The organism is Microbaculum marinum (assembly GCF_037855135.1).
GTDB classification, from domain to species: Bacteria; Pseudomonadota; Alphaproteobacteria; order Rhizobiales; family Tepidamorphaceae; genus Microbaculum; species Microbaculum marinum.
In genome coordinates this window covers 286777-343503 of record NZ_JAZHOF010000008.1, presented here as the reverse complement: position 1 = coordinate 343503, position 56727 = coordinate 286777, and the positions used below count along the sequence as shown (strand labels likewise).

The window sequence follows — 56727 nt, the reverse complement described above, 5'->3', positions numbered from 1 at the left end:
ACGTCGCCGATCGCGCCGCGATCGCCAACCTGATCCGGGCCTATTCGCTGGCCTACGACAACGGCGAGGCGGACACCTGGTTCAGTCTGTTCACGCCGGACGCGGTGTTCGTCGCCGGCGTGCCGGGAGAGCCGGCGGTGGCGTTCACCGGCGAGGGCTTCCGCAGCTTCTGGACGGAGCGGTTGAAGACGTTCGGCGCCTCGGGCAACGTGCGCCGGCACCTGATGTCGAACATCGTGTTCCTCGACCAGACCGACACCACCGCCCATGTCAGCGTTGTCGGACTGCTGACCAACGCCAAGGACGCCAGGACATTCAGCGCCGTGACCAGCCTCAACTACGAAGGCTGGCTGACGAAGGGGCCGGACGGCTGGAAGATCAGCCGCTGGCACGACTTCCCGGACGCCCCCGTCCCGCAGTAGCGGCGCACCCGCGGGGCCCGAGCGGACAGCGGTCATCTCGGACAAGACGTGGATGGGCGGCGCAAGGCCGGCCATGACGACCAGGCATAGGCAGTTCAGCGGTCCGTTGCGCGGACGACACGTCGCGCAAGGCGGGCATCGAGCCCGCCTTGCGCCACCCCCACCCCGACCCTCCCCCATCGAGGGGGAGGGAGACGTGTGCCGTGAGGCGTGGCGGCATGATCCCGATCCGGTCGTGCTGCAGATGCCGAGTTCAGAGCTGAATTCCACCCACGGTTCCCGTCCTCCATCAAGGGCGAGGAAGGCGTGCGCCGAGAAGCGTGGCCGCATGATCACGAACCCACCGTGCGGCAGGTGCCGAGGGTCGGACCGGATGCGGGGCATCGCCCACCGTTCCCCCTCCCCTCGATGGGGTAAGAAGGCATGTGCCGGGAGGTGGGGCGGCGCGACCCGGTCGTCGGACAGACACTGAGCACAAGGCTGAATTCGCAGCCTCGCCCCCGGTTCCCCTCCCCTCGATGGGGTAAGAAGGCATGTGCCGGGAGGTGGGGCGGCGCGACCCGGTCGTCGGACAGACACTGAGCACAAGGCTGAATTCGCAGCCTCGCCCCCGGTTCCCCTCCCCCTTGATGGGGGAGGGTCGGGGTGGGGGTGCGCGGGCCGCCGGCTCGATGCCGGCGGACCGCGGCGGCGGCCGAACCGCGGATTCATAGGCCAATCATGCAGCCGACAGGCGGAAACGGCCAGCGAACTCCCGCCTTTTGCCCACCCACGTCATCCCGGCCGCAGGCGAAGCCGGAGAGCCGGGATCGCCCCAGGCCGCAGAGACTGCCGCCGTTGAAAGCGCGCCCCCTACCGCTGGTGCTGGATCCGGAACACGTTGTCCTCGGGATCGGCGAGGACGCATTGCCATGCGTTGTAGTAGGTCTCGCAGGGCGGCTTGATCAGGGTTGCGCCGAGCCCGACGGCCCTGGTGGCGGCGTCGTCCACGGCGGCGTCGTCGGCAAGCTCGACGGTGACGTAGCAGCCGACGGTTCCCTTGGGCGCCTGCCTGTCCGACAGGTCGAGAAGCGCATAGGCCTCGGGTCCGTTGAAGCCGAGCCGGACGCCGCCGGCGTCGAGGCAGCGGAAGACCGGCGAGCGGACCGCCTCGATCTCGGCGAAGCCGAACAGCGCCGAATAGAACGCCGCGAGCCGCTGCGGATCCGCCGCGAACAGGTTGACGTCGCGGACGAAGGCCCCCGCCACGGGCCTGTCGTCACCCTGCTCTCGCCCTGCCATCACGCCACCATCACGCTGCCATCGCGCTGCCGTCGGCCTGCCGGTCAGCCGGCCTGCGTCCTGGCATACATCTCGGCGACGTGCTCGCCGACCGTACAGGGGGTGAACTCGCCCAGCGGCGGCTTGCCGGCCAGGCTCGGCACGCACTCGATGCGGGCGTGGTAGTTCGGCCCGAAGAAGAACGGGATCGAGTAGCGCACCCGGTCGGTGCCCTGCCGGTTGATGACCCGGTGCAGGTTCGAGCGATAGTAGCCATTGGTCCAGCGCGGGATCATGTCGCCGAGATTGACGACGAAGGTCCCCGGCGTCGGCGGCGCGGGGATCCACTCGCCGTCCGGATTGCGCACCTCGAGACCGCCGGCGTCGTCCTGGGCCAGCAGCGTCACCGCCTCCCAGTCGGTGTGGGCCCCGGCGCCGAACTGGTTGGAGGGGGAATCGGCGGGCTGCGGCGGGTAGCGCAGCAGCCGCAGCGTGCCCATCGGCTCCTCGAACATCGGGTCGAAGTAGTCCTCCTCGAGATCGAGCGACAGGGCGAGCAGGCGCACGATGCGCATGCCGAGGTCGCGCATCGCCAGCACGTAGGCGTCCATCTGCTCGCCGAAGCCGGGCAGTTCCGCGACGCGGACGCTCGGGCTGTAGCCTGCCAGACCCGCCATCACGTTGGGGTGGCCGTGCGGATAGTGGATGCCCGTGTAGAGGCTCTCCTTGTGATCGGGCAGCGCGTCGGCGTCGAGCACCTGGGCGCCGAGCGGCTCCCATCCCCGATGGCCGGGCAACGTGCCGACCGCGTAGTTCTGCTTGACGGCGACCGGCAGTTCGAAGAACCGGCGGGCCCAGTCGAACTGCTTGTCGATCAGGCTCTCCGGCACCCCGTGGCCGCTCGCCAGGAAGAAGCCGGCGCCCATGCAGGCGTCGCGAACCTCGGCAGCGGTGGCCTTCCGGGCCGCGGGATCGTCGTTGAGGGTCGAACCGATGTCGATGACGGGGATCTCGTCGAAATGCATGGCGGGTGCTCCGGAAACGTCTGCCTGGTGTTCGGCTTTGCCGACAGGTTAACCGCTCCGGCGCCCGCCGTCGAACCGGATCGGTGCGTGTGCGGCGGCCGAATCGAGTTGCAGGAGACGGCGTCCCGCAGACCCGGCCGGGCACTGCCGCTTGACTTCGCCGCCGCCCGGTGAAACGTCAGTATCCATGCGCATCGCGCCCAGACTGCTCTCACCGGACCCGATCGCGGCCGAGGCCTTTTCGGACGCGACCCTCGCGGTGGACCGGCTCCAGGAGATCTACGAGCGCAACACGGCGTTCCTGCGCGGGCGACTGGAAAACTATCTCGGCGGGGAGAGGCTGGAATCGCCGGTCCGCGCGACCTACCCTTACGTGCGGATCACGACGGGCACGCATGCCCGCATCGACTCGCGCCTGGCCTACGGCTTCGTGTCCGGCCCGGGCGTCCACGAGACGACGGTGACCCGGCCGGACCTGTTCCGCGCCTACCTGCTCGAACAGATCGGCCTGCTGATCGACAACCACCGGGTGCCCGTGGAGGTGGGCGAATCCGCCGAACCGATCCCGATCCATTTCGCCTTCCGCCGCGACATCAATATCGAGACGCAGTTGCTGCGCGAACGGCGCGCCGAATTCGACCAGCCGTTGCGCGACCTGTTCGACACGCCGGACCTGGCGGCAATGGACGATTCCATCGCCAACGAGACCCTCCGGCTGGTGCCGGGCCAGCCGGCGCCGCTGGCGATGTTCAAGGCGACGCGCATCGACTACTCGCTGCACCGCCTGTCGCACTACACCGGCACCTCGCCGGAGCACTTCCAGAACTTCGTCATCTTCACGAACTACCAGTTCTACGTCGACGAGTTCGCCCGCATCGGCCGCCAGCGCATGGCAGACGGCGACCCGGTCGCCACCGCCTTCGTCGGCCCGGGAAACGTCGTCACCCCAAACGCGCGGTCGGGAGAGGCCCCGACGGGACAACCGCCGGCGCGACTGCCGCAGATGCCGGCCTACCACCTGGCGGAGCCGGGATACGGCGGCGTCAGCATGGTGAATATCGGCGTCGGCCCGTCCAACGCCCGGACCATCACCGACCACATAGCCGTGTTGAGGCCGCACGCCTGGCTGATGCTCGGACACTGCGCGGGCCTGCGCAACACGCAGAAGCTCGGCGACTACGTGCTCGCCCACGGCTACGTGCGCGAGGACCACGTCCTCGACGAGGAACTGCCGCCATGGGTCCCGATCCCGGCGCTTGCCGAAGTCCAAGTCGCCATCGAGCAGGCCGTAGGCGAGGTGACGGGCCTCAGCGGATACGAGCTGAAGCGGGTGATGCGGACGGGGACGGTCGCCAGCGTCGACAACCGCAACTGGGAACTGAGCGACCACGGCGTCATCCTGCGACGCCTGTCTCAGTCGCGCGCGGTGGCCCTCGACATGGAATCCGCGGCCGTCGCGGCGAACGGCTTCAGGTTCCGGGTCCCTTACGGAACGCTGCTGTGCATCTCGGACAAGCCGCTGCACGGCGAAATAAAGCTCGCCGGGATGGCCGGCGAATTCTATCGCGAGCGCGTCGGCCAACATCTGGAAATCGGCCTGAAAGCCCTCGAAAAGCTCAAGTCGCAGGAGCGCGAACGGCTGCACTCACGAAAACTGCGAAGTTTTGCCGAGGTTGCCTTCCAATAATCGACCAGGTGGTCGTGCGTAATTACTGTGGTGCATCGGCAACACCGGGGCGATTTCCCGGTCGACGCCGTTTAATTCTCTGACTTAAGCCGGCGAATCAGACACACTCGTCTCATCCAGGGGAGACATCCTCCCCTGCCCGCGTAAGCGAGATGCGGGACGACACATCAACGTAATCCTCCCTCCGTTGGTGCGTATCCAACTCGGGCGGCCCTTAGCCGCCCGTTCTGTTTGGGCGTGGCCTCGGTCAGTACGGGCCGCGGGAGGCGATATCCTTCAGGATGCGGTCCAGCGCCCCGATCCGCGCGGCATAGGATTCGCCGATGCAGTTCACGTCGGCCGCACACGCCGAACGTTCCCTCAGGAACTCCTGCTGATCGGCTGCCATGACGGCGCCCACTTCCTCATTGACCAGCAAGTTCAGGATGTTGAAGAGAGTGACCATCTGGATGTCCATCGCCGCGAGGACGGGAGTGCTGCATATCGCCGTTTCCGCAGGCCGGATCTGATAGCGGCAATCGATCGTCCCGGCGACAAGCACAGGACCCTCCCCCTGCGACGGAGCCGGCTGGGATGACTGATCGCTCTGCGCCATCGCCGCGGACGACGCCATGGCGAGGCCGGCGGCAACGAGTGCGGACGTCATCATTTTGCGCAGTGTCATTATGGTTCCCTCGTTTGGTGTGTTGTCACGCTCATACCCAAAACATAGCCCGCCACGCAATGGTGGCGCCAAGGCGGCAGCATCGGAGGACGGGCGCGGATCCGGCGTTTCCGGTCAATTCGGCCGCATCATCCGCGCGGGCGCACAATTCAGGCATTTAACCTCGTCACCGCGGGGCTCCGCCTTGAATGCCTCCCGGGCCACCGCTAGTTTCCCTTCCCGGCAGGAACGGCGGAGGCATCGCCCAAAATGGAAACCCGCGACGGAATCCTCGAAACCATCGGCAATACCCCGCTGATCAAGCTGCGCCGGGCCTCCGAGGCAACCGGGTGCACGATCCTCGGCAAGGCGGAATTTCTCAATCCCGGTCAGTCCGTGAAGGACCGTCCCGCCCGGCAGATGATTCTGGAAGCGGAGAAGCGCGGCGACATCAAGCCGGGCGGGCTCGTCGTCGAGAGCACCGCGGGCAATACCGGCATCGGACTGGCCCTGGTGGCCAACGCGCGCGGCTATCGCACGCTGATCGTCATCCCGGAGACCCAGAGCCAGGAAAAGAAGGACATGCTGCGTCTTGCCGGGGCGCAACTCGTCGAATCCCCGGCCCTGCCCTTCAAGAATCCGAACAATTACCAGCACATAGGCCGGCGGATCGCGGACAAGCTGCGCGAGAGCGAGCCGAACGGGGTTCTGTTCGCCGACCAGTGGAACAATCTCGACAACCGCAAGGCGCACTACGTCTCGACCGGCCCCGAAATCTGGCAGCAGACGGAGGGCAAGGTCGACGGCTTCATCTGCTCCGTCGGCACCGGCGGGACGCTGGCCGGCACGTCGACATTCCTGAAGGAGCGCAATGCCGACATCGTCATCGGCTGTGCCGATCCGCGCGGCGCCGCCATGTACAACCTGTTCGCCCACGGCGAGGCCAAGGCCACCGAGGGCGGCTCGATCACCGAGGGGATCGGACTTGGCCGCATCACCCCGATCATCGAGGACATCGAGGTGGATACGGCCTTCCTGATCGAGGACAGCGAGGCGGTGCCCGTCGTCTTCGACCTGCTCGAGCACGAGGGGCTGTGCCTCGGCGGATCGAGCGGCGTCAACGTGGCAGGCGCCATCCGCCTGGCGCGCGAGCTCGGGCCCGGCCACACCATCGTCACCGTGCTCTGCGACATCGGCACGCGCTACGGCTCGAAGCTGTTCAATCCCGCCTTCCTGCGGTCGAAGGACCTTCCGGTTCCCGACTGGATAGAGCGCGAGGTGGACATCGAGATTCCGTTCGTAGAGACGGAGTCCTGAGGTGCCGGCGACCGAGCCGCTGTTTCGCGACGATGCCTACCTGAAATCCTGCGAGGCGACCGTCGTCGGGATCAACGACCGCGGCGGCATCATTCTAGACAGGACGGTGTTCTACGCTACCGGCGGCGGCCAGCCCGGCGATGCCGGCGTGCTGAGGGCCGGCGGTTCGGACATCCCGGTGGCGACCGCCGTGAAAGGCGAAACGGCCGACGAGATCGTCCATGTCCCGGCGCAGGACGCGGCGCTGCCGAAGCCCGGCCAGGCGGTCGCCGCCGAAATCGACTGGGAGACGCGCTACAGGCGGATGCGGATCCACTCGGCACTGCATCTGCTGTCCTGCGCGCTGCCGTTTCCGGTGACGGGCGGGCAGATCGCAGACGACTACGGCCGGCTCGATTTCAGCATCGACGGCGCCGTCCCGACGAAGGAAGAGATCACCGCCAGGCTCAACGAGCTCATCTGCGGCAATCACGCGATCTCGACGGAATGGATCACGGACGAGGAACTGGCCGCCAACCCGGGCCTGGTGAAGACAATGAGCGTCAAGCCGCCGATGGGCGCCGGCCGTGTCCGGCTCGTCAGGATCGGCGAGGTGGACCTGCAGCCGTGCGGCGGCACGCATGTGCGCAACACCTCGGAGATCGGCGCAATGACGGTTGCCAAGATCGAGTCGAAGGGCGCGCAGAACCGCCGCGTCCGCATCGCCTTCGCCGAGGGAGGCTGAACCCATGCATCTCGAAGGATCCTGCCATTGCGGCGCAGTCCGGTTCTCGCTGGAGTCGTCCACCCCCTACCCCTACATGCGCTGCTACTGCTCGATCTGCAGGAAGACGGCCGGCGGGGGCGGCTATGCCATCAACCTGGGCGGCGACTTCAATACGCTGAAGGTCGAGGGCGCCGAGGACATCTCCGTGTTCCACGCCAGCATCGACGGCACCGAGAGCCCGGGCGAGCGCCGCTTCTGCAGCAAGTGCGGCAGCGCCCTGTGGGTCTGGGACCCGCGCTGGCCGGACCTGGTGCATCCCTTCGCCTCGGCCATCGACACCGACCTGCCGGTGCCGCCGGAGCGCGTCCACCTGATGCTCGCCTATGCACCGGACTGGTGCCAGCCGGACATCCGGGATAACGACGACCGGTTCGACGAATATCCCGAGGAATCGATTGCCGGCTGGCACGAAAAGCGTGGCCTGACGAGCGACGACTGACAATCACAAACGACGCGAGGACGAGAGAACAGAATGGCCGGCGAGCGCGAGCAGTTTCTAGTATCGACCGAATGGCTGGCCGACCATCTGGACGCGCCGGATCTCGTCGTCGTGGACGGGTCCTGGTACCTGCCGCAGATGGCGCGCGACCCCAAGGCGGAGTACCGCGAGGGCCACATCCCCGGGGCCGTGTTCTTCGACGTCGACGGCATCGCCGACACGACTTCGCCGCTGCCGCACATGCTGCCGCGGCCGGAGGCCTTCTCTTCGGCGATGCGCAAGCTCGGGATCGGCGACGGCCAGCGCATCGTCGTCTACGACGGCGCCGGCCTGCTGTCGGCGCCACGCGTCTGGTGGACGTTCCGCGTCATGGGCGTCGCGGACGTGGCGGTGCTGGACGGCGGCCTGCCGAAGTGGAAGGCCGAGGGCCGGCCGCTCGACACCGGTGCGGTCAGACGTGTGGAGCGGCACTTCAGCGCCCGGCTCGACCACGGCGCCGTGCGCGACGCCGAGGACGTGCTGCGGTCGCTCGGCAACGGCTACGAGACCGTCATCGACGTGCGTTCGCCCGGCCGCTTCGCCGGCATCGATCCGGAACCGCGCGAGGGGCTGCGGAGCGGCCACATGCCGGGCAGCCTGAACCTGCCGTGGACCCAACTGATCGACGAGGACGGCCTGCTGCGCAGCAACGACGAGCTCAGGGCCGCGTTCGACGAGATCGGAGTGTCCCGGCGCACGCCGGTCGTGGCGAGCTGCGGCTCGGGCGTTTCGGCAGCGACGCTGGTGCTGGCGCTGCAGATCCTCGGCAACCGCCAGACGGCGGTCTACGACGGCTCGTGGACCGAGTGGGGGGCACGCGAGGACCTGCCGGTCGCAACCGGACCGGAGTGACAGGCCGGGAGTGACAGGTCCGCAACAACAGGCCGGCGGGCACCCCGGAACCGGGCGCGGCCGCGACCGCCCTGCTCAGTGCAGGATCTGGCTCAGGAACAGCTTGGTGCGTTCGTGCTGCGGGTTGTTGAAGAACGACTCCGGCTCGTTCTGTTCGATGATCTGTCCGGCGTCCATGAAGATCACCCGGTTGGCGACCTGACGGGCGAAGCCCATCTCGTGGGTGACCACCAGCATGGTCATGCCGGACTGCGCCAGATCGACCATTACGTCGAGCACTTCCTTGATCATTTCCGGATCGAGGGCCGAGGTCGGCTCGTCGAACAGCATGATGCGCGGGTTCATGCACAACGACCGGGCGATCGCCACGCGCTGCTGCTGACCGCCGGAGAGCTGCCCGGGATACTTGTTCGCCTGCTCGGGAATCTTGACCCGCCGCAGGTATTCCATCGCCACCTCCTCGGCCTCCCGCTTTGGCATCTTGCGCACCCAGATCGGCGCCAGGGTGCAGTTCTCCAGGATGGTGAGGTGCGGGAACAGGTTGAAATGCTGGAACACCATGCCGACCTCGCGGCGGATCTCGTCGATCTTCTTCAGATCGTTGGTCAGTTCGATGCCGTCGACGACGATCTTGCCCTGCTGGTGTTCCTCGAGCCGGTTGATGCACCGGATCAGGGTCGACTTGCCCGACCCGGACGGGCCGCAGATGACGATACGCTCGCCCTTGTGGACGGTCAGGTTGATGTCCTTGAGGACGTGGAAATCGCCGTACCACTTGTGCACGTCGACCATCTCCACGGCGACCTCCTCGCCGATCGTCAGCTTCGACCGATCGACCTGCGGGACCGACGTCTCGGTGGTGGATGCCTCTGACATGATCGTGCTCCTTAGCGTCGATGGCCGGTGTGCAGGCGCTTTTCCATGAAGATCGAATAGCGGGACATGCTGAAGCAGAAGATCCAGTAGACCGTCGCGGCGAACAGGTAGCCCGTGGCGCTCTGCGTCGACGTCGACCAGGTCGGGTCGGTGAACGACGACTGGACCTGGCCGAGCAGGTCGAACAGGCCGATGATCAGCACCAGCGTGGTGTCCTTGAACAGGCCGATGAAGGTGTTGACGATGCCCGGGATGACCAGCTTCAGCGCCTGCGGAAGGATGATCAGGCCCATCATCTGGCCGTAGCCCAGGCCCAGCGCCTGGGCGCCTTCGTACTGGCCCTTGGGGATCGCCTGCAGACCGCCCCGAACCACCTCGGCCATGTAGGCGGCGGCAAACAGCGCCACGCCGATCAGCGCGCGCAGCAGCTTGTCGAAGGTGACGCCTTCGGGCAGGAACAGCGGCAGCATCACGCTCGACATGAACAGCACGGTGATCAGCGGCACGCCGCGCCAGAACTCGATGAAGATGATCGACACCAGCCGGACCACCGGCAGCTTCGACCGGCGCCCGAGGGCGAAGGCGATGCCGAGCGGCAGCGAGGCGACGATACCGGTGACGGCGATCACCAGGGTGACGAGCAGGCCGCCCCACTGCTCCGTCTCGACGTCCTCGAGGCCGAAGTCGATGGTGACGATGGCGAGCACGACGGCGAGCGCGACCATGATCGAGCCGACCACGGCCAGCGCCGGCCGGGGGTCGTTCGCCCCTGCCCTGGCGAACCCGTAGGCGGCCGCCAGCAGGACCAGGGTCAGGACCAGATACTCGATCCAGAAGCCGCCGGTCGAGCGGGTGAACGCCAGCCCGTTCAGGTCGAAATCGCCGCCGGTCAGCAGGATGAACGAGACGACCGGGAAGATCGCCAGCATGTAGATGATGTTTTCGCGCTTGAACGGCGCCCGCGGCATCAGCAGCGGCACCAGGCCGACGGCGAACAGGACGAAGACGATGTCGACCCGCCAGCGCTCGTCGATCGGATAGCGGCCGTAGATGAACTGCTGGAAATAGGCTCGCACATAGGCCCAGCAGGCGCCGTCGACGCCGGCGCAGGCCTCGCGGTTCTCGCCCGTCCAGACCGCGTTGATGAACGCGAACTCGATGATCGGCGGGACGATCAGCCAGACCAGATAGAGGCCGAACAGGGTGAGGATGGTGTTGGCCCAGCTGGAGAACAGGTTCTTGCGGGTCCAGCCGATGACACCGACCTCCGAAATCGGAGGCGGCGCGTCGGCGGCCAGTTCGCGCCGGACATAGGCATATTCGGGAGAATGCTCGGTGGCGTGCGTGGACGTCATGGCGCTCTCCCCCTACCGCTCGACCAGCGCCATGCGGTGGTTGTACCAGTTCATGAACGCAGACGTGAGCAGGCTCAGCGACAGGTATACCACCATCCAGATGCCGATGATCTCGATGGCCTGGCCGGTCTGGTTGAGGATCGTGCCGCCCACGGACACGAGGTCGGGATAGGCGATGGCGACGGCCAGCGACGAGTTCTTGGTCAGGTTCAGGTACTGGCTCGTCAGCGGCGGGATGATCACCCGCATGGCCTGCGGCACGACCACCAGGCGCAGCGTATGGCCCTGGCGCAGGCCGAGCGCGTGCGCCGCCTCGGTCTGGCCGTGGCTCACCGCCAGGATGCCGGCGCGCACGATCTCGGCGATGAAGGATGCCGTGTAGATCGTCAGCGCCAGCAGGAGCGCCATGAACTCCGGGGTGACCTTGATGCCGCCCTGGAAGTTGAACCCCTTGAGCACCGGATAATCGAGACCGAGCGGGAAACCGGTGGCGAGCAGCGCCACCAGCGGCAGGCCGACGATGAGGCCGACCGACGCCCAGAAGACCGGGAACTGCTGGCCCGTCGCCTCCTGCCGCTTGCGGGCCCAGTGGCTGACCGCGAAGATGCCGAGCAGCGCGACCAGGAACGCGATCACGGCAATGTTGGAGCCGGATTCAAACAAGAGCCGCGGCGCGAAGATGCCGCGGTTGTTCAGGAAGACGCTCTCGCCGATCTGCACCGAGTCGCGCGGATTCGGGACGGCGCGCAGGACCGCGAAGTACCAGAAGAAGATCTGCAGCAGCAGCGGGATGTTGCGGATGATCTCGATATAGACGTAGGCGATCCGCGATATCACCCAGTTCGGCGACAGCCGCGCGATGCCGATGATGAATCCGAGGATCGTGGCGAGGATGATCCCGATGAAGGCGATCAGCAGGGTGTTGAGGAAGCCGACGATCAGCGCCCTGCCGTAGCTCGATTGCTCGGCATAGTCGATCAGCGACTGAATGATGCCGAAGCCGGCGGTCGTGTCGAGAAACGCGAAGCCGGAGGCGATGTTCTGGCGCTCGAGGTTGGCGATCGTGTTCGAGACGATCTCGTAGCCCAGGAAGATCACGAAGGCGATCAGCAGCAGCTGAAAGAAGATCCCGCGGATCCTGGGGTCGTAGAACATCGATGCCCGGCCGGAGTCCTCCGGCACACTGTCATGTACGGCCATAGTCCCCCTCCGCTGACGCTCCAAGCGGCCGAATGAGCGCCCCAAACCGCAATTCGCGTACCCGTGTCCGGACGGCCAGCATGTCGCTGTGCGTTCGTCGATCCGGTCCCGGATACGAAAGCCCCCGGCCGTCGGGACGGCCGGGGGCGGAGATCAGATCAGCGGACCGGCGGCGCGTACAGGATGCCACCCTTGGTCCAGAGCGCGTTCAGTCCGCGCGCGATGCCAAGCGGCGTATCCGGGCCGACGTTGCGGTCGAAGACTTCACCGTAGTTGCCGACGGCGGCGACGGCGTTCGCCGCCCAGTCGTTGGTCAGGCCGATACCCTCGCCGAAGGCGCCTTCGGTGCCGAGCAGACGCTTGATCTCGGGATTGTCGGAGTTCTTCATCTCACCGACATTGGCCTGGGTCACGCCGAGTTCCTCGGCGTTGATCAGCGCGAACAGCACCCACTTGGCGATGTTGAACCACTCGTCGTCGCCCTGACGGACGACCGGGCCGAGCGGCTCCTTGGAGATGATCTCCGGCAGCACCATGTGCTCGTCGGGGTTGGTCAGCTTGAGGCGCTGGGCATAGAGGCCCGAGGCGTCGGTCGTGTAGACGTCGCAGCGGCCGGCATCGTAGGCGGCGACGACTTCGTCGGCCTTCTCGAAGGCGACGATCTCGTAGTCCATGTTGTTGGCGCGGAAGTAGTCGGCGACGTTGAGCTCGGTGGTCGTGCCGGTGTTGGTGCACACCGAGGCGCCCGACAGTTCGAGCGCCGAGGAGATGCCAAGCGACTTGCGGACCATGAAGCCCTGGCCGTCGTAATAGTCGACGCCGGCGAAGTTCAGGCCGAGCGCCGTATCGCGGCTCATCGTCCAGGTGGTGTTGCGCGACAGGATGTCGACCTCGCCGGACTGCAGCGCGGTGAAGCGTTCCTTGGCCGACAGCGGCGTGAACTTCACCGCGTTCGGGTCGTTGAACACGGCCGCCGCCACGGCGCGGCAGTAGTCGACGTCCAGGCCGGTCCAGTTGCCCTGGTCGTCAGGATTCGAGAAGCCCGGAAGCCCCTGGCTCACGCCGCACTGGACGAAGCCCTTCCCCTTCACGTCTTCCAGCGTCGTGGCCGAGGCCGCTCCCACGGCGACGAACCCGAGCGCTACGCCGGCGACAACCGGCACCAATTTGTTCTTCATAACGCAGCCTTCTCTGTTACCCGTTGGATTGTGTGAGGTTTACGTGTAGAGCGGTCCCGATCGTCGCCGGATTCCATCTCTCAACTCCCCCACTGGTATGCGCCCCAATCCGGACCGGCAGATCGCATCGCACAAGCGCCGGGGAACCGGGAGATACTCGGCGCATCACAGGCGATTATGACCGTTTGGTCAAGGCTATTCGGCCGGCTCCATCGAATGGACCGGGGAATTATCGGCAGAAACGCAGACGACGGGCAAAATGGCATCGAAAGACAAAACGACGTCTCATCGCATCGATACGGATATTGTCACTGTAGGGCGCGAACCGGGCGAGTATTTCGGTTTCGTCAATCCACCCGTCTATCGCGGATCGACTGTCCTTTATCCCGATCTCGCCGCTTTCGAGCAGCGCAAGGCCCGTTACCCGTACGGCCGAACCGGCAGTCCGACGACCGATTCACTGGAAGCGGCGATGACGCACCTCGAGGGCGGCGCGGGCACCGTGCTGACCTCTTCCGGCCTGGCGGCAATCGCGATCGCCCTCCAGTCGCAGGTCAAGAGCGGCGACCACGTGCTCGTCACGGATTCCTGCTACGCGCCGACGCGCAGGTTCTGCGCCAACATGCTGACGCGCTTCGGCGTGGAGACCGAATACTATGACCCACGGATCGGCGGCGCGATATCGGACCTGATCCGCGACAATACGGCCGTCGTCTTCCTGGAATCGCCCGGCTCCCAGACGTTCGAGGTGCAGGACATCCCGGCGATCGCCGATGCGGCGCGCGACCGCGGCGTGGTGACGATGATCGACAACACCTGGGCGACTCCACTCTTCCTCAAGGCGCTGGACCTGGGCGTCGATATCTCGATCCACGCGGCGACGAAATATGTGGGCGGCCATTCGGACGTCATGCTTGGCACGGTGACCGCCAATAGCCGGACCTGGCCGTCGGTGAAGGAGACCTGGGGTTTCCTCGGCGAATGCGCAGGACCCGACGTCGTATGGCTGGGCCAGCGGGGCATCCGGACGCTGTCGGCGCGGCTCAAGCACCAGATGGCGGCGGGCATAGACGTCGCCCGGTGGCTCGAGCAGCGCCCGGAAATCGCTGCCGTCCTGCACCCCGCGCTGGAAAGCCATCCCGACCACGCCCTGTGGAAGCGCGACTTCTCCGGCGCGTCGTCGCTGTTCTCGATCGTCCTGAAGCCCGGCCCGAAGGAGGCGCTTGCCGCGTTCGTCGACGGCCTCGACCTGTTCGGCATCGGCGCCTCCTGGGGCGGCTACGAAAGCCTCGCACTGCCGTTCGACCCGCGCGCCTACCGCACCGCGACCACCTGGGAGGCGGACGGACCGGCGGTCAGGCTGCATATCGGCCTCGAGGACACCGCCGACCTGATCGCCGACCTGGAGGCCGGGCTCGAACGGTGGCGCAACGCCGGCGGATCGGCGTAGCCGGGGAAACGCGCTGCAGCCCACTGCACGCGCGGCAACTTTCGCGATACGCTGCCCACGTCCAATACGGGAGGCATGGCGTGAAACAGGCAGCTTCGCATGCGATAGCGGTTGCGGTTCTGGCCGGCAGCATCACGGGTTCCGCAGTGGCCAACGATTCCTCGGCCGTGCTCGGGGCCGGCAGCATCACGCTGGTTCCCAATTTCGACATCGTCATCGACCGGGAAGACCTCTACCTGTCACCGGACGAGGTCGGCGTCCGCTACGTGATCCGCAACACGACGGAAGAGCCGATCCGGCTGCTGGTGGCGTTTCCGCTGCCCGATATCGACATGCAGGAACTCTTCGAGGTCCCCATCGACCTGCCGTCCGCAGACAGCGACAACTTCGTGAACTTCGAGGTGGCGGTGAACGGCACGCCAGTGGAACCGTCGGTGGAGCGGCGGGCGTACAGCCAGGGCATCGACAGGACGGAACTGCTGGCCGGCCACGGCATCCCGCTCAACCCCTATTCCGACGAAGCCTACGAAATCCTCGGGTCGCTCGACGCCGAGACACGCGCCGAGTTCGAGCGGCTGGGCATCGGGCACGCCTTCGAGCCGCACGATCCCCTGATGCCGTTCTGGACGCTGACGACGGTGTTCTACTGGGAGCAGGAGTTTGCGCCCCTTTCCGAAACGATCGTCGAGCACCGCTACCGTCCCGTGGTCGGCACGTCCTTCTTCGGCACCTACATACTCGATCAGGAGGATATCGAAGGCAGGCTCGAGGAGTACTGCATCGACGATTCGACCCAGGCCGGCATCCGTAAGCGGCTCGCCGAAACCGGCGCCGACTACTTGCTCGAACACCGGCTCGACTACATCCTGACCACAGCCCGCAACTGGCAGGGACCGATCGGCACGTTCCGGATGATCGTCGACAAGAAGGATCCGGCCTGGCTGGTCAGCCTGTGCCTGGACGGCCTGAAGAAGACCGGCCCGACGCAGTTCGAATACGAGGCGACGGACTACGTGCCGCAGAAGGACCTGAGCATCCTGTTCCTGGCGCCGCCGCCCCAGTAGCCTTTCGGAACACGGCAGCGCTCAGGCGCTCCGCCGCACCTCTCCGTAGAAGCCGACTTTGTCTCCCGCGACCGAGGCGGATACCGTCACGGCCTCGTCTGCTTCGGGCTCGATGACCCGCAGAACGGCACCGACCATCTGGGCGGCGAGAGCCGGATCGTCGTTGGCCGCCAGAAGCATGTCGCCCGGTTCCCGGGCCGCCGGAGCCGACCTGCCGGACAGCGCGATCTCGGCAAGGTGCGCCGACAGCGCCGTCCGCCCGTTGACCAGCGCATCGTCCATGGAGCGACCGGACGCCCGGCACCCTGGAAGATCCGGAAAGGTGACCAGCCACTCGATGCTGTCAGCCGGATACCGTATCAACGCGATGTAGCCATTCATTCACAACCTCCCCGTGTTCGACCTGACCGACCCGAATCCCGGCCGGGGTACCGGCTGGGGCCGCATCCGGGCGGTCGGAGGGACTATCGCGCAGGCGCATGGCGGCATGATGTCGGCGCAAAGGCGTTCCGATGTCGCTTGCCTGATTTCGAAGATAGGCCCGCTGCCCCGCCCGGCAAGATCGAAGTGGCCCCGACGGAACCCTTCCGGCATGAAATCTGAAGTAATGGCGACCCCGGCAGGACTCGAACCTGCGACATGCAGCTTAGAAGGCTGCCGCTCTATCCAGCTGAGCTACGGGGCCGGAGGGCGGGCGCGAAAATGCAAACGATTCCGAGCCGCCGGGACGTCCGGCTAGTGGGTCCACTGACCCAGCCGGTTGTACCGGAAGTTGTCCGCATAGGCGAGCGTGCGGCGCTTCGGCTCGTGCGGCTCGAACACGGTGTAGGGGATGCCGTTGCGTTCGGCATACTCGATCGCGGCTTCCTTGCTCGGAAAATTCAGCCGAAGCTGCTGCTTCATGTCCGCCGAGCTGGTGTATCCCATCAACGGCTCGAGACTGCGGGGCACTTCCTGCTCGAATTCCAGCCGCCATTCGTGCGTCTTCGCCGTGCCGGACTGCATGGCCGTTTTCGCAGGTTTGAAGATTCGCGCTGGCATGTCCCGATGCTCCGAAATCGTCGGCCCGTTGCGGCCACTTCAATTGGTCGGGGCAGCAAGATTCGAACTTGCGACCCCCGGCTCCCAAAGCCGGTGCTCTACCAGACTGAGCTATACCCCGAATTCCCTAGCAAGTACCGCGTATCTAGCGGGTCGGGCGGGCCGCCGCAAGCAATAGGCAACCACGACGACGCGTTTGCGGACGTGGACCTCACATCGTGCTGCGCGGACGCGACGATGGCCAGGACGAGCCCGCAGCCGTGGCGCCGTCGGTCGGCCACCCGGCCCGGCCGCCATGGCCGCCGCCCCGGCGGCAATCTTAGTGTTGGCCTGCCGCTGCTACCCGTCGTTGCCGAACATCCGGTGGCGGACGGTGTCGCCCCGCTTCAGGCCGATCTCGGCGGCCTTGCCGGCGTTCAGCTCGAGGACCGCGCGCACGGGACCTTTCGACGAGATGATCTCGGTCGAGAACGGCGTCGTGTCGCGGGCGATCCGGTGAACGGTGCCGTCGGCGGTGATGAAGATCATGTCGAGCGGGATGTAGGTATTCTGCATCCACATCGTCGCCTCGTCGTCGACGCCGAAGTCGAACAGCATGCCGGCGTCGTCGGCCATCGACTGGCGGTACATCAGGCCCCGCCCGCGCTCGGACGGCGTCACCGCCAGCTCCACATCGAAGGCGTGCGAACCGCTGTCGGTCTCCACGACGAGAGGTTCGGTCTCCGCCGCCCGGGCGCCCGCACCGAGCGTCGCCACCATCGCGAGCGACAGCACCCAGACCAGCGCGGCGCGCCGGCAGGCGTTCAGAGCGGCGCCGAGCGATGCGGACATTCCGGGGCGGGTCAGTGCGAGGCCGGTCCGCCGCCGCCGCCGTCGGGCCGGATCTCGGCGGCCATCAGCCCCTTCGGTCCCGGACCGAAGCGAACCATCAGCGTCTGGCCGGGCCGCAGTTCCGCGAAGCCAAAGCGGCGCAGCGTTTCCATGTGCACGAAGATGTCCGGCGTGCCCTCGCCGCGCGTCAGAAAACCGTAGCCGCGGACACGGTTGAACCATTTTACCTCGACCCGCTCGAAATCGCTGCCGGCATCGACCGTGACATGCGTTCGTGGCGCCATCTGGGCCGGATGGATCGCCGTCGATTCGTCCATGCTGACGACCCGGAAGGCCTGCATGCCCTTGGGCCTGCTCAACGCCTCGCAGACGATGCGGGCGCCCTCGTAGGCCATCTGGTAGCCGTCCCGGCGCAGGCAGGTGACGTGAAGCAGCACGTCCGGCAGGCCGTTGTCGGGCACGATGAATCCGTATCCCTTGCCCGCATCGAACCACTTGATGGTGCCGACGATCTCGACGACGTCGACGGACTGCTCTTCCCCGTAGCCGGCGTCCGCCCCGATGTCCGGCGCGCCCTTAGCCCCCATGTTCAGACTCCAACGTCCGCACGCGACGTCCCCCGATACGCTGTTGTCGACGGCGCTGCCGTCCCCCCGATTCGCAATCCAGATTATCATTGCACCAACGACGCGGAAGGCCAAATCCTGACCCGTTTCAGTGGCGCAATTCCACTGGACCGTGTGGATACCTATCCGTTCAATGCGATCATCGGACCGAGCACGGTGCCGATTTCGTCGCTGACGACCAGATCGGCATGGCAATCGAGATCCGTCGGGTCGCGGTTGACGATGACGAGGCCGGCGCCGTTGCGCTTGGCCATCAGCGGAAAGCCGGCGGCCGGGTAGACGACCAGCGACGTGCCGATCGCGATGAACAGGTCGCAGTCGAGCGTCGCGGCCTCGGCGCGCAGCATCTCCTCCTCCGGCATCGCCTGGCCGAAGGAGATCGTCGCCGTCTTGACGATGCCGCCGCAGGACCGGCAGTCGGGCGCGGCGCCGGTCTCCTCGAAGGCTGCGCGGATGTCGTCGATCTCGTGGCGCAGTCCGCAGGCCAGGCACCGGGCGTAGCTGGCGTTGCCGTGCAGCTCGATGATGCGATCGGCGGGTATGCCGGAGGCCTGGTGCAGGTTGTCGATGTTCTGGGTAATGACGTGGCGCACCTTGCCGATGCGCACGAGGTGGGCCACCGCCTTGTGCCCGTCGTTGGGCCGCGCCGCGCGGAAGGTCGGCTCCATGGCGAACTTGCGCCGCCACGCCTCCGCGCGCATTTCCGCGGACGAGACGTAGTCCTGGAAGTCGATCGGCATCGCCTTGGTCCACATCCCGCCCGGGCTGCGGAAATCCGGGATGCCGCTTTCCGTCGAGATGCCGGCGCCGGTGAAGACGACGATCCGCTCGGCCTCGCGGACCATGCGCAGCAGCCGCCCGGCCGGCGGCTCGAGATCCTCCATCAGTCCCATGTCTCCTCGCCGCTGGATCGGCGGGGCCTTGGCCCGGCGGTCGATGCGGCCTAGTTTGCCAGCCTTGGCTTGCGCGCGCAAAGGAGAGGCCGGTGAAATATCTGCACACCATGGTTCGCGTCAGCGACGTCGACGCGTCGCTGAAATTCTACTGCGACCTCCTCGGCATGAAGGAGGTGCGCCGGATCGACGACGAGAAGGGCCGCTTCACGCTGATCTTCCTGGCCGCGCCGGAGGATCTCGGCCGGGCCGAATCGGAGCGCGCGCCGCTCCTGGAGCTGACCTACAACTGGGATCCCGAGGAGTATGGCGAAGGCCGCAATTTCGGCCACCTCGCCTTCGTCGTCGACGACATCTACGCAACCTGCGAGAGGCTGCAGACGGCCGGCGTCACGATCAACCGGCCGCCGCGCGACGGGCACATGGCGTTCGTGCGCTCGCCCGACAACATCTCGATCGAACTGCTGCAGAAGGGCGGTTCCCTGCCGGCCGCGGAGCCGTGGGCCTCGATGGCCAATACCGGCAAGTGGTGAAATCCCCGGCGACCGCATCGGCGGTGTTGCGGGCAAGGCAAAACCCTTTTATATCCGTGCCGGCGCTGCTCCCTTCGTCTATCGGTTAGGACGCCAGATTTTCAATCTGGAAAGAGGGGTTCGACTCCCCTAGGGAGCGCCATACCGAAAATATCACGCAGACCGCCGCCGCTCCCTGTTCGCATTCCGGCCTGTTGGGGCCGGCTGCGGTATCGACGTCGTCCTCCCCAGTGCGCCCCGAGACCTGCCGCATCGCGCGCATCAGCCAGCGTCAGCGCGCTGGAGGCCGCGCGCATCTGGCGCCGCGAGGTCATTGCCTCGTCGATGGGCTACTGACGGCGGCATCCGGATCCGGATGGCGGGACAGGTACCGCCCTATTTGTCTCGCGAACCAGGGGGCCAGCGTCCGGGCGCCGTCCTGATCGAGGTGATTGGCGTTGGCGTACAGGTACTCGGACCTAAACGTGTCCTGAAGGCTTGCGGGCCACTTCAGGATATCCGCACCGACGATGGCTCTGAATCGTTTGCGCCTGGCCCTGCCAATCTGCTGTTCGTGATAGGCCGTCAGACCGATGAAAACCACTTTCGAGCCGTGTCTGTCCGCGAGATCCACGACTTCCTTGGCGGCTTCAAGATGGTTTTCGCCCCCTTCGCTCAGGAGCCTGGAATAAGGGTCGCGTGGCTCTTTTCCTCTTTGCTTCTTCACAAAACCGGCGAATGCCGGCTCCTGATGTCGCGGCCCGGTTGCGTCGTACAGGCCTTCAATGCTTTGGTCTTCGGAGCAACCGAGCCAGGGTTCGCTCAAGCCCCTTTCCAGGGACCCCATACGCGTCTCGATGCCCTTTTTCAGGTTCCGCGCGAGCCCGTGATCTCCGATCCGCGACACGTATTCGACATATTGCACGAACGGCATGACGCGGCCGACTTTCTGTAGCGCATCCCAGCTTTTTCCCGAGCGAAGGTGAGCCAGTTCGGCGATGATGAGCTTGACGCGGCGGCGCTCCAGCAACTCCTCCAGCAGCGTTCCCATTACAACTTCCGATGGGCCGATCTTTGCGTAGTCCACGAGGGAAAGATCAGCTCCGGTCTGCTGCCGATAGGCTTTCGCGATGCTGGGGCCATCGACCGCGCGCGCCATCCGCGACGTCCCGACGAATACGACATCGATATCGCCGTGGGCACAAAAGACCGGCGCCGCCAGTTTCCTGAAATCGGCCGCGTATCGGAGATATGTGGTTTCGGGCAGGATCACGGTGGCGGCAAGGAAGGTCGACACGACCAGCGCGGCCCACACGGAGTGGCGCTTCATTGTGTGAGCCAATTCAACGACATCGAGAAAACTGTCGGCGCTTGTTCCTCAACCTACAGATACAAACCTGGGCCCATTCGTTGCATCAGCGACGCCGACACGCAATCGCGGATCCCGGATACCGATCGTCCTCCGACAAAACAACCGTATCCCGTGCCGGTATCGATCTTGTGGGAGAGCAACGGGGCACAGCGGCGGATGATGGATTCGGCCGCGGAGCCCTCCGCGCCGGTGGACGCAGGGGTCGGTCCGGCGACAGGCGATCGCCCAACAACGACATAACAGAACCGGAGGAAGGAGACGCCTTGCGGGGAGAGCTTCCTTTAGGTCAGGAGGGCTGCCGTAGCCGCCAAAGTAAATTCATGAATAGAAGGTTAATTACCCTTACCGAGAGCTTAGTCTATTCAACGTCTGGTCGATTCGCTCGCATCTGAGACTTGATTCGATTTTCCACCCCCTCCCTTCGCAGTCGACAAATAATACCGCAATTCAAAGGATCCCGGAGCCGCATATTTATTGGGTGGCGAGTTCGAGCGGATGGACCCTCCCATGGTCTCCTGCTAACCTGAGAACATAATATTAATTGGGGGAAACAGATGACGGAGTTGAGCCGTCGTTTATCGATCGCCTGGATCGTCGTCTCCGGGGCGGCGACCCTTTTGGTGATCTCCTACGTCTACGGGAAGATGCTCGGATTTGTCGGGCCTGACCACTGGATGGTGACGACAGCCGCGCCGGCATGTGCCACTCCCACCGACTACAAGATGGCGATGACCGCCTATCAGACCCGGGACTGGATGGCGCTGCTGCGCGTGTCGGGCTGCAAGGTCATCGGCAGTGGTTCGCGAATCGAAATGGTCGACGTGGGCACATTCGGCCCGAGCAAGGTGCGTCTGGTCGGCTACAGCGACCGGCCGCTGGAACTCTATGTGATGCACGAAGCGCTGGTGGACAGCCCCCGCTGATCCGACATTGGCGGGTCCGAACGCATCGGCAGCGGGATCGCCTGCGACTCGCGCTTCGTGACCGAAGCGGACCGGTATCGTCGCCATGTGGCTATTCGCGTTCATCCCCGTCATCGCCGCGACGGCCGGAGCCGCGTGGACCGTGTTCAGCAGGCCGGGGCCGTCGACCGTCGGGGCGATCCAGCATTTCGCCGCGGGCGTCGTCTTCTATGCCGCGGCGGGAGAGTTGTTGCCTGAAGCGGTCGAGCAGGGGGCGATCTGGCCGGTCGTCCTCGGGGGCGGCGCCGGCATCGTCGTGATGCTTCTGCTCCGGCGGGTCGGCGACCGGTTCGAGGACAGCCAGGTCGGCCTCCTTTCCGTCTCCACGCTGGATTCCTTCATCGACGGACTGGTGCTCGGGCTCGCCTTCGCCATCGGCCAGTCCCAGGGACTGCTGCTGGCCATCGCGCTCGGCATCGAGTTCCTGTTCCTGGGACTTGCGATCGCCGGATCGTTCGCCAAGACGGCAGGCAGCCGGACCGTCATCGCCATGACATTCGGGGTGGCGCTTGCCGTCCCGGTCGGTGTGCTGGCGGCCCTGCCGGCATCGGCCCTGCCCGGCTCCTGGCAAGCGGCCGCGTTCGCCTTCGGCCTGGTGGCCCTGCTGTACCTGGTCACCGAGGAACTGCTGGTGGAGGCGCACGAAAAGCCCGAAACGAACTGGGGCACCGCGATGTTCTTCGTCGGGTTCCTGTGCCTGACGATAATCGACGAGTTGCTGATCGGAGGCTAGAGCGGCTCAGAGGACCTGCCTGGCGATCATCCACAGGCCCATCGCGACCATCATCAGATTCTCCGTCAGCGACACGAAGCCCAGCGGCACGTTGCTTTGACCGCCGACGCAGGCGCACTTCAGATCACGCCTGTCGAGATAGACCGCCTTGAAGACGGACACGGCGCCGAACGTGCCGATGAACAAGGCTATCGGGGCAGCGATCCAAACCAGGGCACCCGCAATCATCAGAATACCTGCAATCGCCTCGCCGAAGGGATAGACGTAGGCATATCGGACGAACCGTTGCGCCAGCAGGTCGTAGCCCAGGAACATGTTGGAGAAGCTTTCGAGGTCGCGCAGCTTCAGGACCGCGAGAATGCACATGCTGATCGCGACGAACCATTCGACCGTACGACCCATCAACAGCGATCCGAATGCCGCCCAGCTCGTGGCCAGCGCCATCAGCGCGGCGGTGGCGAACACGGCGATCACGGGCCGGTAGGATACCTCACCGTCCTGGCGCACCGGTTTGCCGAGGTAGGCGCGCACGTCATCCAGCCCCCCTACCCGCTGCCCCTCGATGAATACCTGCGGAGTGGTATCGACCCCGTGCTCGTCCATGAAACGGTCGGTTTCGGCGCGCGAACGAAGCTTGTGGTCCTCTACCTCGTAGCCTTCCCGATCGAGAAGATCGCGCGCCTTCAGCCCGAACGGGCATATGTGCTCGTCGGTCACCATGCGATGAAGCGAAGCTGTCTTGCCTTGGGCCATTGCCAGTCACTGCCTCCGAAACTGCCGGATTGCTCCCTGCGCCAACGCATCGGCGTGCGGATTGTTCAGCACAGCGTCGCTTCCGATCGCGGTCGCCCCCGATCCGGCCGAAATCGGTTGATCCCCCCAACCGTCTGCCTTTATGTCGACTCCACAACAAGATCGAGGGGAGGATGATGGCCAGAGCATCCAGAACGACGAAGACGAAGGCGGCCGCGGCCAAGCGGCCTGCCAAGAAGACGCCGGCAGGCAAGGCCAAGGCCAAGGCCAAGTCCGGTGCCAAATCGACTGCGCCAAAGGCCGCCCCTCGAGCCAAGACGACCGCGAAAGCGACGGGGAAGCCTCCTGCGACGAGATCGGCCGCGAAGAAGACGCGCGCGCAGACGTATGTAGAGGCCGACCCGGTGTTTGCGGCGGGCCTGGAGTTGCGTCACGCCATGTGGGGCCCGGGCGGCGGCGAGGACCAGATAAACGCCGCTTCCGACTTCCTGTTGCCGCTCCAGGAAATCGTGACGAAATACTGCTTCGGCGAGACCTGGACCCGTGAGGCGCTGTCGCGGCGCGACCGCAGCCTGGTGACCCTGGGCATCCTGGTGTCCCAGGCACGACCGCACGAACTGAAGGTCCATGTCCGCGGTGCCCTGGCCAACGGGGTGACGAAGGAGGAGATCGGCGAGGTGCTGCGTCACGCCATGGTCTATTGCGGCATACCACGCGGCGTCGAGGCCTACCGCTCGGCGGCCGAAGTGCTCAATGAACTCGGGCTCGACTGATGGGCGCGAACGTCGGGTTCATCGGCATCGGCAACATGGGCCGCCCGATGGCCGCCAACCTCGTCAGGGCCGGGCATAGCGTAACCGTCTACGATCTCGATCCCGGCCAGGCCTCGACGTTCGCGGCGGAACACGGCGCACGCGCCGCGACCGGCCTGAGCGACCTCGCCGACTGCCGGTTCGTCGTGACCATGCTGCCGACGGGCAAGGAAGTCCGCCAGGTACTGCTGGAAGCCGACGGCGGGGGCGCGGCCGCGCATCTGGAGCCGGGCTCGATCGCGATCGACATGAGTTCGGCGGAGCCGGTGGGCACGCGGGAGATCGGCGCCGACCTGGCGAAGCGCGGCATACGATTTGTCGACGCACCGGTCTCCGGCGGCGTCACGCGCGCGGCGGACGCGACGCTGACGATCATGATCGGAGGCGATGCCGACGCCGTCTCCGACGCCAAACCGGTGCTTTCGGCGATGGGCGGCCGGCTGTTCGAGGTGGGCACGCTGGGATGCGGTCACGCCATGAAGGCGCTCAATAACTATCTCGCCGCGACCTCTTTCGCGGCGACCTGCGAAGCGGTGCTGATCGGCGAGCGCTTCGGCCTCGATCCGGACGTCATGGCGGACATCTTCAACGTGTCCACCGGCAAGACGTTCTGTTCGGAGAACCTGCTGAAGCACGAAATCCTGAGCGGGCGCTTCGGCTCGGGCTTCGCCGCCGGACTGCTGGCCAAGGACGTGAAAATCGCGTCGGATCTCGGCGAGGAAATCGGCGTCGACGCGCCGGTGAGCCGGCTCGTCCGGGATCGCTGGGCGGACGCGCGCGACGGCCTCGGCGGAGGCGCGGACCACACCCGCGCGGCGGCCTACTGGGCCTCGAGAGCCGGCAAGGGCGACTGAGGCTACGGCGGCTCAGGCCGCCGCGACCGTCCGCAACCGGGACGTGACGGCCTCCGTCACCTCGCGGACGCCGGACTGTCCGCCGATCTCCCAGGTCCTGAGCCCGCCGGCGAAGGCCTCGTCGACCGCTGCCCGGATCAGCGCCGCGGCCTCCTCCGCGCGCGGCTCGTCATGCCGTTCGGCGAGCCATTCCAGCATCATCGCGCCGGACAGGAACATGGCCGTCGGGTTGGCCTTGCCCTGCCCCGCGATATCCGGCGCGGTGCCGTGGCAAGGCTGGAACACCGCGTGATCGTCCCCGATATCGGCCGAGGGGGCAAAGCCCATGCCCCCGATCAGGCTCGCGCCGAGGTCGGAGAGGATGTCGCCGAACATGTTCTCCGTGACGATCACGTCGAAACGCCACGGTCGCCCGACGAATTCCAGCGTCGAGGCATCGACATAGATGCGGTCGACGGTGAGATCGGCATTCTCGGCGGCGCGCTCGTCGAAGACCTTCCGGAAGAACGCGAACGAGGCGAAGACGTTGGCCTTGTCGACGCAGGTGACGTGACCGCGGCCGCCCCTGGCCTTCCGAGTGCGGGCGATATGCATCGCCGCGTCGACCACCCGCTCGGTCCCCTTTCGCGTGATCAGGAGACGGTCCTCCGCCTCCCTGTCGTCCCTGACGACGCCATTGCGATGCGACACGAACAGGCCTTCGGTGGATTCGCGGACGATGACGAAGTCCAACCGCGATCCGAGCGGATCGGCGAGCGGCGCCGGCACGCCGGGGATCGACCGGACGGGACGGATGCCCGCATACAGGTCGAGGATCGCGCGCAGCTCGATCTGCGGCGCAATCTCGGTGCCGTCAGGGTAGCGGATCTCCGGCAGGCCCGCCGCCGCCAGCAAGATCGCGTCGGCCGCCCGGGCCGCCGCCACGGAGCTGTCGGGCAGCGCCGTCCCGAGTTCCACGTAGGCTCCGGCACCGGCCGGCAGGTGCTCGTAGCCGAGCTTGAGCCCGCCGACGCGCTCCAGGGCGCGATCGATCACGGCGATGCACGGCCCGGTTATCTCGAGCCCGATCCCGTCTCCCGGGAATACGGCAATCCTGAATTCGCGCGTCGTCGTCATCTCTGGCGGGGCTTTCCTTGATTGGACAAATGGCCTTCACAGGCGCGGCAATGTCGTCTTTGCAGACGTTCGGCAACGGAGTCGGCTTGACGTCGTGGCAACCGGGTATCCAAGGTCACTGGTTGCCTCGCCCGCCAAAAAGGCTCGGACGGCTCCATTGGCGCCCGTGACCTCCCGGCTGCAGGTCGCCGTCGAGCAAGGGCATGGTACTCCGAGTCACACCCCGTCCGGACGCACAACGTATACATCATGCAGACAAAAACAAACCTCTCTCATCGCCTGACCGGAAACCGCGCGGTGGAGCGTGAGGTATGCTGATCGGCGCGGTCGCAGACGATCTGACCGGCGCGACCGATCTGGCGCTGATGCTGACGTCCGGCGGCATGCGGACGATCCAGGTCATGGGCATTCCGGAAGATCCGGCGGTGCTGACCGAGTACGATGCCGTGGTGGTGGCCCTGAAGTCCCGGACCATTCCGGCGACGGAGGCCGTGGAGGGCTCGCTGGCGAGTGCCCGCGCGCTGCGGCAGGCCGGCTCCAGGCAGTTGATCTTCAAGTACTGTTCGACGTTCGATTCCACCGACGAAGGGAATATCGGACCGGTCGCCGCCGCCCTGGCGGGCCTGACGGGGACCGACCTGACCATTGCGTGCCCGGCCTTCCCGACGAACGGCCGCACGATCTACATGGGCAACCTGTTCGTCGGCGAGCTGCCGCTCGCCGAAAGCCCGATGCGCGACCACCCGCTTACGCCGATGCGCGATTCCAATCTGGTTCGCGTGCTCCAGCGCCAGACGCAGATGAAGGTCGGACTGGTTCCCTTCCACGTCGTCGCCCGGGGACCGGACGCGATCCGATCGGCCTTCGACGACGCACGGGACCGCGGCGACGGCATACTGATCGTCGACGCGATCACCGACGAGAACCTGCGCGACATCGGGGCCGCGGTCTCCGACTTCGAGCTGATCACCGGCGGCTCGGGCATTGCGCTGGGCCTTGCCGCCAACTTTGCCGCCACGGGAGATTTCACTCCAGCGGAGCCCCCCGACCGCATGACGGCGCTGCCCGGGCGGGCCGCCATACTGGCGGGAAGCTGTTCGCAGGCGACCCGCGGCCAGGTGAAAGCCGCCGTCGACGGCGGGATCCCGGCCTACCAGATCGATCCGCGGGCGCTGGCCGACGGTTCGCAATCGGCGGACGGGGTGGTGGAATGGGCCATCGCCCAGCCTGCCGCCGATCCGGTGCTCATCTATTCCAGCGACGACCCCGACGCCGTCGCGGCGGCACAGGCGGCGCTCGGGCGCGAAGCCGCCGGCCAGGCCGTCGAACGGGCGCTCGCCGAAATCGCGCGCGGACTGGTCGCAACCGGCTTCAAGCGAATGATCGTCGCCGGCGGCGAGACGTCCGGCGCCGTCGTCGGCGCCCTTGGCGTAACGGTGCTGGAGATCGGGCCGCAGATCGATCCGGGCGTGCCCTGGACCCGCGCGGTCGGCGCGTCTAACGAGGCCGCCGACGGCATGGTGCTCGCCCTGAAATCGGGAAATTTCGGGTCGAACGACTTCTTCAACAAGGCGTGGAATATCCTGACGGAAAGCTGATAATGCACCTCAATAAGTCAACCTAAAATCAAGACATAAAAGCCAAAACGTCCGTTGATATCGGCATGGGGAGTCAAATGACGAACAGGATTGATCTCGACGGAAAGGTCGCCGTTGTCACCGGCGGCAGGCAAGGCATCGGCCGCGCGATCACGGAGCGCTTCGTGGCCTCCGGCGCAAGAGTGGTGATCTGGGACCGCGAAGGTATCGAGGCTGCCAAGACGGCCGCCGAAATCGGCCCCGAGGTCTGCGCCAGGGACGTGGAAATCACCGACCTGAGCATGGTGGAGGAAGCCCGGGACGATGTGCTGGCCAACTTCGGGCGCATCGACATTCTCGTCAACAATGCCGGGATTGCGGGTCCCAACGCGGTACTGCACGAGTATCCCGTCGAGGACTGGAACCGCATCATGGACGTCAACCTGAACGGCACATTCCATTGCTGCCGGGCGGTGGTCCCCTCGATGATCGAGCAGAACTACGGGCGCATCGTCAACATCGCCTCGGTCGCCGGCAAGGAGGGCAACCCGAAGGCATCGGCCTACTCCGCGTCGAAAGCCGCCGTGATCGCGCTGACCAAGTCGCTCGGCAAGGAGCTTGCCGACTACGACATATCGGTCAACTGCCTGACGCCGGCTGCGGCCAAGACGCCGATCTTCGACCAGATGTCGGAAGAACACATCGGCTACATGCTGTCCAGGATCCCGCGGCAGCGGTTCGTGCTCGTCGAGGAGGTCGCGAGCCTGGCGGCCTTCGCCGCGTCGGCGGAGTGCTCGTTCACGACCGGAGCCGTGTTCGACATCTCCGGCGGCCGGGCGACGTACTGAAGGGTCAGGCGCGCGAGCCGGCCCCGGCCGCCGTGCCCCTGTCGGCGGGGCGGCCCGGGCCGCCGCCGACCGGACCCGCTCCCGCTTCCTGCAGGTCGGGGATCTCCGCGCGGTAGCGCGGCAGCGAGTCCGGATACTCTTCCTGCAGGAAGGCGACAAGCTTCTCGCGCACCTCGCACCGCAGATCCCACGTGGAGGGAGAATTGCGCGCACTGACGAGGGCGCGGAGCTGGATCGTGCGCTCCGTCGCGTCGGTGACCTGCAGGTTCACCACCTTGCCGTCCCAGAGCCTGGATTCGCGAACGATCTCGTTCAGCTTCTCGCGGATCCTGCCGACCGGTGCGCGGTAGTCGACGTTCAGCATGACGGTCCCGATGATGTGCGCGGTCTCCCGCGTCCAGTTCTGGAACGGCTTCTCCATGAAATAGGACAGCGGAACGATCAATCGCCGCCAGTCCCAGATACGGATCACCACGTAGGTGCCGGTGATTTCCTCGATCCATCCCCACTCCCCCTCGACAACGACGGCGTCGTCGATGCGGATAGGCTGGGTCACCGCGAGCTGGATGCCGGCGATCAGGTTGGCGAGCACCGGCCGCGCCGCGAGGCCCAGCACGATGCCGGCGGCACCGGCCGAAGCAAGAAGGCTGACGCCGTATTCGCGCACCGACGAGAACGTCATCAGCACGGCCGCAAGGGTGACGATGAACAGCAGCACGTCTCCCGCCCGCCTGAGCACCCGGATCTGGGTGATATGCTTGCGGGCGAGGAGGTTGTCCTCGACGTCTATCCTGAAGCGCCTGAGATAGATCCCCGCGGATACCTCCATCGCTCGGTTGACGATCCACGCCATCAGCAGGATGAACGCGATCAGCAGTCCGTGCGAGATGCGGGCGGAAGCGGCCTGGGACAGGTTGGACGGTCCCAGGGCGATCGACACGAAGACGATCACCAGCGCCAGCCGGGTCGGGCCGTAGGTGCGATCTATGATGCGCCGCGCGAATTCGTTCCCGGGCTTGAACATGCCGCGCAGCAAACGCAACGCGACCCTGTGCAGCGCCAGCGCCAGCAGGGCGGCGGCGGCCAGGACCGCCAGCCCGCCGACCCAGTCCGGCGCCCAGGCGAACGCGGCGCGGACGTTGCTGTAGAAATAGGTATCCAGTTGCTCCACTCCGCCAGCCTAGCCGGCTTGCTGCGCTGCAGCAAATCCTGGTCGGCCATGGGAGGGAAACGACGTGGGCGGCGCCCGGTTCGAACAGGCGCCGCCGAAAATCCTTCGGGGTCAGACCCGCGCGAGGAAATCCGCAACCCGGCCCGGACCGCGGATCCTGCAGTCGGAGACTCAGCTCTCGGGTAGCCGGGCGGGGTCCCCTTCAATCATCCTGCTCAGCCTTTTCCCTTCATCCCATTCGCTTCAGCGATGATATCGGCAAGGAAGGGCACGTAGTCATCGCCGCGCCCGATACCCTCGGCGTAGGCGAACGCATTCTTCGCGGCAGAGCCGATGTGGTTGGCGATCCCGGCTTCGTTGGCCATTGCAGCCAGGTAACGCAGGTCCTTGTGAGCGTTGCGGAGCGTGAACTTGTGCGCCTCCCGATTGCCGCTCAACGTGTACTCCATGAAGGTCTGATAGAAGCCGCAGTCCATCCGGCTGCCGCTCAGGACGCTGTCGAACGTCTCCGGCGTGATCCCGACCTTCCGGGCAACCGCCAGGGCCTCGGCGTAGAGCGCCCCGTATCCGAGCGAAACGAAGTTGTTGAGCAGTTTCATCTTGTGACCGTCGCCGACCGGACCGAGATGCACCGATCTCGCCGCCCATGCCCGGATGACCGGTTCGATACGGGCGTAGACCTCCGGCGCCGCGCCGACCATCGCCGACAGTTCGCCCGTTTCGGCCTGCGCAGGCGTGCCACCGAGAGGCGCGTCCGCCATCGCGCCGCCCTTCGCCTCCAGTTCGGCGGCCAGCGCCACCGTCGAATCCGGCACCGCGGTCGACGTGTCGACAACGACCAGTCCTTCATGCGCGCCGGCGAGGATGCCGTCGGACCGGCGCATCAGGTCCTCGACCTGCGGCGTGCCGGTGACGCAAATGAAGATGATGTCGGACTTCTCGGCGAGTTCCCGGGGGCTCTTCGCCTCGCTGGCTCCGCGCTTGAGCAGATCCTCGACCGGCTCGCGGTTGCGATGCCCCATGATCGTCAGCGGCCAGCCCTTCTCGACGATGTTCTTGGCCATGCCGTGGCCCATGTAGCCGACGCCGATGAAGCCGATACGGTCCTTGTCCGTCATAAGTTCGCTCCCTTGATGGTATGGTCAAAGCCCGGATGGATCGCCGGGCCGTCAGTCGTATTCAGGCGTCCACATCGTCTCGTCGACGCGCCGCTCGAGTTCCTCGCGGGTGGTCGGATCCGCAACGCCGTCATCCTGGGCCTGACGGGCGACGGCCAGCGCGATATGCCGGGACACCTCGCGAATATCCTTTAGGGCGGGCAACAGCGAGTCGTTCACGTCCTTGAGTGCCGGCGACTTGTCGCGCAGCGCTTCCGCGGCGCTCATGAACATGTTGTCGGTCACGCGACGGGCACCCGACGCCAGAATCGCCGTTCCCATCGCCGGAAAGATGTAGCTGTTGTTGCACTGCGCGATCACGTGGGTCTTGCCGCCAAAGACAACGGGGTCGAACGGACTGCCGGTGGCGATCACCGCCTTTCCGTCCGTCCAGTTCAGCAGATCCGTCGGCGTCGCTTCCGCTCGCGAGGTGGGATTGGAGAGCGGGAAGAAGATCGGCCGGTCGGCGTTGCGGGCCATCTCGCGAACCACCTCTTCGGTGAATGCGCCGGCCTGTCCCGTCACCCCGACGAGGACCGTCGGTCGGGCGTTCCGGACGACGTCGGCCAGCCCGATCGGTTTCGTCAGGTCGCAATCCCAGCCGGCGAGATTCTTCAGGCTCTGCGCGTGCGGCCTGTGCACCTCGTCGAGATCGGTTCGGCCGTCATGCAGGAGGCCGTCGATATCGAGGACGTAGAAACGCGCGTGCGCATCCGCCTCGCCGAGACCGTGGCGAACCATGGTCGCGACCAGCTGGTCGGTTATGCCGATGCCGGCCGAGCCGGCGCCCAGCATGACGATGCGCTGGTCCTCGAGCTTTCCGCCGGCCGCGGCGATAGCAGCAAGAATCGTTCCCGTCGTCACCGCGGCCGTGCCCTGGATATCGTCGTTGAAGGTGCACAGGCTGTTGCGGTACTTCGCAAGGATGCGCTCGGCGTCGACCGAGGCGAAGTCCTCCCACTGCAACAGGACATCCGGAAAGCGCTTCTTCACCGCCGTCACGAAGGCATCGATAAACGCGTCGTATTCCTCGCCCTTGATGCGCTCGTGCCGCCATCCGATGTAACGCGGATCCTCCAGGCGCTCCTTGTTGTTGGTGCCCAGATCCAGAAGAACCGGCAGCGTCTGGGTTGGGTGAATTCCCCCGCACAGCGAATACAGCGACAACTTGCCGATCGGTATGCCCATGCCGCCGGCGCCCTGATCGCCGAGGCCGAGAATCCGCTCGCCGTCCGTGACGACGATCACGTCGATGTCGCGCTCGACCTCAGCCAGGATGTCGTCGAGGATGTCGCGGTGCGGATAGGCGAGGAAGATCCCGCGCGGCCGGCGATAGATGTGGCTGAATTCCTGACAGGCCTGTCCCACCACCGGCGTGTAGACGATCGGCATCATCTCCTCGACGTGGTCGAGCAGCAGCCGGTAGAACAGCGTCTCGTTCTCGTCCTGCAACTGGCGCAGAAAGATGTGCTTCTCCAGCAGGCTGTCCTTGACGCTGAATGCGTCGTAGGCGCGCTCGGCCTGTTCCTCGAGGGTGTCGATATGCGGGGGCAGCAGGCCGAGCAGGCCCCATTTCCGGCGCTCCGCCTCGGTGAACGCCGTATCCTTGTTGAGCAGCGGATCCTCGATGCGATCGATGCCGCGCTTTTCGTGTAGGGCAGTACGGTCGGGCATGGTTCTGGCCTTCGATATGCGTGCGGAGCGGCGTCGGGCACAATTTGCGCCGTCAGCCTCGCGGCACCTTTATCCCGCTAAGGTTTTCATAGGCCTTAAGAACCTGGGAGTCGTCCTCCTTGCCGTGACCGAGTCCGGAAGCCCCGAGGAACATCTGGTGCGCGGCCGCGGCCATCGGCAATGCCACCCTCAGGTCGTGGCCGGCGTCCAGGACGATGTCCAGGTCCTTGACGAAGATATCCACCGCGCTCGTCACGGGCGGTTCGGCCTGCAGCATCCGCGGGCCGCGGTTGCCGAGCATCCAGCTGCCCGCAGCGCCCGCCATCAGAACGTCCTGAGCCAGTGCGGCGTCGAGCCCGGCCCGCGCCGCAAGGCTCACGGCCTCGGCGGCGACGGCGATATGGGCACCGCACATCAACTGGTTGACCGTCTTCATCATCGAGCCGAGACCCGGCTCGGATCCCATTCGCCAGACGGCCTTGCCGAGGACTTCGAGAACCGGCATCGCCCTGTCGAAGGCCTCGTCGGGTCCAGACGCCATGATCGACAGGGCGCCCTGCTCCGCCCCGACGACCCCGCCGGACACCGGAGCGTCGAGCAGCAGAACGCCCTGCTCCTCAAGCCGCGAGGCGAGCGCCCTGGCGCGCGCGGCCGGCTGCGTGCAGGAGGCGATCACCACCGCGCCCGCATCCAGCGCGGGCGCCGCACCGTCGGCCGCGTAGAGCACGGCCTCCGCCTGATCGGCGTTGACGACCATGAGAACGAGGATGTCGGCGCCGCGCGCGGCCGCAGCCGGGCTCGCCGCCGATCTGCCGCCCGCCTCGGCGAGCGCGCGGACCGGCTCGGCCCGTACGTCGCAGCCGGCGACCTGATGCCCGGCGGCGACCAGATTCTTCGCCATCGGCAACCCCATCGCGCCGAGGCCGACAAATCCGATATTCATTGATTGGCTTCCCGTGTCCGAGTGGCGCCGGTGCGAGTCCGGCGTCACTCCTTTACCGCGCCCGTCATGGCGGACACATAGTAGTTCACGAAAAACATATAGACGATCGCAACCGGCACGGAACCGAGCAGAGCCCCGGCCATCAACGACCCCCACCGATAGATGTCGCCGTCGACGAATTCCGAGATGATGGCCACGGGAACCGTCTTCTTCTCCGGGCTCGACACGAAGGTCAGGGCGTATATGAACTCGTTCCAGCACAGGGTGAACGCGAAGATGCCGGCGGAGATCAGGCCGGGCACCGCCAGCGGCAGCACGATCTTGGTGAGGATCTGCCAGCGGCTGGCGCCGTCGATCAGGGCGCATTCCTCGAGTTCGAACGGAATCGACTTGAAGTAGCCCATCAGAAGCCAGGTCGAGAACGGGATCAGGATCGTCGGATAGGTCAGGATCAGCGCCCACGGGGTGTCCCACAGGCCATACTTCACGACGATCAGCGACAGCGGAATGAACAGGATCGACGGCGGAACCAGGTAGGCGAGGAAGATCGCGCCGCCGATCCACTGGGCGCCGCGATAGCGCAGCCGGACGATGGCGTAGGCGGCGAGAACGCTGGCGACGATCGACAGGAAGGTCGCCACCAGCGCGATCATCATGGTATTCCACATCCAGTGCAGATACGGCGTCTCGAACAGCAGCTTGAAGATGTGTTCGAGCGTCGGCGCCACCACCCAATAGGGGTTCACCGTGTCGAGATCGACCAGCTGCTCGTTCGGTTTTATCGACGTGATGAACATCCAGTAGAACGGGAACAGCAGCACGAACACGATGATGGCGAGCGGGATGTAGACCGTGATGACCCTGCGGGGGGTCGACATCAGGTAGTCCATTCCCGACTGGCTGCGCTCCTCGGCCTTGCGCACGCGGCGGCGTTCGCGCCAGCGGCCGTACGCGCCCGGATCCTCCGGGGCGGCCGGCTTGGAGACGGCTGTCTCAGTCATCGGCCTCTCCCTGCTGCCACTTGCGCCTCTGCAGGCCGAACCACGAGAACATGATGGCGGCGAGCAGGAACGGTATCATCGCCGTGGAGATCGCCGCCCCCTCGCCCAGGTAGCCGCCGAGAATGGCGCGCTGATAGCTCAGCGTCGCCATCAGATGCGTCGCATTGACCGGCCCGCCGCGGGTGATCGCCCAGATGAGCTGGAAGTCGGTGAAGGTGAACAGGACCGAAAAGGTCATCACCACCGCGATGATCGGCGTCAGCATCGGATAGGTGATGTAGCGGAACATCTGCCAGCGCGACGCGCCATCGATGGTGGCGGCTTCGTAGAGGGACGGCGGCACGGTCTGCAGTCCGGCCAGCAACGTGATCGCCACGAACGGGACGCCGCGCCAGATATTGGCGAAGATGACCGACCAGCGCGCGTTCCACGGGTCGCCGAGGAAGTTGATGTTGGTATCGATCCAGCCGAGTTCCTTCAGCGACCAGGAGATGATCGAGAACTGCGGATCGTACATCCACCAGAAGGCAATTGCCGACAACACCGTGGGCACGATGAAGGGCAGCAGGACCATTGCCCTGAGAAACGCCTTGAACGGCAGGTGGTGGTTGAGAAGAAGCGCCAGATAGAGCCCGATGGCGAACTTGAAGACGCTGGCGACGCCCGTGTAGAGCAGCGTGTTGAAGACCGACAGCCAGAAGATCGGATCGTCGGCGAGCCAGATGAAGTTTTCCAGCCCGACGAAGATCCCGTCGCGTCCGATCCGGGCGTCCGTCATGGACAGCCAGATCCCCAGGCCCAGCGGATAGGCCAGGAACAGGATCAGGAAGGCCGCCGCCGGCATCATGAACCAGGCACCGAGCCAGTGCCGGTTGGTCTTGAGGCGCGACCAGGCCGTGGGTTCGGCCGGGACGGCCCGTGTGCCTATGGCGGCATCCGCCATGCCCTTGCTCCGTTGCAGAACCGACGGGCCGGACCGGGGCCCGGCCCGCCGATCACATTACCGATAGACGCGCTTGGCCTGACGCTCGGCCTGGGCGATGGCGTCGTCGACGCTCATGTTCCCGGTGGCGGCGTTGGCGAACATGTCGAGGACGATGAACTCGGCGAGAGCCGAGGCGGCCTTCTCGCCGACCGAGCCTTCATAGCCGGCGGTAAGCGTATTGCGTGCCGCGTCCGCGAACACGCTCAGCTTCGGATCGTCGGTGAAGACGGAGTTGGACTCGTACTTCTCGAGCGGCGGGGTCAGGTAGGCAACCGCCGCCTGCAGCCACATGTCGTACTGCTCCGGCTGGAACAGGTACTCGATGAAGCCCTTCGCAGCGTTGGGATACTTGGAGTACGTGAAGATCATCATCGGGTAGGCGATGTGGAATTCCGTCGGCTTGCCGACAGGACCGATCGGCCAGGCGGCGTGATCCATGTCCTCAGCGATCTCCGGCGAATCCTTCTTGGCGGCGGGATAGATCGAGGCGCCGTTGTTGGTCATCCCCACTTCGCCGGACATGAAGGCCTTGTTGTTGTTGGAGTCGTTCCAGGCGGCCACGCCGGGCGCCATGTAGCCGTAGAGCTCCTTGACGTACTCGACGGCCTGCTTCGTCTCCGGCGAGTTGATGATCACCTGGTCGTTCTCGTCGACAAGCGATCCGCCGTGGGCCCACAAGGCCCAGTGCACCCAGGCGTTGCCGTCGCCCGTGGCGTGGCCGAGCGCCATGCCGACCGGCATGCCGGCTTCCTTCATCTTCCTGGCGGCTTCCAGGAACTCGTCGGTCGTTGCGGGGACCTTGTCGACGCCGGCCTTCTCGAGGGCGGACTTGCGATAATTGATGTAGTTGCCGTTGTAGGCGATCGGGATGTCGATCCACTCGTCCGTTCCGGCCTTCTTGCCGTACTTGACCGCCGACGGCACCCACGGCCCGTACTTCTCGGCGAGAAGGTCGGCCACGTCGGTGACGTCCACCAGCTTGTTCGGGAACAGGTGCGGCAGCGAGTAGAGCCCCCAGACCATGTCGGGACCCTGGTCGACATTGGCGGCGACCGAGGCCTTGGGCTGCACGTCGTCCAGCGACTCGTTCTGGACGTTGATCGTGACCCCGCAGTCGTTCTTGAAGTTCTCGACGATCTTCATGAACGCGTCTTCCTCCGACTGGATGAAGCGCTTCCAGCGCAGCATCGTCAGTTCGGCACCCTCTTCCGGCTTGAACTGCAGGTCACAGGCGGCTTGCGCGGCCGTCGTGACGCCGCCGCCCGCAATGGAGACGGCAACCAGCAGTCCGGCGATTGCGACGCCGGACCGCATCGCTTTGGTCTTCTCGGCAATGGACATCAATTTCCTCCCAGTTCTGCTTCTTCAGTCGCAGTCCGCCGCGCCGCCTGCCGGCGGCGCGAAGGTCGTCATGCGGACAGCCGGCGGCCGGTCTCCGCGTTGAACAGATGGACGTTGTCGAGGTTCGGCATCAGCGAGATCCGCTGGCCCGGCCTGAGGTCATGCCGTTCCTTGAAGGAGGCCAGCACCTCGTGCCCGGCGACACGGGTGACCACCAGCGTCTCGGCGCCGGTCGGTTCGATGACGGCGACTTCGGCTTCCAGTCCGGCGCCGTTGGTCGCAAGCGTGAGGTCTTCCGGCCGCGTTCCATAGGTCACGCGCGTGCCGGACTGCGCAGACGTGGAGGCAGGCAGCGGCAGGGCGACCCGGTCGCTGATCCGCACCACCGGCCGGCCCTCATGGGTGTCGACCTGGCCGTCGAGGAAGTTCATGGCCGGAGACCCGATAAAGCCGGCGACGAACGTGTTGACCGGGTGATCGTACAGGTCGAGCGGCGCGCCGATCTGCTCGACTATCCCGTCGCGCATCACGACGATGTGGTCCGCCATCGTCATCGCCTCGATCTGGTCGTGCGTCACATAGATCGAGGTCGACTTAAGACGCTGGTGCAACTCCTTGATCTCGGTGCGCATCTGCACGCGCAGCTTGGCGTCCAGATTGCTCAGCGGCTCGTCGAACAGGAAGACCTGCGGATCGCGGACGATGGCGCGGCCCATCGCGACGCGCTGCCGCTGGCCTCCGGAAAGCTGGCGCGGATATCGGTCGAGATACTCGGTGAGATTGAGGATGGCTGCCGCCTCCTCGACCTTGCGCTTGATGGTCGCGGCGTCGACCTTCGCCAGGCGCAGCGAGAACGACATGTTCTCCGAGACCTTCATGTGCGGATAGAGCGCGTAGTTCTGGAACACCATGGCGATGTCGCGTTCCTTGGGCGGAACGTAGTTCACCACCCGCCCGCCGATGGACACCTCGCCCGCCGAGATCTCCTCGAGGCCAGCGATCATTCGAAGCAGCGTGGATTTCCCGCAACCCGACGGCCCGACGAGCACGACGAACTCGCCGTCGGCAATGTCGATCGAAACGCCATGGAGAACTTCGGTCACACCGAAGGATTTTCGCACGTCACGGATGCCGACCGGCGCCATACGACCCTTCCCCTCCCTCGGCGGCGGTTGATCCGCTCGCTCTTCGGACAGTGCCCGGACGATTGCCGGGCCCCGGCGCAGCGTATACCTCGCTGCATCCATTAGGCGTCATTCAAGCGCCATTTATCCTACAATTGCAAGGTACACTCAGGGATAAAACTGCATTGCTCCACAGAGAGATGAAAGCGCTGTCAAATGCGGGCGCGAAAGGTCACGGCCGAAGCTCGCGCTCCGGCCGCCGCACATCCATCGTATTCCTCAGTGATTGTCCCGGGGAACCCCGGATTCGGCCACCCGCTGATACTTCACCGCGGGCTTCAGAACCATGCCCTCGTCGAACTGCGCCACCATTTCGCGCTGGATCTCCTGCCAGGGCGTCTGATTGGCCGGGTACTTGAACCCGCCGGCTGCCATCAGTTCGGCCCGCCGTTCGGCAAGTTCGGTTTCGGAGACGAGAATGTTCGCCTCGCGCGTGTTCAGATCGATCCGGATGCGGTCGCCGGTCCGCACGAGGGCGAGCCCGCCGTTCGCGGCCGCCTCGGGGCTGGCATTGAGGATGGACGGCGACCCGGAGGTTCCCGACTGGCGCCCGTCGCCGATGCACGGCAATTCGCGGATGCCCCTTTTAATAAGCGCGTCGGGCGGCTGCATGTTGACGACCTCCGCGCCGCCGGGATAGCCGATCGGCCCCGCGCCGCGGATGAACAGCATCGTGTTCTCGTCGATCGCCAGATCGGCGTCGTTGATGCGGTTGTGGTAGTCCTCCGGCCCCTCGAACACGACGGCCCTGCCCTCGAACGCATTGGGATCATCCGGATTGGAGAGATACCGCTCGCGAAACGCGTTCGAGACGACGCTGGTCTTCATGATCGCCGAATCGAACAGGTTGCCCCTCAGGTTCAGGAAGCCGGCATTGCGGACGAGCGCGGTATCGAAGTCCCGGATGACGTCGGCGTCGCCGGCGACCCGGCCACGGCAATTGTCGCCGATGGTCCGCCCGTTGATGGTCATCGCGTCTTCGCGGATCAGCCCATGGCGCATCAGTTCCCCGATCACCGCGGGCACGCCGCCGGCCCGGTGGAACTCCTCGCCGAGATACTTTCCGGCAGGCTGCAGATTGACCAGCAGCGGCACCTCGTAGCCGATCCGCTCCCAGTCGTCGTTGTCGAGCCGGACGCCGACATGGCGGGCTATGGCGTTGATGTGGATCGGCGCATTGGTCGATCCGCCGATCGCCGAGTTAGCCACGATGACGTTCTCGAAGGCCTCGCGGGTCATGATGTCGGAAGGCTTGAGATCTTCCTCGACGATCCGCACCGCCCTGACACCGGTCTCGTAGGCGATCTGAGCGCGCTCGCGGTACGGTCCGGGAATGGCCGCACAGCCCGGCAGGCTCATGCCGAGCGCCTCGGCCAGCGAGTTCATGGTGGACGCCGTGCCCATGGTGTTGCAGTGGCCGACGGAGGGCGCCGAGGAGGCGACGATGTCCATGAACTCCTGGTAGTCGATCTTGCCGGCGGCGTGGTCGGCCCGAGCCTCCCAGACGACCGTGCCGGACCCCGTCCGTTCGCCCTTCCACCAGCCGTTCAGCATCGGCCCGCCCGACAGGACGATGGCGGGAATGTTAACCGTCGCGGCGGCCATCAGGCAGGCTGGTGTGGTCTTGTCGCAGCCGGTCGTCAGCACCACGCCATCGAGCGGATACCCGTATAGGATCTCCACGAGGCCGAGATAGGCCAGGTTCCGGTCCAGCGACGCGGTCGGGCGCTTGCCGGTTTCCTGGATCGGATGCACCGGGAACTCGAAGGCGATGCCGCCGGCCGCGCGGATGCCCTCGCGGACGCGTTCTGCAAGCTGCAGGTGGTGCCGGTTGCACGGCGACAGGTCGGATCCGGTCTGGGCGATGCCGATGATCGGCTTTCCGGACTGCAACTCCTCGCGGGTCAGGCCGAAATTGAGATAGCGCTCGAGATAGAGCGCCGTCATGCCCGGATTGTCAGGGTTGTCGAACCAGAGCTGGCTGCGCAGTAGACCCTTGCGTGACACGTGACGTTACCTCCGACCTGTTTCCGACCCCTTCATATTCCAACGCGTGGACTCACCATAGTGCCGTCTCACTCGCGAGTGAGGGGCACCGGCAAATGCGTTGAAACCGGCCGCCTCGCCTGTGTATACGTCAACTCCGGCCTTTGGCCATCCCCGTCGCGATTGCAAAGAGGCATACCATGTTGCTGAAGGGTCGCTCGGCCGTGATTACCGGGGCGGCATCCGAACGCGGGCTGGGACTGGCAACGGCCCGGCTGTTCGCCGAGCACGGCGCAAGGGTCGCGATACTCGATCTCGACACGGGCGCGGCGCAGGCGGCGGCGAAGAGCCTCAGGGGCCGCGGCCACTTCGGCATGAAGTGCGACGTGGCGAAGGCGCGCGATTGCGAACGGGCCGTCGACCGTGCGATCCGGCGGTTCGGCCACGTCGACATGCTCGTCAACAATGCCGGCATCACGTCCCCGAAGCCGTTCGCGGAGGTGACGAAGCAGGACTACGAGCGGATCATGGACATCAATCTGCGCGGCACGTTCCAGATGTGCCAGGCGGTGGTCGGGCACATGCGCGAGCGAAAATCCGGCGCGATCGTCAACCTGTCGTCGGTCTCGGCGCAACGCGGCGGCGGCATCTTCGGCGGTTCGGCCTATTCGGCATCGAAGGCCGGCGTGCTCGGGCTGACGAAGGCCCTCGCCCGGGAGCTGGCGCCCGACAGCATCCGCGTCAATGCTATCTGTCCCTCCTTCATCGACACGGACATCATGGGCGACCGCCGTACGCCGGAGCTGATCGAGCGGATTGTCGCGGGCGTGCCGCTGGGCCGTGCCGGCACCGCCGCCGAGGTAGCCGGCTGCGCCCTCTTCCTGGCGTCCGATCTGTCCTCCTACGTGACCGGGATCGAACTCGACGTGAACGGCGGTAGCCACATTCACTGAGGGCGCCGGATACGGCCCAAAACGGTTCGCCGACCGGAAAGGCACCTTGGCATCGATCGCCAAAGCCGGTTACATGGTTGCGGAGGAACGGGCACGCCGGCGTGTCGGACGAACGCCTGCCCGGTGCAGGCCGGCGGTTCAGAAACGCCTTCAAGAACTGGCGCCCAAACGACTGTAACCGCAGGCAAAACACAAGCCATGCCTTCGCGACCGCTGCGCAATGTCAGCAAGGACGACCTCAAGGAAAAGGCGCGGCTGATCCGCCGCGACACCGTCCGGCTGACGGATATCTGCGGCTCCGGCCACTACGGATCCTCCTTCTCGATGGCCGAGCTGGTGGCGTCGCTCTACTTCCAGTTCCTGCATGTCAGGCCCGAGGACCCGAAATGGGCCGACAGGGACCGCTTCCTGCTCGGCAAGGGCCATGCCGCGATCGGCCTTTACCCGGTGCTCGCCGACCTTGGCTTCTTTCCGAAGAGCTGGCTGGACTCCTATACGCGGCTGAACTCGCCGCTCGGCGACCATCCGGACGTGAAGAAGGTGCCGGGCGCGGATTTCTCCTCCGGATCGATCGGCCACAACCTGTCGGTCTCCGTCGGCATGGCGCTCGGCCTCAGGCTCAAGGGATCGCCGGCCCGCGTCGTGTGCATGATGGGCGACGGCGAGCAGACCGAGGGGCAGATCTGGGAAGCGGCTATTTCCGGCGCGCACTGGGGGCTCTCCAACCTGATCGGGATCGTCGACATCAACGGCGCCGGATCGGACGGCGACCCGCAGGAGACGATGCGCACCGAGCCACTGGCGGAGAAATGGCGCGCGTTCGGCTGGGAGGTGATCGTACTTGAGGACGGCCACGATTTCGATCAGGTTCAGGACGCCCTGAACCGCGCGCTGAACGGCCCCGGCGAAGCTCCGCGCTGCGTACTGGCCTATACTGTCGCCGGAAAGGGTGTTTCCTTCATGGAGGGGACCTGGCAATGGCATCTCGGCTATCTCGGGCCGAAGGATCTCGAGCGCGCCTACGCGGAGATCCAGGCAGGAGACATAGGATGAAGACCCCCGGCGGATTTCGCCCCCTGGCGCTGGCGCTGTTCGCCCTCGCCGTGACCGCCACAACGGCGTCTGCCCAGTGGTGCCCGCTCGGCCGTTCGGCTGCCGACGGCTACACGCTGCATTTCACCAACGGCGAAGCATTCCGCGTCGACAAGATCATCGACGACGTCTCGTTCGTCCGGCATCTCGACAATCGCGGCAACACGCTGAACAGCCAGGAGCTCTACAAGGGCTTGCTGACGCTCGCGACCTTCGGCGGCAAGGGCCGAACCGTCTACACCTACGACGTCGACCCGGCCGTCTTCTTCCCGATGCATTCGGAAGGCTATGCCGAGGTCGGAGGCCAGATGATCCCCGAGAACGGACGCCCGAGCCGGGTCTACCGGACCTGGGCCATCGGCGGCAGCGGAACGAAGTATCTGAACTCGGGTCCCGACCGCGAGGGCTTCTGCCTTTACAATTACCGCATGGTCGCATCGACGACCGTGTGGCCCGAGCTCGGCCTCCAGTTCCGCCAGGAAAAGCAGTGGTCCGACAGCCTCAACATGGTGCTCTACCTGCGCACGACGGTGATCGAGAACGGGGTCGAGACGCGCGTGCGCGAGTATGAAGTCGACTGGATCACCGACTGACGACCGGCGCGGCCCGAAGACAGACACCCCCGACAAGGCACCGCCGATCGCCTACATGACAGCGGAAATGAAGGCGGGGCTGGATCTTGCCGAGTCCACCGTTACCGAGGAATTCGACGAGAAGACCTGGGACATGGTCGTGTCGCTCGGCCTGTCCAGGCAGCTCACCACGGGCACGACCCTGCTGGAGCTGGCCGATTCCGGCCAGGAAGATATCGTCGTGTGTACAGCCGATCTCGGCCGGCCGACGCAGGTCGAAGCGTTCGGGCGCAGGTATCCCGACCGCTACTTCAATTTCGGCATCGCCGAGCGCAACATGATCGGTGCGGCGGCGGGACTCGCCGCCGTCGGATACCTGCCGGTCATCTCCAACTACTCGTTCTTCCTCGCGCTGATGGGCGTGGAGAACATCCGCAACGACATCTGCTACCCGGGCCTGCCGGTGAAGATGGTCGGCACGCATTCCGGCATCGCCATGGGCTTCTACGGAACCTCGCACCATTGCTGCGAGGACATCGGCGCGCTCAGGACCATGGCCGGGCTCAACCTGATGGCGCCCTGCGACGGCATGGCGATCACCTCGGCGCTGCGGAGCCTGATCCGCCATCCCGAACCGATCTACTTCCGCGCCGGCCGCGGCAGGGAGGCGCCGATCTACCAAGCGCCGTTCGACTTCAGGATCGGCGGCTCGAACACGTTGCGCGAAGGCAGGCACGCCACGGTGCTGGCGATCGGCAATCTGGTGAAGGCCGGGCTCGATGCCGCGGAAACGCTGTCCGAGGAAGGCGTCGAGGTGACGGTCGTCGACATGTACTCGATCCGGCCGATCGATCGCGAGGCGATCCGCAAGGCGACCGCCGAGCATGGCGTGATCGTTTCCGCCGAGGAGCACAACGTCACCGGCGGATTCGGATCGGCGATCGCCGAAGTCATCGCGGAAGAGGGGTTGGGCGCACGGCTGCACAAGGTCGGGATGCCCGACCAGTATTCGATCCTGGGTCCGCCCACGCATCTCTACGCGCACTACGGGCTGGACGGAGCAGGCGTTGCGAGCGCCGTCCGGACGGCGCTGAGGGGGTAGCGCCGCGTCAGCCGAACCTTTTCCTGAGCTCGGCGACCTGATCCTCCGTCAGCGTGCGCACCGCCCTGCCCTGCAGCAACAGGAACAGCCGCGCCGTCTCCTCGAGTTCCTCGGTGGCGTATGTTGCCGCCGCGAGGCTGCTTCCGGCGACCACCGGGCCGTGGTTGGCAAGCAGCACCGCATGATGCTTGGAAGCGAGTTTGCCGACCGCGCCGGCGAGGTCAGGATCGCCCGGCGGAAAGTACGGGACCAGCGGCAGCCTGCCGACGCGCATCACATAGTACGCGGTGATCGGCGGGAGCACGTCGTCGGGGTCGATATCGGCCAGCGCGCTGACGGCGACGGAATGCGTCGAGTGCAGATGCACGACGGCGCCGGCGTCCGGCCGCTCGCGATACATGGCAATGTGCAGGAACGATTCCTTGGTCGGCTTGTCGCCGGAAACATGGCGGCCGTCGCCGTCGAGCTTCGACAGGCGCGCCGGATCGAGATCCCCGAGCGACACGTTGGTCGGCGTCATCAGCCAGGAGCCGTCGCCGAGGCGCAGGCTGAGATTTCCGGTCGACCCGAACGTCAGCCCCCGGCCGAACAGCGACCGCCCGGTCTCGACAAGCGCGTCCCGGGCCCTGGTTTCCTCACTCATCGCTCTGCTCCCGTCTCACGTCCGCCCGATCCAATGTCGCGCACACCGGTTCATCAATCGTGACCACGGCAGACGCCAACGAACGCTGGGCGGGCGGATCGCCCGAGGGTGCCTGCGAGAATTCGGCCTCTGTCCAGCACGACCCTTGGGCCGGAGTTCGGCGCGAAATCGCCGCCACGATCTTCAGCGGAACGTCGATCGTTCTGCTGGCCGATCTGCCGAAAGCACTTGGCCTGCCGCAGTGGCCCAATCGCGCCGCGCCATCGCCATCCTGGCCAGTTCGTCGGCGTTCCCGATGCTCACGGTTCCGTTCGTCCGATTCCTTGCGACGTCGCGGCGAATTCAACGGTTTTCCCGGATTTGCATCACGGTGGCAATCGGACGACTCCCGCCGGCCGCCTTTTGGTCGCACCCCACGCCATGCCGCGTCGCAATTTCGAGGTTTGATGATTCGTCCGTTGCGGCTATAGGCTCCCTGCGGGTGATACCGGAAGACCTGGCTTGCGCACCACGAGCGCCGGCAGGCCGACTGTCCCGGGGCCCCAACGGCACCCTCTTTCGACACGACGAGTTTGGCGTCACGCCTTGCGCAAATCAGCCGCGGACCACGCGTCCGACATCGATGTCTCGCATTTGCACAGACGGGCCGTCGCGCTACGGCGCGAAGGACGCCACAGGGATGCCCTGGCCCTCCTCGAGCCCGCAATCGAGGACATTCCGGACGATGTCAGACTGCTGATCGAGGCCGGCGAAAACCACAAGGCTCTGGGCGATCCCGGCCGATCCGCCGTTCTGTTCCGACACGTCCTCGAACTGGAGGAGCACCACAGGGCTGCCCGTATTGGCCTGATCGACAGCCTGATAGCCCAGTCGAGCCACGTCGAAGCCCTCGGCGCAGCCAAAGCGGCCGGTGAGTTGTTCCCGCAGGACCCGGTTTTCGGCCTGCGATGCGCCCATGTCCTGCGCGTCCTGGGTAAATCCGAAGAAGCGGTGGGCCGCCTCCGGCAGATGCTGGAGCGCTTTCCCGCTTCCACTCCCGTCAAGCTGCAGTTGGCCGCGGCTCTCCGCGAGGCCGGCATGCTGACCGACAGCCGGGCACAATACGGGTCCCTGCTCGCCGTCGAACCCGAAAACAAGGCCGCCTGGCTGGGCCTGATCGATACGGCCGTCGCAGCTCAGGACTTCCCGGCCGCTCTGGATCTGGTGAAACAGGCCCGGGCCGATCTGGACGGAGACTTCGACCTCGACCTGAAGACCGGCTTCGTCCTGCAGAAAAACGATCTTTATCGCGAGGCTGTCGAGCATTTTCAGGCGATCGTCCGCCGGCAGCCGAACCTGGTCGCAGCGCAACTCGCGCTCGCCATGGCCTGCCTGAGCGCAAACGACCACGCGCTCTACAGTGAAGCGGCCGCACGGCTGGCGGAGCTGGCGCCCCGGGACTTTGCGATCCGTCAGCGGCTCGCCGCGCTCGCCAGCGCACTGGGCAACTGGGAAGTGGGGGCTGAACACAGTGCGGCAGTCCTGGAAAGCGTTCCCGACCACGTAGAGGCCTGTCTCGTTCTGGCCCGATGCAAGCTCGGCATGAACCGCGTCGCGGAGGCCGAGGCACTCGTGCGGAACCTTCTGGATCGCTCGCCTCTTGCTCCCGCCGTCGAGACCCGCGCTTGCATGACGATGTCTCAGGTGCAGCACACCAAGGGCGATCCGGAGGCCGCCGTCGGCGCTCTTCTCCAGGCCCGCCGGGCCGATCCGACGAACCTCGTCGTCACCATGGAACTCATAACCCGCTATTCGGCGGCGTCGAAGGACCGCGAGATCGGCCCGCTGCTGGACGATGCCATCGAGACGGCGAGAAAGAGCCCCAACCCGCGGCTTGCGACCGTCCTGGCCGAATACGGACGCAGCGAAGACGCCTTGAGCCTGTGCCTGGACTGGCAGAAACAGTTCCCGCAACTGGGCTGGCTTCCCGTCATTGTCGGGTGGCTGTCCACGCTCTCGGACACGGACCGGACGCCCGAACACTCCCCCGCTACGACGCTCGCGCCATCGCTGCCGGTGCGACGCGAGCGGCAATTCAAATCCATACTGGAGGCTATCTGGGAGCCTGCGTCCGATCCTGCCCGCTTCGTGAAGGCGCTTCCACCGTCATCAGATCCAAGCGTCTACGCGGTAGCGTGGTCTCATTGCACGGTGCCCGGACTCGGATACGCGGAGTGGAAACGGCGGGTCGATCACGCGACCCGCGTGCACATGGACTACGAAGAGGTACTGCTGAACGACACGTCGGAGCTCCTCGCCTTCGAAGACTTCCTGAATGACGACGGCCTGGAAGACCTCGCTCCACTGGTCGACCAGAACCGCCCGTGCTTCATCGTCTCCAGTCACCTGGGCGCGCCCGCGACGCCATGGTTTCTGACCAGCCGAATTCCGCAGTTCCATTGCCTCAGGAGCTGGGGCGCGCCCGAAACCATGGCCGGCAGGGATCCGTTCAGAGGGCTGACGGCCGGACTAAGTACCGTTGCGACGGTCAGGGCAGTCAGGAAGCTGCTCGCCTCCGGGGGGATGCTGGGTGCGGCGCCCGACGCACCATTCGTCGCGTTCAACACACAGTTCGCCTCCGGCTACAGCTACGGGACCTTGTGCGGTCAGGAATTCAGGATCTCAAACCTGATCCCGCGCCTTGCGCGCCGGATGTCGGTACCGACGTTCTGGGTCCAGGCCGTGTGGCAGGACAGGCGCCTCGTCTTGCAGATCGAGGAGATCGAGGTCGCTGCGCCGAAGCACGCCGAGGCTCTCTGGATGAGCGAATGGACCGCGGCCTACCTCTCCCGCCTGGAAAAAGTGATCACCGGAGTACCGGAGAACCTCAATCTGCGCAGGGCGGCAGTGTGGAGATATCTCCATGCCAGGACGACGCAGGTGCCTAAAAATAAATCCTAAATCCCGTGGTAACTGATTTTCCTTTCGGGAGTATATTCGGCTCAGATGGTCGGGACACGAAACGCTCTCGTGAACGAGAATAGAACAGGCCGCCGGGACACCCGGGCGGGGCTGGAGCGCCTCAGAGGCTTCCTGCAGCAGGATCCGGTTCTGGCAGATCGCTACCGGCTGGCCAAACAGGTCGTACGCACCTTCCGCAATCCCGCGTTCTACGAGATGAGCCAGCGCTGCAATCTCTTTTGCGAAGGCTGCTACTATTTCGAGAACAAGTCGCGCCACGACACGAGCGACGAAGCGGACCTGCAGCGGTGGACGCACTTCTTCGAAACCGAGCAGCGCCGCAACGTATCGATGGCGTATTTCGTCGGCGCGGAGCCGGCGCTCGAGAAGCAGCGGTTGCGCGCCGCGGTCGGCAGGATCCCGTACGGCAAGATCGGCACCAACGGCACGATCTTCATCGACCGCGACATCACGTTCCGGATAGGCGTATCGGTCTGGGGGGACGACGAGACCGACGCATCGCTTCGCGGCGGTTCGGTGCTTCGCAAGGCGCTTCGAAACTACCGGGGAGACCCCCGGGCGGTCATGCTCTTCACGCTGTCGCCCTGGAACCTCCATACCGTGCCGGACGTGATCTCGGCCTGCCGCGACCACGATCTGCCGGTGACGTTCAGCATGTTCTCGCCGACGAGCACCTATCTGGAGAAGATTGCGCGCGACCTGCCCGCCGACGGAAAATACTACCGGCTCGCAGCATCGCGCGGCGCGCCGGTATTCACCGAGTTTGACCTGGCGAAGGCCAGGGACGTCATGACCAGGGCTTACGACGAATTCTCCGACAATGTGCTGACCTGTCTAGCCTACATCAACTGGATCACCAGACCCGGCCCACTGTACGACCTGGACGAAATGACCGGGATCGCCAGCAACTGCGCATCCCGGATCGTCGAACCGCTGCGCTATCACACCGGCAACCTCAAGCCCGCCACCGTGAAGTGCTGCACCCCCGACGTGGACTGCTCGCAGTGCCGGCTCTACAGCGGGGCCTGGTCGACCCACCTGCAGCCGGTTTCCGGGTATCTGGAGAATGCGCGACTCTTCTCGGAGTGGCTTTCCATCATCGAGACCCTGGGGCAGATATTCCTGTATCCGGCGCCCCCGCGGTACGAACTCGAAACGGAACGGCCCGTGGCCTCCGCAGCCTGCTAGAAGGAGCCTTCTTGCTGTCGGAAGACCTCATCGAGAAATACGATGCTGCGATCACCAGCGACAAGATCACTCAGCTGTTTGGTCAAACCGGGTTCTACAATACGGGCTCCTGGCCCGATGGCCTGCCCAGCGTTCCAGAAAACATGGTCGCGGCCTCTCGCGAGCTGGTCCAAAGGCATCTCGACATCGAGACGCCGGAAAGCCTGGAGTCGGTTTCGGCGGTGCTGGACGTGGCGTGCGGGTTGGGCGCGACGACACGCCGGTTCGTCGCCGCCTATCCCAACGCCGACGTGACCGGGATCAATATTTCGCAACGCCAGATCGATATCGCAGCCGATCGGTGTCCGGGGGTCCGGTTCCACCGGATGGACGCCGTCGCCATGGACTTTCCCGACGACAGCTTCGACCGGATTCATTGCGTCGAGTCTGCGTTCTATTTCGACACCCGCTACGATTTCTTCCGCGAAGCGCTGCGGCTCATACGGCCTGACGGTGTCGTGGTCGTCTCCGACGTGCTGTTCCGCGCACCGTTCGGCATCGCCATGCCAAACTCCAATCTCGGAGAAACCGTCGAGAGCTACCGGGAGACACTGCTTGGCATGAGATTCCGGATTCTCCGGATGGAGGATATCACCAGCAGGACGGTTGTGCCCTTCTCCGCAATGGCCGCGGACCATACTCTCGGCTACGACCGGGAGATGACGCTGTACGCCACTGCAAACTATCTGCTTGTGGCATTGCAGCCCTGCTGATGGCAGCGCGCGCGGGGCGGGACAGCAGATGATCGTTCCGAAGCTCCAACTCCACCCCGACGATTCGCGGCTGCGGTCGATCATCCGGGCGATACGGAGCCCAGACAGCTGTTGGCCGGAAAGAATCCTGCACGACCCGCTCGTCGTGGCCCGTGTGCGGGACAGGACCGTGGCGCTCGTCTGCGATCCCGATGCGCTGCGCGAGGTCCTGTCAAGCGATACCAACCGCTTTCCGCGCTGGCTCCCCGTCTACCGCCCCACCGCAGACGGCAAGACGCGCCCCAACAGCATCTTTGTGGTCGATGAGCACCGGTGGAGGGGCTATCGTGACGCTTTCGCTCCACTGTTCGCGCCCAACAATGTCGACGTCCTAGTCGCAAACTCGGTAAGCGCCACCGAAGTCGCCGTCGCCCGGTGCATGGACGACGCCACCACCTGCGTCACCCGGGCTGCACTGGACATCATCTGGCGGACCCTCCTCGGCGACGGCCCGGATGCCCGCACGTCGGATGACCTCGACGATCAGGTTTACGGGCTGGTGGACGCAAGCCGGGCCGGTGACCTCCGCGCAGCGAACCAGTGGATAGACACTCTGGTGCCGGTTGCGCGACACCGCGGTCCGGGGGCGCTGATGGGTCCGGATGCGCCGATGGCGCGGATGACGAACGCCGGTTCGGCCGCCTGCCCCCACCTCAGCGACGCGGAGATTTCGGACAATTTCCTGGCGCTGCTGTATTCCGGCCAGGAGACCACGGTCACCTCGATCCAGTGGGCGATCTGGCTGCTTGGGCAGGATCCAGGCCTGCAGGACGAGCTGCGGGCGGAAATCCGCGAGATACTCGGCGAAGCGGTCCCGACGCGGTCCTCGCTCCAGAAGTTGCGGATGCTCGACAGCGTCCTCCGGGAGACGTTGCGCCTGCTGACGCCTTCGATCTCGACGGCGCGGTCATGCACCGAGCCGTTCGAGGTCGCCGGAGAGCTGCTTCCCGCCGGCAGCGTCCTGGTCGTGCCGATCTACGCCGTCCACCGCCATCGCTCCCTGTGGGAGGACCCGGAGGCGTTTCGTCCCGAGCGCCATGCGCGAAAGCTGGCGCATCCGATGGCCTACATACCGTTCAGCGCCGGTTCTCATACCTGCCTGGCCGCCAAGAGCAGCTGGTACGAACTGATGGCGATCCTCGTGACGCTGCTGCGTCGTGTGCAGTTCACGACCAGTGCGCCGGAGGAGGTCGGGCTCCACAACAATCTCGTCCTGCGCCCCACCTGCGGATATGACGTTCGCCTCGAGCGCCTGTGAGCGCAACCGACCTAACGTCCCGCCGGCACCGCCAGATCTTTCAACTGCAACTGTACCGCCTCCCGGCCGCCCCACCGGTCGATCCGCAGATTGCCGGCCGCGTGGACCGTTTCCTGGCGGCCGGACAGAAGCGCATCGCCAAGCGGCGTGCCGGCGGCGCGGAAGGCTATGGATTTCAACCGTCCGCCGTCGGGCGAGGACAGGGTGGCGCGGACATGCCCCTGCTCCGTCGCCTCCGCATAGGACAGGCGGTGGGCGGGAAAGGCAAAGCGCGGCTGCGGGTTCCCCGACCCGAAGGGGCCGGCCGCCTCCAACGCCTTCAGCACGTCCACCGTGGCGCCGCCCGCAGTCAGGACTGCGTCGATCCTGAGCGTCCGCTGATCCACCGCGGCCACCGACGCCCGCAGCCGCTCCTCGAGGAATTCCTGCAGTGCCGGTATCCGGCCGCGCTCGACCGTAAGGCCGGCCGCCATCGCATGACCGCCGCCCTTGACGAGCAGCTTCTCCGCAACGGCGGAGCGAACGGCCGAGCCGAGATCGACGCCGGCGATTGAGCGACCCGATCCCGTGCCGAGCCCGTCCGCACCGATCGAAATGGCGAAGGCCGGCCGGGCGAAGCGCTCCTTGATGCGGGCGGCGACCAGGCCGATCACGCCGGGATGCCAGTCCCGGTCCGAGTGCACCACCAGCACGGAGCGCGTCTGCGACGCCGGATCGACGTCCACCATCGCCATAGCCTCGGCCAGGATCGCCGCCTCGATGTCCTGACGCTCGCGATTGAGGCGATCGAGCACACCTGCGATCTCCGCGGCTTCCGCACCGTCTCCCGACAGCAGAAGGCGGACGCCCAGAGCGGCATCGCCTACCCGTCCGCCGGCGTTGATGCGCGGCCCGAGCAGGAAACCAAGATGGTAGGTATCGGGCGGCTCGTTGAGGCGCGAGGCATCCGCCAGCGCGTTGAGGCCGACGCTGAGGCGATTGCGCAGGGCCACCAGCCCCTTGCGCACGTATGCCCGGTTGAGGCCGATCAGCGGCACGACGTCGGCGACCGTGCCGAGCGCCACCAGATCGAGCCAGCCGAGCAGCTCGGGCGGGCGCCGCGAACCGTACCAGCCGCGCTCCCGCAGGGTGCGGTTGGCCGCGACCACCGCCAGGAAGACCACCCCGACGGCGGCGAGATGGCCCTGCCCGCTGAGGTCGTCCTGCCGGTTCGGATTGACAACCGCCGCTGCCGGCGGCAGGTCGGTGCCGATCTGATGGTGATCGATGACGACCACGTCGAGCCCGCGCGACCTGGCGTAGGCCAGCGCCTCGTGGCTGGTCGAGCCGCAATCGACCGTCACCAGCAGGCTGGCGCCCGCGTCCGCCAGTGCCGCGATCGCCTGCTCGTTCGGTCCGTACCCTTCGATGATACGGTCGGGAATGTGGATGGCCGGGTCGATGCCGTTGAAGCGCAGGAAGCGGGCGAGCAAAGCCGCCGACGTCGCTCCGTCGACGTCGTAGTCACCGAATATCGCCACCTTCTCGCCGGACTGGACGGCATCGGCGATGCGCGCCGCGGCCGCGTCCATGTCGGTCAGCCTCGAGGGGTCCGGCATCAGCGTCCGGACGCTCGGATCGAGATACTCGGAAACCTGCTCCGGCAATACGCCGCGGCCCGCCACGACGCGCGCGACAATCTCTGGAATGTCGTTCTGCTGGGCGATCGCCAGAGCGGACTGATGCGCGGCACGGTCGAGGCGATCGACCCACCGGTTTCCGCAGACCGATCGTTCGACACCCAGGACAGTCCTGAGGTCCCCGCCGGTGTCTCCCGGGTCCGGCGCGATCGCGACTGCCCCGGCGCCAGTCATGTCAGCCTCGCCGCGCTTACTCGAACTTCGCCAGCATGGTGTGGTCGGCCTTGATCCAGCGCACCGTCTGCGTCGACGACCGCATCACCACCGTCTCGGTACGGATCCGCTTCTTGCCGAAGCGCACGCCGGACAGAAGGTTGCCGTCGGTGACGCCGGTGGCGGCGAACAGGACGTCGCCGCGGGCCATCTCGTCCATGGCGTAGATGCGCTCGAAATCCGAGATGCCCATCTTCCGGGCGCGGGACCGCTTCTCGTCGGTGTCGAGGATCAGCCGGCCCTGCATCTGCCCGCCGATGCAACGCAATGCCGCGGCGGCCAGCACGCCTTCCGGGGCGCCGCCGATGCCGATGTAGATATCGATCCCGGTTTCGGCTGGATCCGTCGTATGGATGACGCCGGCGATATCGCCGTCGCCGATCAGGCGGATCCCGGCGCCGATCGCGCGCACGTCCTCTATAAGAGAGGCGTGGCGCGGGCGATCCAGAATGCAGGCCGTGATCTCGCCGACCGGCACGCCCTTGGCCTTCGCCACCGCCTTGATGTTCTCGGCGGGCGACGCGTCGATGTCCACGACGCCGGCGGGGTATCCCGGTCCTACCGCGATCTTGTCCATGTAGACATCCGGCGCGTTTAGCAGGCTCCCACCTTCGGCGATCGCGATGACCGCGAGCGAGTTGGGCAGATCCTTGGCGCAGATGGTCGTGCCTTCGAGCGGGTCGAGAGCGATATCGACGGCAGGCCCCTCGCCGGTGCCGACTTCCTCGCCGATGTAGAGCATCGGGGCTTCGTCGCGCTCGCCCTCGCCGATCACGACGGTGCCGCGGATCGGCAGCCGGTTGAGTTCGCGGCGCATCGCGTCGACGGCGGCCTGGTCGGCGCCCTTCTCGTCGCCGCGCCCGCGCTGACGGGCTGCCGCGACGGCGGCGCGTTCCGTCACCCTGACGATCTCGAGGGTCAGTATCCGGTCAAGGACCGTGTCCGCCTTCGCTCGGGCCGTCTTCCTGGACGCCTTTCCGGAATCGGACTTCTTCTGCTTCTTTCCGGCGCCCGCCGGCTTTGCAGCGGCCTTCCGGACCGTATCCGGCCTGGCCGCGGCGGCTTTCACGGTCGGCGTCTTCGCCGCCCTCTTGCCTGCTGATGCGGCCTTGGCGCCAGCCGTCTTGGTTGCAGCCGACGCGCTGTTGGCGACCTTCCTGGCAGCGGCCTTCGCCACCGTCTTCCCGGCACTGGCGGACTTTGAAGCCGCCTTCTTCGCGGATTTTCCGGCTGTCTTCGTTTCTCTTGCCATTTTTCTTTCCTTACCTTCCGGCCTGTTCCCCCGCCATATCCGCGTCAGGGCATCTCGATACGGATCATCTGCGGCCGGCCTTCGATCTGACCGTCGTCCATAATGGCGGTCAGCGCCTTGCGGATCTGCGCCTCTGAAGTCTCGTGGGTGATCAGAACGACCCGCCGCGGCTTGCCGCCCGGGTTGTCGGGATCACGCCGATCCTTCTGCATGATGCTTTCCAGCGAAATCGACTGTTCGGCCATGCGCTGGGCAATCGCTGCGAAAGCGCCCGGCCGATCGTAGACCGCCAGGCGGATGTAGTAACCACCTTCGTGAGCGCGCATGCGCGCCCGCTTGTACGGCGCCAGGTCCTTCGCGGGCATCCCGAATATCGGCGGGCAAACGCCGCCACGGGCGATGTCCATGAGATCGCCGACGACCGCCGACGCCGTTGCCGTCGACCCCGCGCCCGGCCCCACGAGCATGATTTCGCCGACCTCGTCGCCATCGACGGCAACGGCGTTCAAGACTCCATGGATACCTGCCATCGCGGACATCCGCGGCACCATCGTCGGCGTCACCCGCTGCTCGACGCCCGACTCCGTACGCCGGGCAACGCCAAGCAGCTTGATCCGGAATCCCAGTTCCTCCGCGGCCTCGAGATCCTCGGGCGTTATGGTCGAAATACCCTCAAGATGTATCGATTCCGTGTCGATTTCCGTGCCGAACGCGAGCGCGGCGAGCAGGGCCAGCTTGTGGGCCGAGTCGTGGCCCTCGATGTCGAATGTCGGATCCGCCTCCGCGTATCCCAGCCGCTGCGCCTCGGCCAGGCATTCCTCGAAGGAAAGGCCCTCCTCTTCCATTTCCGTGAGGATGTAATTGCAGGTGCCGTTCAGAATGCCCCAGACGCGGGAAACACGGTTTCCGGCAACGGCTTCGCGCAACGTCTTGATAACCGGAATCCCGCCGGCGACCGCAGCTTCATAGCCGATCGTGACGCCTTTCGACTCCGCAAGTCGCGCAAGCTCGACACCGGATGCCGCCAGAAGAGCCTTGTTCGCGGTGACCACCGGCTTGCCCGCAGTCAACGCGCCTCGCACGGACGACGACGCCGGATCGCCCTCTCCGCCTATTAGTTCGACGAAGACATCGACATCCGGATCGCGGGCCAGGGTATCGGGGTCGTCGTGCCAGGTGACGTTCGACAGATCTAGACCCCGGTCGCGCTCACGCGATCGGGCGCTGACCCCGACCACCCGGATCGGGCGGCCGGCGCGTGCCGCCACGTGGTCGGCCTTGTCGGACAGCAACCTGAATACTGCCGCGCCGACGGTCCCAAGGCCGGCGAGCCCGATACGCAACGCCTCGCTCATTACCCCTCATCTCGATGCAAAGTGTGCACGCCCGCGAGTTAGCCGCGAGTCGCCCCGAGCGCGACGACGTTGTGCATGGTTTCATCCGCCGTGGCAAGGAAGCGGCGCACGTTGCGGGCGGCCTGCCGGATCCGTTGCTCGTTCTCCACCAGTGCGATGCGCACGAAGCCCTCGCCGTCCTCTCCGAAGCCGATGCCGGGCGCCACCGCGACCTCCGCCTTCTCCACCAGCAGCTTGGAGAATTCCAGGGATCCGATATGGCGGAACTTCTCCGGGATCGGCGCCCATGCGAACATCGTCGCCTCCGGCGCCGGCAGGGGCCACCCTGCGCGGGCGAAGGATTCCACCAGCACGTCGCGACGGTGGCGGTAGACGTCGCGAATCTCGTCGACGACCGTCGCCGGCCCGTTGAGCGCCGCGGCTCCAGCGACCTGCACCGGGGTGAAGGCGCCGTAGTCGAGATACGACTTGACCCGTGCCAGGGCCGACAGGAGCCTTTCGTTGCCAACCGCAAAGCCGATCCGCCAGCCGGGCATCGAAAAGGTCTTGGACAGGGAGGAGAATTCGACGGCCACGTCGATCGCCCCCGGGACCTCGAGCACCGAAGGCGGCGGCGTGTCGCCGAAGTAGATCTCGGCGTAGGCCAGATCCGACAGAATGAACAGGTCGTTCCTGCGGGCGTAGGCGACGACTTCCTTGTAGAAATCCAGGCTCGCGACGTAACCCGTCGGATTGGCGGGGTAATTCAGCACCACGGCAATCGGCTTGGGCACCGAATAGGTCATCGCCCGGTCCATTGCCCGGAGGAACTCCTCGTCAGGGCGCGCCGGCAGTTGCCGTATGACGCCGCCGGAGATGATGAAGCCGAACTGATGGATCGGATAGGTCGGGTTCGGCACAAGCAAGACGTCGCCCGGAGCCGTGATCGCCTGTGCGATGTTGGCGAACCCCTCCTTGGAACCGATCGTCGCAACGACCTGTGTCTCCGGATCGAGCTTCACCCCGAAGCGCCGTTGGTAATAGGCCGCCTGCGCACGCCGCAGGCCGGGGATGCCCTTCGAGCTCGAGTAACGGTGCGTGCGCGGATCGGCGATCGTCTCCACCAGCTTGTCGACGATATGGTGCGGCGTCGGGAGATCCGGGTTGCCCATCCCGAGATCCACTATGTCGGCGCCTGCTGCGCGTGCGCTGGCCTTCAGACGGTTGACCTGCTCGAAAACGTAGGGCGGCAAGCGCCTGGTCTTGTGGAATTCGCTCATGGCTCAATCCGGCGGTTTGATGTCTGTCGGCTGGTCAGCGGCGGCATCGGTCGAGGAACCGGGCGTTTCACCGGCATCTTCGGCGACGTCTTCGTCGGTTTCCACGCCCGTGATCCGCTTGACCGCCTGTTTAACATGCGACTGGCCGTCTTTCTCAAGCGAATCCTCGATGGTCGCAAGTTCCTGCTCGGACCGTACGACGGAGGGCCGATCAGGCGCGTTGTTGATATTGGGAAACACGCCGTTGACTGACTCCGGATGCCGGGTTTCGGGGACGTCCGCCCTGAGCTTCGGCATCTTTGGAGCCAGCCGTTCCATGCTCGGCCCGGATTCGCACGCCGACAGGCCGCCCAGCAACGTTGCCGCCAGGATGACGATCGAGACGAGCCTCCCGCTGCCGGTACGCAATTTCATGATCCGCTAATCCAATTTTCATTGCACCGACGTGCGACACCTGCACTTTG

General features: G+C 65.8%; 54 protein-coding genes and 3 tRNA genes (1 of these 57 only partly in view). 25 read left to right on the top strand and 32 right to left on the bottom strand.

Annotated elements, in window-relative coordinates; translation table 11 throughout:
• On the top strand, positions 1–422 hold the 3' portion of the coding sequence (locus tag V3328_RS20070) for a nuclear transport factor 2 family protein (RefSeq protein WP_340331491.1). 160 nt of this gene lie to the left of the window's left edge; the window shows 422 of its 582 coding nt (coding positions 161–582); its start codon lies beyond the left edge, outside the window; it ends in the stop codon at positions 420–422.
• A gap of 852 nt (positions 423–1274) precedes the next feature.
• Here the strand turns inward: V3328_RS20070 and V3328_RS20065 are convergent.
• Together V3328_RS20065 and V3328_RS20060 are read right to left on the bottom strand one after the other, a co-directional pair.
• Complete coding sequence (locus V3328_RS20065) at positions 1275–1703, bottom strand: VOC family protein (protein ID WP_340331490.1); 429 nt, start codon at positions 1701–1703, stop codon at positions 1275–1277.
• A gap of 44 nt (positions 1704–1747) precedes the next feature.
• Positions 1748–2707: an isopenicillin N synthase family dioxygenase gene (locus V3328_RS20060; protein WP_340331489.1), complete on the bottom strand. Its 960-nt coding sequence runs from the start codon at positions 2705–2707 to the stop codon at positions 1748–1750.
• Positions 2708–2894: 187 nt separating this feature from the next.
• On the opposite strand from V3328_RS20060, the gene V3328_RS20055 reads away from it, so the two are divergent.
• Complete coding sequence (locus V3328_RS20055; RefSeq protein ID WP_340331488.1) at positions 2895–4394, top strand: AMP nucleosidase; 1500 nt, start codon at positions 2895–2897, stop codon at positions 4392–4394.
• Positions 4395–4641: 247 nt separating this feature from the next.
• Here the strand turns inward: V3328_RS20055 and V3328_RS20050 are convergent, their stop codons facing one another.
• A complete protein-coding gene (locus V3328_RS20050; protein WP_340331487.1) occupies positions 4642–5058 on the bottom strand; it encodes a lysozyme inhibitor LprI family protein in 417 nt (138 codons plus the stop codon).
• 249 nt (positions 5059–5307) lie between these two features.
• Here V3328_RS20050 and V3328_RS20045 point away from each other — a divergent pair, with 249 nt between their 5' ends.
• The 4 genes from V3328_RS20045 to sseA are packed head-to-tail and all read left to right on the top strand — an operon-like array spanning position 5308 to position 8450.
• Entirely contained in the window at positions 5308–6354 is a 1047-nt protein-coding gene (locus tag V3328_RS20045; protein WP_340331486.1) for a cysteine synthase A, read from the top strand.
• A gap of 1 nt (position 6355) precedes the next feature.
• Positions 6356–7078 carry an alanyl-tRNA editing protein gene (locus tag V3328_RS20040; RefSeq protein ID WP_340331485.1) on the top strand — a complete coding sequence of 241 codons (723 nt, stop codon included), beginning with the start codon at positions 6356–6358 and terminating at the stop codon, positions 7076–7078.
• A 4-nt stretch (positions 7079–7082) separates the two neighbouring features.
• Positions 7083–7559: a GFA family protein gene (locus tag V3328_RS20035; RefSeq protein WP_340331484.1), complete on the top strand. Its 477-nt coding sequence runs from the start codon at positions 7083–7085 to the stop codon at positions 7557–7559.
• A gap of 33 nt (positions 7560–7592) precedes the next feature.
• Positions 7593–8450 (top strand): 3-mercaptopyruvate sulfurtransferase, encoded by an 858-nt coding sequence (gene sseA, locus V3328_RS20030; RefSeq protein WP_340331483.1) that lies wholly within the window; start codon positions 7593–7595, stop codon positions 8448–8450.
• Between the two features lie 75 nt (positions 8451–8525).
• Here sseA and V3328_RS20025 read toward each other — a convergent pair whose 3' ends face one another.
• The 4 genes from V3328_RS20025 to V3328_RS20010 form a co-directional block, all read right to left on the bottom strand.
• Positions 8526–9326: an amino acid ABC transporter ATP-binding protein gene (locus tag V3328_RS20025; protein WP_340331482.1), complete on the bottom strand. Its 801-nt coding sequence runs from the start codon at positions 9324–9326 to the stop codon at positions 8526–8528.
• A gap of 11 nt (positions 9327–9337) precedes the next feature.
• The gene (locus tag V3328_RS20020) at positions 9338–10681 is read right to left on the bottom strand and encodes an amino acid ABC transporter permease (protein ID WP_340331481.1); all 1344 of its coding nucleotides are present in this window, start codon (positions 10679–10681) and stop codon (positions 9338–9340) included.
• A 12-nt stretch (positions 10682–10693) separates the two neighbouring features.
• Positions 10694–11881, bottom strand: coding sequence for an amino acid ABC transporter permease (locus V3328_RS20015; RefSeq protein ID WP_340331480.1), 1188 nt, complete (start codon positions 11879–11881; stop codon positions 10694–10696).
• A gap of 158 nt (positions 11882–12039) precedes the next feature.
• Positions 12040–13059 carry an amino acid ABC transporter substrate-binding protein gene (locus V3328_RS20010; protein ID WP_340331479.1) on the bottom strand — a complete coding sequence of 340 codons (1020 nt, stop codon included), beginning with the start codon at positions 13057–13059 and terminating at the stop codon, positions 12040–12042.
• Positions 13060–13318: 259 nt separating this feature from the next.
• Between V3328_RS20010 and metC the strand changes: the two genes are divergently transcribed.
• Both metC and V3328_RS20000 read left to right on the top strand, forming a co-directional pair.
• On the top strand, positions 13319–14509 hold the full coding sequence (gene metC / locus V3328_RS20005; protein ID WP_340331478.1) for a cystathionine beta-lyase: 1191 nt from the start codon (positions 13319–13321) through the stop codon (positions 14507–14509).
• An 80-nt stretch (positions 14510–14589) separates the two neighbouring features.
• Entirely contained in the window at positions 14590–15573 is a 984-nt protein-coding gene (locus V3328_RS20000) for a DUF4424 domain-containing protein (RefSeq protein ID WP_340331477.1), read from the top strand.
• Positions 15574–15594: 21 nt separating this feature from the next.
• Here the strand turns inward: V3328_RS20000 and V3328_RS19995 are convergent, their stop codons facing one another.
• From V3328_RS19995 to V3328_RS19965, 7 genes are all read right to left on the bottom strand, one after another.
• Entirely contained in the window at positions 15595–15954 is a 360-nt protein-coding gene (locus V3328_RS19995; protein WP_340331476.1) for a type II toxin-antitoxin system HicB family antitoxin, read from the bottom strand.
• A 227-nt stretch (positions 15955–16181) separates the two neighbouring features.
• A tRNA-Arg gene (locus tag V3328_RS19990) sits at positions 16182–16258 on the bottom strand.
• A gap of 50 nt (positions 16259–16308) precedes the next feature.
• The gene (locus tag V3328_RS19985) at positions 16309–16614 is read right to left on the bottom strand and encodes an ETC complex I subunit (protein ID WP_340331475.1); all 306 of its coding nucleotides are present in this window, start codon (positions 16612–16614) and stop codon (positions 16309–16311) included.
• Between the two features lie 44 nt (positions 16615–16658).
• A tRNA-Pro gene (locus V3328_RS19980) sits at positions 16659–16735 on the bottom strand.
• A 218-nt stretch (positions 16736–16953) separates the two neighbouring features.
• Entirely contained in the window at positions 16954–17445 is a 492-nt protein-coding gene (locus tag V3328_RS19975) for a DUF192 domain-containing protein (RefSeq protein ID WP_340331474.1), read from the bottom strand.
• 11 nt (positions 17446–17456) lie between these two features.
• The gene (locus V3328_RS19970; protein WP_340331473.1) at positions 17457–18032 is read right to left on the bottom strand and encodes a cold-shock protein; all 576 of its coding nucleotides are present in this window, start codon (positions 18030–18032) and stop codon (positions 17457–17459) included.
• Positions 18033–18193: 161 nt separating this feature from the next.
• Positions 18194–18964 (bottom strand): SIR2 family NAD-dependent protein deacylase, encoded by a 771-nt coding sequence (locus tag V3328_RS19965; protein WP_378758906.1) that lies wholly within the window; start codon positions 18962–18964, stop codon positions 18194–18196.
• Positions 18965–19056: 92 nt separating this feature from the next.
• Here V3328_RS19965 and gloA point away from each other — a divergent pair, with 92 nt between their 5' ends.
• Entirely contained in the window at positions 19057–19497 is a 441-nt protein-coding gene (gloA, locus tag V3328_RS19960; RefSeq protein ID WP_340331472.1) for a lactoylglutathione lyase, read from the top strand.
• Between the two features lie 67 nt (positions 19498–19564).
• Positions 19565–19639, top strand: a tRNA-Glu gene (locus tag V3328_RS19955).
• 168 nt (positions 19640–19807) lie between these two features.
• Here V3328_RS19955 and V3328_RS19950 read toward each other — a convergent pair.
• Complete coding sequence (locus V3328_RS19950) at positions 19808–20806, bottom strand: hypothetical protein (protein ID WP_340331471.1); 999 nt, start codon at positions 20804–20806, stop codon at positions 19808–19810.
• 596 nt (positions 20807–21402) lie between these two features.
• On the opposite strand from V3328_RS19950, the gene V3328_RS19945 reads away from it, so the two are divergent.
• Positions 21403–21771, top strand: a complete 369-nt coding sequence (locus tag V3328_RS19945) for a hypothetical protein (RefSeq protein WP_340331470.1) — start codon at positions 21403–21405, stop codon at positions 21769–21771.
• 85 nt (positions 21772–21856) lie between these two features.
• Positions 21857–22543 (top strand): ZIP family metal transporter, encoded by a 687-nt coding sequence (locus tag V3328_RS19940; RefSeq protein WP_340331469.1) that lies wholly within the window; start codon positions 21857–21859, stop codon positions 22541–22543.
• 6 nt (positions 22544–22549) lie between these two features.
• Here V3328_RS19940 and V3328_RS19935 read toward each other — a convergent pair whose 3' ends face one another.
• Positions 22550–23296, bottom strand: a complete 747-nt coding sequence (locus V3328_RS19935; RefSeq protein ID WP_340331468.1) for a MauE/DoxX family redox-associated membrane protein — start codon at positions 23294–23296, stop codon at positions 22550–22552.
• Positions 23297–23472: 176 nt separating this feature from the next.
• Here V3328_RS19935 and V3328_RS19930 point away from each other — a divergent pair, with 176 nt between their 5' ends.
• Complete coding sequence (locus tag V3328_RS19930; RefSeq protein ID WP_340331467.1) at positions 23473–24069, top strand: carboxymuconolactone decarboxylase family protein; 597 nt, start codon at positions 23473–23475, stop codon at positions 24067–24069.
• Complete coding sequence (locus V3328_RS19925; protein ID WP_340331466.1) at positions 24069–24962, top strand: NAD(P)-dependent oxidoreductase; 894 nt, start codon at positions 24069–24071, stop codon at positions 24960–24962. The genes V3328_RS19930 and V3328_RS19925 overlap by 1 nt, the downstream gene beginning before the upstream one ends.
• Before the next feature lie 12 nt (positions 24963–24974).
• Here the strand turns inward: V3328_RS19925 and V3328_RS19920 are convergent, their stop codons facing one another.
• Positions 24975–26078 (bottom strand): isocitrate/isopropylmalate dehydrogenase family protein, encoded by a 1104-nt coding sequence (locus tag V3328_RS19920; RefSeq protein WP_340331465.1) that lies wholly within the window; start codon positions 26076–26078, stop codon positions 24975–24977.
• Positions 26079–26389: 311 nt separating this feature from the next.
• On the opposite strand from V3328_RS19920, the gene otnK reads away from it, so the two are divergent.
• Both otnK and V3328_RS19910 read left to right on the top strand, forming a co-directional pair.
• Complete coding sequence (gene otnK, locus V3328_RS19915; protein ID WP_340331464.1) at positions 26390–27676, top strand: 3-oxo-tetronate kinase; 1287 nt, start codon at positions 26390–26392, stop codon at positions 27674–27676.
• A gap of 77 nt (positions 27677–27753) precedes the next feature.
• Entirely contained in the window at positions 27754–28503 is a 750-nt protein-coding gene (locus tag V3328_RS19910) for an SDR family NAD(P)-dependent oxidoreductase (protein ID WP_340331463.1), read from the top strand.
• A gap of 4 nt (positions 28504–28507) precedes the next feature.
• Here the strand turns inward: V3328_RS19910 and V3328_RS19905 are convergent, their stop codons facing one another.
• The 9 genes from V3328_RS19905 to V3328_RS19865 form a co-directional block, all read right to left on the bottom strand.
• Positions 28508–29674, bottom strand: coding sequence for a mechanosensitive ion channel family protein (locus V3328_RS19905; RefSeq protein WP_340331462.1), 1167 nt, complete (start codon positions 29672–29674; stop codon positions 28508–28510).
• 215 nt (positions 29675–29889) lie between these two features.
• Positions 29890–30792 (bottom strand): NAD(P)-dependent oxidoreductase, encoded by a 903-nt coding sequence (locus V3328_RS19900; RefSeq protein ID WP_340331461.1) that lies wholly within the window; start codon positions 30790–30792, stop codon positions 29890–29892.
• A gap of 51 nt (positions 30793–30843) precedes the next feature.
• The gene (locus V3328_RS19895) at positions 30844–32505 is read right to left on the bottom strand and encodes an NAD-dependent malic enzyme (RefSeq protein ID WP_340331460.1); all 1662 of its coding nucleotides are present in this window, start codon (positions 32503–32505) and stop codon (positions 30844–30846) included.
• Between the two features lie 52 nt (positions 32506–32557).
• Positions 32558–33448, bottom strand: a complete 891-nt coding sequence (locus V3328_RS19890; RefSeq protein ID WP_340331459.1) for an NAD(P)-dependent oxidoreductase — start codon at positions 33446–33448, stop codon at positions 32558–32560.
• A 44-nt stretch (positions 33449–33492) separates the two neighbouring features.
• Positions 33493–34338 (bottom strand): carbohydrate ABC transporter permease, encoded by an 846-nt coding sequence (locus V3328_RS19885; RefSeq protein WP_340331500.1) that lies wholly within the window; start codon positions 34336–34338, stop codon positions 33493–33495.
• A gap of 103 nt (positions 34339–34441) precedes the next feature.
• Positions 34442–35392: a carbohydrate ABC transporter permease gene (locus V3328_RS19880; RefSeq protein ID WP_340331458.1), complete on the bottom strand. Its 951-nt coding sequence runs from the start codon at positions 35390–35392 to the stop codon at positions 34442–34444.
• Between the two features lie 57 nt (positions 35393–35449).
• Positions 35450–36775, bottom strand: a complete 1326-nt coding sequence (locus tag V3328_RS19875; RefSeq protein WP_340331457.1) for an ABC transporter substrate-binding protein — start codon at positions 36773–36775, stop codon at positions 35450–35452.
• Positions 36776–36843: 68 nt separating this feature from the next.
• Positions 36844–37920 carry an ABC transporter ATP-binding protein gene (locus V3328_RS19870; protein WP_340331456.1) on the bottom strand — a complete coding sequence of 359 codons (1077 nt, stop codon included), beginning with the start codon at positions 37918–37920 and terminating at the stop codon, positions 36844–36846.
• Positions 37921–38178: 258 nt separating this feature from the next.
• Positions 38179–39966, bottom strand: coding sequence for an IlvD/Edd family dehydratase (locus tag V3328_RS19865; protein WP_340331455.1), 1788 nt, complete (start codon positions 39964–39966; stop codon positions 38179–38181).
• 179 nt (positions 39967–40145) lie between these two features.
• Between V3328_RS19865 and V3328_RS19860 the strand changes: the two genes are divergently transcribed.
• The 4 genes from V3328_RS19860 to V3328_RS19845 all read left to right on the top strand — a co-directional run bounded on the left by V3328_RS19860 (position 40146) and on the right by V3328_RS19845 (position 43664).
• Complete coding sequence (locus tag V3328_RS19860; RefSeq protein ID WP_340331454.1) at positions 40146–40898, top strand: SDR family NAD(P)-dependent oxidoreductase; 753 nt, start codon at positions 40146–40148, stop codon at positions 40896–40898.
• A gap of 198 nt (positions 40899–41096) precedes the next feature.
• The gene (locus tag V3328_RS19855; RefSeq protein WP_340331453.1) at positions 41097–41951 is read left to right on the top strand and encodes a transketolase; all 855 of its coding nucleotides are present in this window, start codon (positions 41097–41099) and stop codon (positions 41949–41951) included.
• Positions 41948–42583 carry a hypothetical protein gene (locus V3328_RS19850; protein WP_340331452.1) on the top strand — a complete coding sequence of 212 codons (636 nt, stop codon included), beginning with the start codon at positions 41948–41950 and terminating at the stop codon, positions 42581–42583. Before V3328_RS19855 ends, V3328_RS19850 begins: the two co-directional genes overlap by 4 nt.
• Positions 42584–42638: 55 nt before the next feature.
• Complete coding sequence (locus tag V3328_RS19845) at positions 42639–43664, top strand: transketolase family protein (RefSeq protein ID WP_340331451.1); 1026 nt, start codon at positions 42639–42641, stop codon at positions 43662–43664.
• Between the two features lie 7 nt (positions 43665–43671).
• Here V3328_RS19845 and otnC read toward each other — a convergent pair whose 3' ends face one another.
• Positions 43672–44307, bottom strand: a complete 636-nt coding sequence (gene otnC / locus V3328_RS19840; RefSeq protein ID WP_340331450.1) for a 3-oxo-tetronate 4-phosphate decarboxylase — start codon at positions 44305–44307, stop codon at positions 43672–43674.
• 585 nt (positions 44308–44892) lie between these two features.
• Here otnC and V3328_RS19835 point away from each other — a divergent pair.
• From V3328_RS19835 to V3328_RS19820, 4 genes are all read left to right on the top strand, one after another.
• Positions 44893–47247, top strand: a complete 2355-nt coding sequence (locus V3328_RS19835; RefSeq protein ID WP_340331449.1) for a tetratricopeptide repeat protein — start codon at positions 44893–44895, stop codon at positions 47245–47247.
• A 69-nt stretch (positions 47248–47316) separates the two neighbouring features.
• On the top strand, positions 47317–48456 hold the full coding sequence (locus V3328_RS19830) for a hypothetical protein (RefSeq protein WP_340331448.1): 1140 nt from the start codon (positions 47317–47319) through the stop codon (positions 48454–48456).
• Between the two features lie 11 nt (positions 48457–48467).
• The gene (locus tag V3328_RS19825) at positions 48468–49208 is read left to right on the top strand and encodes a class I SAM-dependent methyltransferase (RefSeq protein ID WP_340331447.1); all 741 of its coding nucleotides are present in this window, start codon (positions 48468–48470) and stop codon (positions 49206–49208) included.
• A 28-nt stretch (positions 49209–49236) separates the two neighbouring features.
• A complete protein-coding gene (locus V3328_RS19820; RefSeq protein WP_340331446.1) occupies positions 49237–50505 on the top strand; it encodes a cytochrome P450 in 1269 nt (422 codons plus the stop codon).
• Between the two features lie 11 nt (positions 50506–50516).
• Here the strand turns inward: V3328_RS19820 and recJ are convergent, their stop codons facing one another.
• Both recJ and glpX read right to left on the bottom strand, forming a co-directional pair.
• On the bottom strand, positions 50517–52358 hold the full coding sequence (gene recJ, locus V3328_RS19815; RefSeq protein WP_340331445.1) for a single-stranded-DNA-specific exonuclease RecJ: 1842 nt from the start codon (positions 52356–52358) through the stop codon (positions 50517–50519).
• A 16-nt stretch (positions 52359–52374) separates the two neighbouring features.
• Positions 52375–53322, bottom strand: a complete 948-nt coding sequence (glpX, locus tag V3328_RS19810) for a class II fructose-bisphosphatase (protein ID WP_340331499.1) — start codon at positions 53320–53322, stop codon at positions 52375–52377.
• A gap of 13 nt (positions 53323–53335) precedes the next feature.
• On the opposite strand from glpX, the gene V3328_RS19805 reads away from it, so the two are divergent.
• Complete coding sequence (locus V3328_RS19805) at positions 53336–53752, top strand: hypothetical protein (RefSeq protein ID WP_340331503.1); 417 nt, start codon at positions 53336–53338, stop codon at positions 53750–53752.
• On the opposite strand, the gene V3328_RS19800 is transcribed toward V3328_RS19805, so the two are convergent.
• The 3 genes from V3328_RS19800 to V3328_RS19790 are packed head-to-tail and all read right to left on the bottom strand — an operon-like array spanning position 53694 to position 56677.
• Positions 53694–55004 carry a homoserine dehydrogenase gene (locus V3328_RS19800; protein WP_340331444.1) on the bottom strand — a complete coding sequence of 437 codons (1311 nt, stop codon included), beginning with the start codon at positions 55002–55004 and terminating at the stop codon, positions 53694–53696. The genes V3328_RS19805 and V3328_RS19800 overlap by 59 nt on opposite strands.
• A 38-nt stretch (positions 55005–55042) precedes the next feature.
• The gene (locus tag V3328_RS19795) at positions 55043–56263 is read right to left on the bottom strand and encodes an LL-diaminopimelate aminotransferase (protein WP_340331443.1); all 1221 of its coding nucleotides are present in this window, start codon (positions 56261–56263) and stop codon (positions 55043–55045) included.
• Positions 56264–56266: 3 nt separating this feature from the next.
• Positions 56267–56677 (bottom strand): hypothetical protein, encoded by a 411-nt coding sequence (locus V3328_RS19790; RefSeq protein ID WP_340331442.1) that lies wholly within the window; start codon positions 56675–56677, stop codon positions 56267–56269.
• Positions 56678–56727 lie beyond the last annotated feature (50 nt).

Excerpts from the sequence above, each read along its gene's own strand:
- V3328_RS19885 (WP_340331500.1), bottom strand. The coding sequence starts at position 34,338 with ATGGACTACCTGATGTCGACCCCCCGCAGGGTCATCACGGTCTACATC.
- V3328_RS19985 (WP_340331475.1), bottom strand. The coding sequence starts at position 16,614 with ATGCCAGCGCGAATCTTCAAACCTGCGAAAACGGCCATGCAGTCCGGC.
- V3328_RS19950 (WP_340331471.1), bottom strand. The coding sequence starts at position 20,806 with ATGAAGCGCCACTCCGTGTGGGCCGCGCTGGTCGTGTCGACCTTCCTT.
- sseA (WP_340331483.1), top strand. The coding sequence starts at position 7,593 with ATGGCCGGCGAGCGCGAGCAGTTTCTAGTATCGACCGAATGGCTGGCC.
- V3328_RS19920 (WP_340331465.1), bottom strand. The coding sequence starts at position 26,078 with ATGACGACGACGCGCGAATTCAGGATTGCCGTATTCCCGGGAGACGGG.
- otnK (WP_340331464.1), top strand. The coding sequence starts at position 26,390 with ATGCTGATCGGCGCGGTCGCAGACGATCTGACCGGCGCGACCGATCTG.
- V3328_RS19800 (WP_340331444.1), bottom strand. The coding sequence starts at position 55,004 with ATGAGCGAGGCGTTGCGTATCGGGCTCGCCGGCCTTGGGACCGTCGGC.
- V3328_RS19965 (WP_378758906.1), bottom strand. The coding sequence starts at position 18,964 with ATGGGACTGATGGAGGATCTCGAGCCGCCGGCCGGGCGGCTGCTGCGC.
- V3328_RS19890 (WP_340331459.1), bottom strand. The coding sequence starts at position 33,448 with ATGAATATCGGATTTGTCGGCCTCGGCGCGATGGGGTTGCCGATGGCG.
- V3328_RS20025 (WP_340331482.1), bottom strand. The coding sequence starts at position 9,326 with ATGTCAGAGGCATCCACCACCGAGACGTCGGTCCCGCAGGTCGATCGG.
- V3328_RS19845 (WP_340331451.1), top strand. The coding sequence starts at position 42,639 with ATGACAGCGGAAATGAAGGCGGGGCTGGATCTTGCCGAGTCCACCGTT.
- V3328_RS20055 (WP_340331488.1), top strand. The coding sequence starts at position 2,895 with ATGCGCATCGCGCCCAGACTGCTCTCACCGGACCCGATCGCGGCCGAG.
- V3328_RS19995 (WP_340331476.1), bottom strand. The coding sequence starts at position 15,954 with ATGAATGGCTACATCGCGTTGATACGGTATCCGGCTGACAGCATCGAG.
- V3328_RS20015 (WP_340331480.1), bottom strand. The coding sequence starts at position 11,881 with ATGGCCGTACATGACAGTGTGCCGGAGGACTCCGGCCGGGCATCGATG.
- V3328_RS19855 (WP_340331453.1), top strand. The coding sequence starts at position 41,097 with ATGCCTTCGCGACCGCTGCGCAATGTCAGCAAGGACGACCTCAAGGAA.
- V3328_RS19935 (WP_340331468.1), bottom strand. The coding sequence starts at position 23,296 with ATGGCCCAAGGCAAGACAGCTTCGCTTCATCGCATGGTGACCGACGAG.
- V3328_RS20065 (WP_340331490.1), bottom strand. The coding sequence starts at position 1,703 with ATGGCAGGGCGAGAGCAGGGTGACGACAGGCCCGTGGCGGGGGCCTTC.
- V3328_RS19910 (WP_340331463.1), top strand. The coding sequence starts at position 27,754 with ATGACGAACAGGATTGATCTCGACGGAAAGGTCGCCGTTGTCACCGGC.
- V3328_RS19850 (WP_340331452.1), top strand. The coding sequence starts at position 41,948 with ATGAAGACCCCCGGCGGATTTCGCCCCCTGGCGCTGGCGCTGTTCGCC.
- V3328_RS19945 (WP_340331470.1), top strand. The coding sequence starts at position 21,403 with ATGACGGAGTTGAGCCGTCGTTTATCGATCGCCTGGATCGTCGTCTCC.
- V3328_RS20045 (WP_340331486.1), top strand. The coding sequence starts at position 5,308 with ATGGAAACCCGCGACGGAATCCTCGAAACCATCGGCAATACCCCGCTG.
- V3328_RS19790 (WP_340331442.1), bottom strand. The coding sequence starts at position 56,677 with ATGAAATTGCGTACCGGCAGCGGGAGGCTCGTCTCGATCGTCATCCTG.
- V3328_RS19900 (WP_340331461.1), bottom strand. The coding sequence starts at position 30,792 with ATGACGGACAAGGACCGTATCGGCTTCATCGGCGTCGGCTACATGGGC.
- V3328_RS19870 (WP_340331456.1), bottom strand. The coding sequence starts at position 37,920 with ATGGCGCCGGTCGGCATCCGTGACGTGCGAAAATCCTTCGGTGTGACC.
- V3328_RS20060 (WP_340331489.1), bottom strand. The coding sequence starts at position 2,707 with ATGCATTTCGACGAGATCCCCGTCATCGACATCGGTTCGACCCTCAAC.
- V3328_RS20020 (WP_340331481.1), bottom strand. The coding sequence starts at position 10,681 with ATGACGTCCACGCACGCCACCGAGCATTCTCCCGAATATGCCTATGTC.
- V3328_RS19795 (WP_340331443.1), bottom strand. The coding sequence starts at position 56,263 with ATGAGCGAATTCCACAAGACCAGGCGCTTGCCGCCCTACGTTTTCGAG.
- V3328_RS19970 (WP_340331473.1), bottom strand. The coding sequence starts at position 18,032 with ATGGGGGCTAAGGGCGCGCCGGACATCGGGGCGGACGCCGGCTACGGG.
- otnC (WP_340331450.1), bottom strand. The coding sequence starts at position 44,307 with ATGAGTGAGGAAACCAGGGCCCGGGACGCGCTTGTCGAGACCGGGCGG.
- V3328_RS19820 (WP_340331446.1), top strand. The coding sequence starts at position 49,237 with ATGATCGTTCCGAAGCTCCAACTCCACCCCGACGATTCGCGGCTGCGG.
- V3328_RS19975 (WP_340331474.1), bottom strand. The coding sequence starts at position 17,445 with ATGTCCGCATCGCTCGGCGCCGCTCTGAACGCCTGCCGGCGCGCCGCG.
- V3328_RS19860 (WP_340331454.1), top strand. The coding sequence starts at position 40,146 with ATGTTGCTGAAGGGTCGCTCGGCCGTGATTACCGGGGCGGCATCCGAA.
- V3328_RS20050 (WP_340331487.1), bottom strand. The coding sequence starts at position 5,058 with ATGACACTGCGCAAAATGATGACGTCCGCACTCGTTGCCGCCGGCCTC.
- V3328_RS19875 (WP_340331457.1), bottom strand. The coding sequence starts at position 36,775 with ATGTCCATTGCCGAGAAGACCAAAGCGATGCGGTCCGGCGTCGCAATC.
- recJ (WP_340331445.1), bottom strand. The coding sequence starts at position 52,358 with ATGACTGGCGCCGGGGCAGTCGCGATCGCGCCGGACCCGGGAGACACC.
- V3328_RS19930 (WP_340331467.1), top strand. The coding sequence starts at position 23,473 with ATGGCCAGAGCATCCAGAACGACGAAGACGAAGGCGGCCGCGGCCAAG.
- V3328_RS20010 (WP_340331479.1), bottom strand. The coding sequence starts at position 13,059 with ATGAAGAACAAATTGGTGCCGGTTGTCGCCGGCGTAGCGCTCGGGTTC.
- V3328_RS19895 (WP_340331460.1), bottom strand. The coding sequence starts at position 32,505 with ATGCCCGACCGTACTGCCCTACACGAAAAGCGCGGCATCGATCGCATC.
- metC (WP_340331478.1), top strand. The coding sequence starts at position 13,319 with ATGGCATCGAAAGACAAAACGACGTCTCATCGCATCGATACGGATATT.
- V3328_RS19925 (WP_340331466.1), top strand. The coding sequence starts at position 24,069 with ATGGGCGCGAACGTCGGGTTCATCGGCATCGGCAACATGGGCCGCCCG.
- V3328_RS20035 (WP_340331484.1), top strand. The coding sequence starts at position 7,083 with ATGCATCTCGAAGGATCCTGCCATTGCGGCGCAGTCCGGTTCTCGCTG.
- V3328_RS19880 (WP_340331458.1), bottom strand. The coding sequence starts at position 35,392 with ATGGCGGATGCCGCCATAGGCACACGGGCCGTCCCGGCCGAACCCACG.
- V3328_RS19940 (WP_340331469.1), top strand. The coding sequence starts at position 21,857 with ATGTGGCTATTCGCGTTCATCCCCGTCATCGCCGCGACGGCCGGAGCC.